This is a genomic window from Streptomyces sp. NPDC047974, from assembly GCF_040653375.1.
Lineage (GTDB): Bacteria > Actinomycetota > Actinomycetes > Streptomycetales > Streptomycetaceae > Streptomyces.
In genome coordinates, this window is the sequence record NZ_JBEZNU010000001.1 from 507,270 (window position 1) to 560,133 (window position 52,864).

Here is a 52,864-nt window from a genome sequence, read left to right on the forward strand (position 1 = left end):
TGCGACGTCATCCGCCAGCCTCGGGCGCGCAGCCGCTCCAGCAGGTCACTCATAGGGGCTACCTGTTTCCTTCTCGGCGAAGGCCCGGGGCGCGAGGCGTCCTGCCCCCGGCCCCGCACCTCCACTTTGGCGTTGTTCTTGACTTGGACTTCGTCCATTGTAGGATCAGTTTTGTTGATGGCCAAGGGACAGGAAGAGCTCATGTCTGAGAACCTCGATGCACACGGCGGAGACGCGAAGGCCGCGGGCGGCGGCTGCCCCGTCCCCCACGGGCAGCGCGCCTCGCACCCCACCCAGGGCGGCGGCAACCGCCAGTGGTGGCCGAACCGGCTGAACCTGCGGATCCTGGCCAAGAACCCGGCCGTGGGCAACCCGCTCGGCGAGGACTTCGACTACGCCGAGGCCTTCCAGGCGCTCGACCTCGCCGCCGTGAAGCAGGACATCGCCGAGGTCCTCACCACCTCGCAGGACTGGTGGCCGGCCGACTTCGGGCACTACGGCCCCTTCATGATCCGCATGGCCTGGCACAGCGCGGGCACCTACCGCATCAGCGACGGCCGCGGCGGCGCCGGCGCCGGCCAGCAGCGCTTCGCCCCGCTCAACAGCTGGCCGGACAACGGCAACCTCGACAAGGCCCGCCGTCTGCTGTGGCCCGTGAAGAAGAAGTACGGCCAGTCCCTCTCCTGGGCCGACCTCATGATCCTCACCGGCAACGTGGCCCTGGAGTCGATGGGCTTCGAGACCTTCGGCTTCGCCGGCGGCCGTGCGGACGTCTGGGAGGCCGACGAGGACGTCTACTGGGGCCCCGAGACCACCTGGCTCGGCGACGAGCGCTACTCCGGCGACCGCGAGCTGGAGGAGCCCCTCGGCGCGGTCCAGATGGGCCTCATCTACGTCAACCCCGAGGGCCCCAACGGCAACCCGGACCCGGTCGCCGCGGCCCGCGACATCCGCGAGACCTTCCGCCGGATGGCGATGAACGACGAGGAGACCGTCGCCCTCATCGCCGGTGGCCACACCTTCGGCAAGGCGCACGGCGCCGGCCCCGCCGACAACGTGGGCGCGGACCCGGAGGGGGCCCCGATCGAGGCGCAGGGCTTCGGCTGGGCGAGCAGCTACCGCTCCGGCAAGGGCGCCGACGCCATCACCTCCGGCCTGGAGGTCACCTGGACGACCACGCCCGCCCAGTGGGGCCACGACTTCTTCAAGCACCTCTTCGAGTACGACTACGAGCTGACGAAGAGCCCCGCGGGCGCCCACCAGTGGGTGGCCAAGGACGCCGAGGCGATCATCCCGGACGCGTACGACCCGGCGAAGAAGCACCTCCCGACCATGCTCACCACGGACCTGTCGCTCCGCTTCGACCCGGCCTACGAGCAGATCTCCCGCCGCTTCTACGAGCACCCGGAGCAGTTCACCGACGCGTTCGCCCGCGCCTGGTACAAGCTGACCCACCGTGACCTGGGCCCGGTCGTCCGCTACCTCGGCTCCGAGGTCCCCTCGGAGGAGCTGGACTGGCAGGACCCGCTGCCGGCCCGCACCCACGAGCTGGTCGACGCGGCGGACGTCGCCTCCCTCAAGGAGAAGATCCTCGCCTCGGACCTGACGGTCGCCCAGCTGGCCGGTGCCGCCTGGGCCGCCGCCGCCTCCTTCCGCGGCAGCGACAAGCGCGGCGGTGCCAACGGCGGCCGCATCCGCCTGGAGCCGCAGCGCGGCTGGCAGGCCAACAACCCGGACGACCTCGCCCAGGTGCTGCGCGTCCTGGAGGGCGTCCAGGAGTCCTTCAACGCCGGCCGGACCGACGGCAAGCAGGTCTCCCTCGCCGACCTCGTGGTCCTCGCGGGCTCCGCGGCCGTCGAGAAGGCCGCCGCCGACGCGGGCCGCACCGTCGAGGTGCCCTTCACCCCGGGCCGCGTGGACGCCGCCCAGGAGCAGACGGACGTCGAGTCCTTCGCCGCCCTGGAGCCGCAGGCGGACGGCTTCCGCAACTACCTCGGCAAGGGCGTCCGCCTCCCCGCCGAGTACCTGCTGGTCGACCGCGCCAACCTGCTCACGGTCAGCGCCCCCGAGCTCACCGTCCTCGTCGGCGGCCTGCGCGCCCTGGGCATCACCCAGCCGGGCACCTCGCTCGGTCTGCTCACCGCCAACCCCGGCACGCTGACGAACGACTTCTTCGTCAACCTGCTGGACCTGGGCACCACCTGGTCCCCGGTCTCCGGCGACGCGAACACCTTCGAGGGCCGCGACGACGCGACCGGCGAGGTCAAGTGGACCGGCACCCGCGCCGACCTGGTCTTCGGCTCGAACTCGGAGCTCCGCGCCCTCGCCGAGGTCTACGCGAGCGACGACGCCCAGGACAAGTTCGTGACGGACTTCGTCGCCGCCTGGACCAAGGTCATGGACCTGGACCGCTTCGACGTCCGCTGACCCACCCCCGCCGGGGCGGCCGTCGCGAGCCGGCCGCCCCGCACCCCCCGCGCCCCCGTGACCCTGCCCCGGTCACGGGGGCGCACCCCTGTCCGGGCTCAGCGGGGGGCCAGCACTCCCAGCAGGTGGGTGACCGCCTCGGCGACCGCGACGCGGGCCGGGGTGAGGTAGCGGCGCGGGTCCACGTCGGCCGGGTGGGCGGCGAGGTGGTCGCGGACGGCGCCGGTGAAGGCCTTGTTGAGGTGGGTGGAGACGTTCACCTTCGTCATGCCGGCGGCCACGGCCCGCGCGAGCAGCGGGTCGGGGACACCCGACGAGCCGTGCAGGACGAGGGGGACGTCGACGGCGGCCCGGAGCCGGGCGACGAGGTCCAGGTCGAGGACGGCGTCCCGGGTGACCATCTGGTGGACGCTGCCGACGGCGACGGCGAGCGCGTCGACGCCGGTCGCGGCGATGAAGGCGCGGGCCTCGCCGGGGTCGGTGCGGACGCCGGGGTCGTGGGCGTCGCCCTTGCCGCCGACCTCGCCGAGCTCCCCCTCGACCCAGACGCCGTGGCGGTGGCAGTGGTCGACGACCTCCCGGGTGGTGGCCACGTTCTCCTCGTACGGCAGCCGCGCGGCGTCGAACATGACGGAGCCGAGGCCGAGCTCCACGGCCTCGCGCACGAGGTCCGGGTTCTCCGCGTGGTCCAGGTGGACGGCGACGGGCGTCTTGGCGGCGCGGGCCAGCGCGAGCGAGGCGAGCGCGACGGGTTCGAGGCCGCCGTGGTAGCGGACGGTGTTCTCGCTGATCTGGAGGACGACGGGCCGGTCGGCCCGCTCGGCACCGGTGACGATGGCCTCGGCGTGCTCCAGCTGGAGGACGTTGAAGGCGCCCACGCCGACGCCGTCGGCGTACGCCCGCCGGACGATCTCGTGGGTCGGGGTCAGTGGCATGGTCCTGCTCCGGGGACGAAGGGGTGGGTACGGGCGGGCGGGGCTGTTCAGACGCCGGTGTCCGCGAGGACGACGGAACGGGTGAGGTTGCGCGGCCGGTCGGGGTCGAGGCCGCGGGCCTCGGCGACCGCGACGGCGAGGCGCTGCGCGAGGACCAGTTCGGCGAGCGGGTCGAGGCCGCCGGCCACGAGGGTGCCGCCGACCGCGCGGATCTCCTCGGCGAGGCCCCCGGGCAGCGGCCCGAAGCTCCAGGCGACGCGCCCGGGACCGGTGATGCTGATGGGCCCGTGGCGGTACTCCATCGCCGGGTACGCCTCCGTCCACGCGCCGGCCGCCTCCCGCATCTTGAGTCCGGCCTCCTGGGCGAGGCCGTAGGTCCAGCCGGTGCCGAGGAAGGTGAACTGCCCGGCCTCGCGGACCGCCTCCTCCAGCGGCCTGACCAGGGCGAGTTCGGCGTCCTCGGCCGCCCGGGCGAGGGGGGCGACGCCCTCGGGCAGCGCGCCCTCGGCCTCCAGGTGGGCGCGGAGGAGGGCGAGCGCGGTGGTGGCGAAACGGGTCTGGACGACCGACTCCTCCTCGGCGAAGTCGAGGACGGCGACGGCGTCGGCCAGCTCCATCACGGGGGTGGCCGGGTCGGCGGTGATCGCCCCGGTGGCGACGGTGCCGGAGATCCGGGCGAGGACGGCGAGCACCTCGCTGGTGGTGCCGGAGCGGGTGAGGGCGACGACCCGGTCGTAGCGGCGGTCGAAGGGGAAGCGGGAGGCGGCGAAGGCGTCGGTCTCGCCGTGGCCGCCGGCCTCGCGCAGGTCGGCGTAGGCCTGCGCCATGAACCAGGAGGTGCCGCAGCCGATCACGGCCACGCGCTCGCCGCGCCGGGGCAGGGCGTCCACGTGCCGCGGCAGCGTGCGGACGGCTTCGCGCCAGACCTCGGGCTGGGTGGCGATCTCGGCAGTGGTACGGGAGGGGGTCATGTGCACTCCTTGCACGGAAGCGACAGAGTCGACGCGTGAAGATGCTCGGAACGCCCCTATTCAAGCAGATTCGCTCATTCACTTGCCAGATCCCGACACCCGGGCGACGTAGGATCGGAGCCGTACCCACGGGAGGATCGGTCCGGCATGTCCAAGCACGAGCGGTGGAACACGCTCCTGGAGCTCCTGGCGTCCGCCGGCAAGGTGGAGGTCGAGGAGGCGGCGGCCACCCTGGACGTCTCCGCCGCCACGATCCGCCGCGACCTCGACGAACTGGCCGAGCAGCGCCTCCTCGTCCGCACGCGCGGCGGTGCGGTCGCGCACGGCGTCTCGTACGAGCTGCCGCTGCGCTACAAGTCGGGCCGGCACGCCGCCGAGAAGGCCCGGATCGCCGCGGCCGCGGCCGAGCTGATCGGCCCCGGCGAGGTCGTCGGCCTGAACGGCGGGACGACGACCACCGAGGTCGCGCGGGCGCTCGCGCTGCGCTTCGCGGGCGAGCGCGCCGAGACCGGAACCCCGGCCGGCGCCTCGGGCCCCGCCCTGACGGTGGTCACCAACGCCCTGAACATCGCCGCCGAGCTGGCGGTGCGCCCGCAGATCAAGATCGTGACGACCGGCGGGGTGGTGCGCCCCCAGACGTACGAACTGGTGGGCCCGCTCGCCGCCGGGGTGCTGGGCGAGGTCGTCCTCGACACGGTGGTGCTCGGCGTGGACGGGATCGACCCGGAACTCGGGGCGATGGCCCACCAGGAGGAGGAGGCGAGCATCAGCCGGCTCTTCGCGGAGCGCGCGAGCCGGGTCGTGGTGGTGACCGACGCGTCGAAGCCGGGGCGGCGCGCCTTCGCCCGCATCTGCGGCCTGGACCGGGTCGACCTGCTGGTGACCGACGGCGGGATCGACGCCGGGACGGCGGACCGGCTCACGGAGGCCGGCGTCCGCGTCCACACGGTCTGACGGGCCCTCGTCACCGCACGGAGCGGGGCGGTCCGACACCCCATTGGTCGGACCTCATACCAATCCCTCACCGGTCCGACCACGATGAACAGGTCCGACCCGGCCGTTCACCAAGCCCTTACCGCACGGGTGTACACCTTTGAGGAGCGCTCCCCCATCATGTCCCCGACGTGCCGCCAGGGCACACCGTGACAGGAGGGGCGGGCATGCTTCCCATCAGCCGCAGGGGGTTCGTCGGGATCGGCGCGGGACTCGGCGCCGGACTCGTCACCGGGGCCGCGCTGCCCACCGCGACGGCCTCGGACGCCACGACGGCCTCGGACGCCGCGCGGACCGCGACCGGCACCCTCGCCGACGTCCGGCACGTCGTGATCCTCATGCAGGAGAACCGCAGCTTCGACCACTACTTCGGCACGCTCCGCGGGGTCCGCGGCTTCGGCGACCGGGCCGCGGGCAACATCCCCGGCGGCTGGAGCACCTTCCAGCAGCCCGACTGGGGAGGCAGGCAGTTCCCGTGGAAGCTCGCCGACACCCCGCCGGCCGGCGGCGTCGACGGCGAGACCCTCGCCCAGTGCAACGGCGACCTGCCGCACAACTGGACCTCGCAGCACGCCGCCTGGAACAAGGGCCGGCTCGACAACTGGGTGACCGGCGTCGGCAACACCCGCACCCTCGGCCACCTGGACCGCACGTCCCTCCCCTTCCACCACGCCCTCGCCGACCACTACACGGTCTGCGACGCCTACTTCTGCTCCGCGCTCAGCGCCACGGGCCCGAACCGCACCTTCCTGTGGAGCGGGCGGATCGACGGCTCCAGCAAGGACGGCGGCGAGGAGTCGGGGCTGACCTGGGAGACGTACGCGGAGGCGCTGCAGCGGGCCGGGGTGAGCTGGAGGGTCTACCAGAACGCCCAGGACAACTACGGCGACAACGGGCTCGCGTACTTCAAGAGGTTCACCGACGCCCGGCCCGGCGACCCGCTGTACGACCGGGGCATGGCCTCGGTCCCGAAGGTCACCGGCTCGACGCCGGACGACATCGCCGCCGCCATCCGCGCGGACGTCGTCGCCGGCACGCTGCCGCAGGTGTCGTGGGTGGTGGCCAACGAGGCGTTCTCCGAGCACCCGTACGCGCCGCCGGGCGACGGCGCCCACTTCGTCGACCTCGTCTACCGCGCCCTGACGGCGAACCCCGAGGTCTTCGACTCCACGGTGATGATCCTCAACTACGACGAGAACGACGGCTTCTTCGACCACGTGCCGCCGCCGGTCGCCCCGCCCGGGACCCCCGGCGAGTACCTCGACGGCGTCCCGATCGGACTCGGCTTCCGGGTCCCGATGCTGGTCATGTCGCCGTGGACGCGGGGCGGCTGGGTCAGCTCCGAGGTCTTCGACCACACCTCCGTGCTGCGCTTCCTGGAGACCTGGACCGCCGCCCTCGGCACTCCGGCGGCCTGCCCGAACATCAGCGCCTGGCGCCGGAAGGTCACCGGCGACCTGACCGGCGTCTTCGACTTCGCCCGCCCGGTGTACGGGGTCCCCGCCGGCCTGCCGTCGACGGCGAAGGTCATCGGCATGGACACCTGCGCCCCGCTGCCCAACCCCGCGCCGCAGAACAACGCCCTGCCCGCCCAGGAGCCCGGGACCCGGCCCGCGCGGGCGCTCCCCTACCAGCCGAACGGCAACCTGGACCGCTTCGAGTTCGGCGCCGCCGGCAAGATCCTCGCCTGGTTCTCCATGACCAACCAGGGCCCGCAGGCACGCCGCGCCGCCCACTTCTCGATCCACCCGCACCAGCACCGCGACACAGCCGCCTGGCAGTACACGGTCGACCCGGGCACCACGGCCACCGACTACTTCAACATCGGGCTCGGCTCCGGCTCGGGGAAGTACGACATCTCGATGATGGGCCCGAACCGCTTCCTGCGCCGCTTCATCGGCGACGCCTCGAAGGCGGGCAAGGCGATCGAGGTGGCGGCGCGGTACGCCACGGAACCGGGCACCGGCAAGACGGCGGTCTGGTTCCGGATGACCAACGCCTCCGGCGGCCCGGTCACCTTCACCGTCCGCTCCCACGCCTACCGGACGGACGGCCCGTGGACGTACACGGTCGCGGCGAACTCCTCGCGGGAGGACTTCTTCAACGCCGTGGCGTACGCGGACGGCTGGTACGACTTCACGATCCTGGCCGACATCGACGGCACCTGGTCGCGCCGCTACACCGGTCACATCGAGACGGGCGCGCCGAGCGTCACGGGCTGACGGCCCGGCGGGCCCTCACCTCCCGGCCAGGGCCGCGCGCCGGATCGTGGCGTCGAGGAGCGCGAGCGCGTCCTCGGCGGTGCGGCCCGGCGCGCGGTTCCAGGGGCCGATCAGCCCGTGCCAGCCCCGGGACCGCAGCTCGGTCATGATCCATGCGCCGGACTCGTTCATGGTGGCCGCGCTGCCGTGGCCGAGCCGGTGGGCGGCGAGCAGGGCGCCGCAGAGACAGCGGGCACCGCGCGCGTCGCGCAGCTTGTACGGGGTGTTCTGCCAGCCCCACTCGGTCAGCACCCGGCGCGCGTACGCCAGGTGGACGGAGGGGCGCACGTCGGCCCGGCCGATCCTGCGCCAGACGTGCAGCCGGTCGGGGAGGGCGGCGCCGATGCGGCCCGGCAGGGGGCGCTCGGCGGGCGGCGACGGGGGCAGCGCGTCGAGCGCGCCCAGGGCGTCGGCGACCAGTCGGTCCACGGGGACGGAGAGAAGGGCCCGCCAGGCCTCGGGAGCGGCGCTCTCGCAGAGGCGGGCCGCCTCGCGGTCGAGGGCGTCGAGGGTCCCGAGAGAGTCGAGGGTGTCGAGGGCGTCGGGATCGAGGGCGTCGGCGTCGATCAGCAGGGCGAGGGATGACATTCCCACATCATTAGCCACATATGCCCGATTTGCGCGTTACGCCTCACCCGTTCCACCCCCAAGTCGCCGCACAATTCCCCTAAAGGTGCCAGTCGCCTTATTCGGACATTGCACACCCCGTGACGCGACTCACTCCCCGCGCTCCGCGGACGGCTCCCCGCCCCTCGCCACCCATGCGGGACAAGGGATTCCGGAACGGTCGCCGAAACGGTAGATCTTGAATTCCACGCGTTCGATCTTCGGTTTCCCTTTTCCGGTGCATTCGCGTCTTGTTCCCCTCCGTATTCCTCGCCTACGGTCACCTCCATTCGGACGGACGCCTAATCCTGCCACCGCCCGAAAGACCTCCCATTTCACCCGACGGCAGGAGCGGGGGACCCACCACACCGCCGGTCCGGTCGTCCGGAGCGGCTCGGGGTGAAGCCGTGTACGCACGGCCGGACAGCTCCAGTCCGAACCCGACAGCTCACCTCGCAGGCGCCGGAGAGGAAACCGTCATGCCCGCTCACGGCAAGCACCGCCGCCCCCGACGCCGCCCCGTCTCCCGAGGTCTCGCCTTCGCCGGCACCGGCGGCGTGGCCCTCGCCCTGCCCTTGGTCGTGCCCGCCACGGCCGGCGCCGAGCCCGTCGCGCAGTCGGCGGCACCGACCGCCGCCGTGGCCGCCCCGGCCGTCCGGGCCGCCGCGCCCGCGAAGGCCCCCGCCGCCCCCGCCGCCACCCGCGCGTACACCGTCGTGAAGGGCGACTCCCTTTCCCTGATCGCCCACCGAAAGGGAATTCAGGGCGGCTGGAAGTCGCTTTACCAGGCGAACAAGGAAGCCGTGGGTGACAATCCGTCACTCATTCACCCGGGCCTCGAACTGACGATTCGTCGGGATTCCGCGAAGCCCGCCGCGCCGGCCGCCGCGAAGACCCCCGCGAAGACCGGTGCCAAGCCGGCCGCGAAGCCCGCCGAGTCCGCCTCCACCGGTTCCGCCGAACGGGCGAGCCGTTCCTCCGCCCGTGCCGCGGTCCCGGCCGTCCAGGCCCAGCCGGCCGCCGCGAAGGCCGCGCCCGCCGCCGTCCGGTACGCCGACAACCTCGACGGCTGGATCCGCGAGTCGCTCGACGTCATGGCCCGGTACGGCATCCCCGGCTCGTACGACGGCATCCTCCGCAACGTGCTGCGCGAGTCCTCCGGCAACCCCCGCGCCGTCAACCTCTGGGACTCCAACGCCGCGAAGGGCACCCCCTCCAAGGGCCTGCTCCAGGTCATCGACCCGACCTTCGCCGCCTACCACGTGCCGGGCACCTCGCTCGACCCGTACGACCCCGTCGCGAACATCACCGCCGCCTGCAACTACGCGGCCGACCGGTACGGCTCCATCGACAACGTCAACGGCGCCTACTGACCCGACCCGTTCACGGCCGCCGCGAAGTGGCCGGTGAACCACTCCGTCGCCAGCGCCGCCACCTCCTCCAGGGCCCCCGGCTCCTCGAAGAGGTGACCGGCGCCCGGCACGACCTCCAGGCGGCTCTCGCAGCGCAGCATTTCCCCGGCCCGCCGGTTGAGGTCGACGACGAGGCCGTCGGCACCGCCGACGATCAGCAGCGTGGGGGCCCGCACCCCGGCGAGCCGCTCCCCCGCCAGGTCGGGCCGGCCGCCCCGGGACACCACGGCGGCCACGTCGTCGCCCGCTTCCGCCGCCGCCCACAGCGCGGCCGCCGCCCCGGTGCTCGCCCCGAAGTAGCCGCGCGGCAGACCCCCGGTGCCCGGCCGCCCGGCCGTCCAGGCGGCGGCCCGGCCGAGCCGTCCGGCGAGCAGCGGGGTGTCGAAGATCCGCGCGCGGTCGGTCGCCTCGGCCTCCGTGAGCAGGTCGAAGAGGAGAGTGGCGAGCCCCGCCCGGTTCAGTGCGGCGGCCACCGCGCGGTTCCGCGGGCTGTGCCGGCCACTGCCGCTGCCGTGGGCGAAGAGGACCAGGCCCGCTGCCCCGTCGGGCATCGCGAGCTCGCCCGGAAGCTCGGGCGCGCCTGGGACGCGTACCGCCGTGTGGCCGACGGACGGACCGCGCGCCGCCCGGCTCCGGTCGAGGCAGGCCACCACCTCCGCGTCCGGCGTCTGGTCGAACTCCCGGTAGAACTGCCCGACCGCGTAGAAGCCCTCCGGCGTCCGGACGGCGACCGTCTCGTCGGCCTCGCCGCCGAGCCGGGCCGTCCAGCCGTACGGCGCCACCGGCACGGCCAGCACGATCCGGGCGGCTCCGGCGGCCCGCACCGCCCGGCAGGCGGCGAGCGCGGTCGCGCCGGTGGCGAGCCCGTCGTCGACGACGACCGCCGTACGCCCCTCCAGCGGCACCGGCCGGCGGCTGCCCCGGTAGGCGCGGGACCGCTCGGCCATGACCAGCCGTTCGCGCTCCTCGGCCTCCTCCAGCTGCCGCCGGGCCACGCCCGCGTCCCGCACCACCTGCTCGTTCACGACCCGGACGCCGCCCTCCCCGATGGCCCCCATGGCCAGCTCGGGCCGGCCCGGCACGCCGAGTTTCCGCACCAGGCAGATGTCCAGCGGCGCGTCGAGCGCCTCGGCCACCTCCGCCGCCACCGGCACCCCGCCGCGTGGCAGCCCGAGGACGACGACGTCGGACCCCTGGAGATGGCCGAGCCGGGCGGCGAGCTGCCGCCCCGCGTCGGCCCGGTCGGCGAAGTACATGGCACGCCGCCTTCCCGATCGGCGACCCCCCTCGGGCGCGGGCCCTCGGACCCGGCCCGTACTTCCAGGGTCCCACCGGCGGGGGCGTCGCCGCCCGGCCCGGCCTCAGCCCACCCCGTGCCGCACGACGACCACCGGGCACGCGGCGTGGTGCAGCAGCGCCTGGCTGACGGAGCCGAGGAGCAGCCCGGCGAAGCCGCCGCGCCCCCGGGCGCCCATGACGAGCAGCTGCGCGGTCGTGCTCTCCTCCAGGAGGACCTCGCGGGGCCGGCCGCGTACCAGCCGGGCCTCGGCCTCGGTCCCGGGGTGCCGGCCCGCGGCCCGGGCGAGCGCCGTTTCGAGGACGCGGGCCGCCTCCGCGTGCACCTCCTCGGCGCCGGCGAAGAGCGGCGTCAGGTCACCGGGGCCCGAGCGCGGGGCCCAGGCGTGGACGGCGACGAGGCCGGTGCCGCGCGCCCGGGCCTCCGCGTAGGCGAAGTCGACGGCCGCGTCGGAGTCCGGCGAGCCGTCGACGGCGAGGAGCACCGGCCCCTCCGGCTCGTCCCGGCCGCGCACCACGAGGACCGGGCAGGCGGCGTGGGCGGCGAGGTGGACGGCGACCGAGCCGACGACGAGGCCGGTGAAGGCGCCGGTGCCGCGGCTGCCGACGACGACCAGCTCCGCGCCGCGCGACCGGGTCGCGAGGACGACGAGCGGTTCGCCGGTGATGAGCTCGCCGGAGACCTCGGTACCCGGGGCGACCGCCCGCGCTCGGGCCACGGCCGTGTCCAGGACGATCTCCGCCTGCCGTCGCAGGCCGCTCTCGGTGGGGCCGTACACCGAGGGCTCCAGGTCGACCCGGAACATCGGCCAGAGGAAGGCATGCACGACGACCAGGCGCGCACCGCGCGTCCCGGCCTCCCGGGCCGCCGTCTCGACCGCCCCGAGCGCCGACGGCGAACCGTCCGTCCCGACGAGGACGAACGGCCCGCCGGCCGTCGTGGTCTCCGGTGCCGTGGCCGGTTCCTCGCTGCGCCCCATCGCTCTTCCGTCCTTCCGGTCGTGCACCGCCGGTCGCGGGTGCCCTCGTGCCGAGTACACCCGTCGGCTGCCCGCACGACGGGGCGCCACGCGGGCCGGACGTCCCGACCGGCCCCGCCGAAGGTCCCGAGGCGGCCGCCCGGGACCTCCGACGGCGACAGGCGGCGACAGGCGGGGGCAGGCGGGGCGGTCAGGCGGCCAGGAAGGCCTCGATCGCCCGGGCGAGGTCCTTGGGGGTCTCCTCGGGCGGGTAGTGCCCGGCGTCCGCGAGGACCTCGAGGCGGGCGTTCGGGTACCAGCGCAACCAGGTCGCCTCCATCGCCTCGGCGCCCAGCGCCGGGTCGTGGGCGCCGACGACGAGCAGCACGGGCGTGGGGTTGTCGCGGACCCGCTCGTGGAAGTCGGTGCCGGACCAGGAGTCGAGGTAGGAGCGGAAGGCGGCGGTCGTGGAGCGGCTCACCGAGCGGTCCACGAGGGCGTCCAGCCACGGGGCGCCATGCCGGCCGCCGGTGGTGTGGTCGATGATCGCCCGGCGCAGCGCCGGGTCGTCGACGGCGCCCGAGAACAGCTGCCGGCTCTCCTCGTCGAGCGGGAAGCCGGCGGCGGAGACGGGCGAGATCCCGACGATCGAGCGGACCCGGTCGGGCGCGTCGAGCAGCATGAGCTGGGCGGCCTTGCCGCCCATGGAGTGGCCGATGACGGAGAACGAGTCCCAGCCGAGGTCGTCGGCGACGGCCAGCGCGTCGGCCGCGACCTCCTCCATGGTGTAGGCGCCGTCGGCGTCCCTGGCCTCGCCGTAGCCGCGGCAGTCGACGAAGGCGTAGCTGCCGGCCGAGGCGTCGAGGTGCTCCCGGAGCGGGTCGAAGCTGCTGCGGTCCCCGAACCAGTTGTGGAGGACGAGGGCCCTCCCCGGGCCGTCGCCGTGGACGTCGTACGGAAGTACCCGGCCGATCATGGTGCCCCCTGCGTGCGAGGTGGTGATGAGGGTGGTGGTCGTCGTCCGCCCGCCGCCGGTGGCGCCGGTGGACGACGACCGAGTGTGACGGGCCGCACGCGCCGGGTCAACAGGCCCGGGTGTCCTCCGGGCGTGTTCCGGGCGCCCCGCGCGCGCGACGGACGACCGGCGGGAGACCCGATCCGGGCCGGGCCGACCCCTCGTCGGGATGCGGCGGCTTTCGGGCCGGGCGCATGCTGGCTGTGTGACCCCGCACGGCCCGGGCCCCGGCCCGCCCCAGGGCCCGGCCCCGGGCCCGCCCCCCGGCACTCCGTCGCAAGCCCTGACGCAGGCGCTGGCGGAGGCGGCGACGGACGCCGTGGAGGCGGTCGGCGGCTACGCCGGCGGGGTGTACCTCCGCTCCGGTACGGAGGGGCTGCTGCGCCTCTCGATCCTGGCCGGACTGCCGGGCGAGCTGTTCCGGCCGTGGTCGCGGATGCACACCAACCGCCCCTTCCCGGTCGCCGAGGTCCACCGGTCGGGGCAGCCGGTGCACCTGGCGGACGTCGAGGACTCGATGCGGCGCTTCCCCCAGCTGGTGGCGAGCCTGCCCTTCCCCTTCGCCTCCCTGTACGCCCCCGTGGTCGCCGGCGGGGAGCGCTTCGGGGTCCTCGTGGTGCTGCGCCCGCCGACGCCGGGGCTGCCGGTCGGGACGCGGGACCGGGAGCGGATGACCCGGGCGGGGCTGCGGCTCGGCGAGGTGCTCGCGGAGCTCTCGGCGCGCGGCACCGGCGTGTGGTGGCCGGGCGACCCGGTCTGCGTGCAGCTGCCGTCGGGGGCGGTGCCGCCGGTGCGGTTCGGTTCCTTCGACTGGGACCTGGCGGCGGGGACGGTGACGATGGACGACGGCCTGCGGGCGATCCTCGGCGTCCCGGACGCCTCCCTGCTGCCGATCGAGGCGCTGACCTCACGGCTCGATCCGGAGGACGGGTACGCGCTGTGGGCGGCGGCCCGCAGGACGGGCACGGCGGACGACGGCGGCGGGGTGCGCCGCCTGCGTCTGAGGGGGCCGGACGGCGGGCTGCACCTCCTGGAGGTGTCGGCGCGCTCGCGGTTCGTCGGGGCGGACGGGCACGGGCACCTGGCGGGCAACCTGGTGGACCTGGGCACGGGCCTGGTCGGCTCGGACGCCACGGACCGGCTGCCCCGGGCGATCCTGGCCATCGACCGGCTGGGGCGGGTCACGTACGTCAACGAGCGCACCGAGCGCCTCCTGGGCCGCCCGCGCGGGGCGCTGGCCGGGCGGCCGCTGTGGGAGGCGCTGCCGTGGTTCGGGCTGCCGTTCCACGAGGAGCAGCTGCGGGCGGCGCTGCTGTCGACGGAGCCGGTGCGGTTCCTGGCCCGCCCGGAGGAGGGGCGGTGGCTGTCGGTGTCGCTGCACCCGGGCCGGGACGGGGTGACGATGGTCCTCGTCCCCGAGGAGGAACCGGAGCCCGGGTCCGCCGTACCGCCGGCGCCTCCCACGCCGTCCGTGCGCGCCGGGGACGGGCTCGGCTCGGAGGCCGCGCGGGCGGCGTCGCTCTACCGGCCGGTGGCGCTGGCGATCGCGCTGACGGAGGCGGTGACGGCTCGGCAGGTGTCGGCGGTGGTCACGGAGGAGCTGCTGCCGGCCTTCGGCGGCCGGCAGCTGGCGATCTACCTGCTGAGCGAGCGGCGGATGTACCTGGCGTGGGAGACGGGTTTCCCGCCGGGCTTCCTCGACCCCTTCGACGGGGTGGCGCTCGACGCCCGCGTGCCGGGCGTGGACGTGCTGACGTCCGGGCGGGCGATGTTCTTCGAGTCGATGCAGATGCTGCACCGGGCCTATCCGGAGCTGCCGCTGGACGCGGAGTCGGGCGCGCGGGCGTTCCTGCCGCTGATCGCCTCGGGCCGGCCGGTGGGCTCGTGCATCCTCGGCTTCGACCGGCCGCGCGACTTCGGGCCGGAGGAGCGGGCGGTGCTCACGGCGCTGGCCGGGCTGATCGCCCAGGCGCTGGAGCGGGCGCAGCGGTACGACACCGAGGCCGCCGTGGCGCGGGGCCTCCAGGACGCGCTGCTGCCGCACCGGCTGCCGGTCCGCGAGGGCATGGAGACGGTGGGCCGCTATCTGCCGGGGACGCAGGGCATGGACGTCGGCGGGGACTGGTACGACGTGGTGGAGACGGCCGGCGGCGAACTGGCGCTGGTCATCGGCGACGTGCAGGGGCACGGGGTCGCGGCGGCGGCGACGATGGGTCAGCTGCGCAGCGCGGTGCGGGCCTTCGCGCTGAGCGGCCTGCCCCCGCAGGAGGTCGTGCGCGGCACCAACCGGCTGCTGATCGACCTGGACCCCGGCCAGTTCGCCAGCGCCTGCTACGTCCTGCTGAACGCGAGGACGGGCGACGTGCAGGCGGTGCGGGCGGGGCATCCGCAGCCGCTGCTGCGGCGGCCGGACGGCGCGGCGGAGCTGCTGGACATCGCCGGCGGGGTGGTCCTCGGGGTGGACGGCCGCGCGGCCTACCCGGTGACCCGGTTGCGCCTTGAGGAGGGTGCGGTCCTGGCGCTCTTCACGGACGGCCTGGTGGAGCGTCCGGGCGCGGACATCGACGAGGGCGTGGAGCGGCTGCGCCGGATCCTGGCGTCGACGGGCTCGCTGCCGCTGGCGGAGGCGGCGGACCGCCTGATGCACGAGGCGGTGCGCTCCTCGGACCGCCCCGACGACATCGCCCTGCTGCTCGCGTCCCGCTGGCGGCGGCACGGCGGCTAGGGCGCGTACCGAGGCGTCTCACCCGGTCGGGTCAGCGGCGCTGGTCGGCGGGGGCGGGCGCGGCGAGGCTGGGGAGGGTCCGGCCGTCCGGGCCGGACGAGAACCGGGTGGGCGCGCGTCGGCCGCCCGAGGCGAGGAGGTCCCGTGCAGCAGGACAAGCAGCCCGACTACCGGCCGGTGGTCTTCCGCGACCGCTCGGCGGGGTACGCGTTCCTGACGCGGTCGACGGCGACGAGCGAGCGGACCATCGAGTGGGACGACGGCAACACCTATCCGGTGATCGACGTCGAGATCTCCTCGGAGAGCCACCCGTTCTTCACGGGGAAGGCGCGGACGGTCGACACGGAGGGCCGGATCGCGAAGTTCGAGCGCCGGTACGGCGAGGGCGACTGAGGCGCCCGGAGGACCCGGGCGGGGCGGGGTGTCGTCGTGGCGACGTCACCCCGCCCGCACCGTGGCGTTCCGGTCCGTGAGGAACCGCGCGGGGGCGGGTCAGCCCTCGACGACGCCGGACTTGGCGATCTTGATGGCGGCCTTGGTGGCGCCGGAGGCGGAGCCCAGGGCCTCGATCTTCTTGACCAGGTCCTGGCCCTCGACGACCTCGCCGAAGACGACGTGCTTGCCGTCGAGCCAGTCGGTGACGATCGTGGTGATGAAGAACTGCGAACCGTTGGTGTTCTTGCCCGCGTTCGCCATCGAGAGCAGGAACGGGCGGTCGTGCTTCAGCTTGAAGTTCTCGTCCTCGAACTTCGCGCCGTAGATGCTCTTGCCGCCGGTGCCGTTGTGGTTGGTGAAGTCACCGCCCTGGAGCATGAAGGCGGGGATGACGCGGTGGAAGCCGGAGCCCTCGTAGCCGAAGCCGTTCTGGCCGGTGGCGAGCTCGCGGAAGTTCCGCGCGGTCTGCGGGACGACCTCGTCGAACAGGGTGAAGACGATCCGGCCGGCCGGCTCGTCGTTGATGGTGATGTCGAAGAAAACGTTGTTGCTCATGGGGACATCCTGTCATTACCCGCGCACCGCGCGCGCCCGGGCCGCCGCCCGGCGGGTCACGACGCACCGGTGCCCCGCGCCGACAGGGACGCGGGGCACCGGAGACGGTGGGCGAGGCTCAGCCGAGGCCCTTCCCCGCGCCGTCGGCGACGGCGCCCTCCACGGTCGTGACGGTCTCGTGGAGCACGGCCCCGGCGCCGTCCTCCTGGAGGAGTCCGGTGGCCCCGCCGAGCGGGCTCTCCGCCGCGCTGGCCTGCGGCGGCGGGCTGACGAGGGCGGTGACGACGCCTGCGGCGAGGGAGGCGATGGCGAGCATGCTGCGCTTCTTCATGCCCTGGTCAACTGCCGGGACGGAAAAGAGTTACGGCCGCCCCGCCGCCGATGGGTCCCGGACCACGGCGCGCGGGGCGACGGGCCCGGTCATCCGTCAACTCGCCCCGGGGGCACGGAGTCCCCGGTGGCGACGAGGCCGGCCTCGTAGGCGAGGATCACGAGGTGGACCCGGTCGCGGGCGTCGAGTTTGGCGAGGAGCCGGGTGACGTAGGTCTTCACCGTGGCGAGGGTGATGTGGAGCTCCTCGGCTATCTCCGCGTTCGGCAGGCCCCGGCCGACGAGGGTGAGGACCTCCCGCTCGCGTTCCGTGGTGCGTCCGGCGACGTGCCGGGCGGCGGGGGTCGGCCCGTCCGGCGCGGCGGCCCGGCCGTCGCGGGGGCGGCGGGTGAACTCCCTGATGAGCCGTCCCGTGACGGCGGGGGCGATGAGGGCGTCGCCGGAGGCGACGACGCGGACGGCGGCGAGGATGTCGTCCATCGCCATGTCCTTGACGAGGAAGCCGGACGCGCCGGCGTGCAGCGCGCCGTAGACGTGGTCGTCGTCGTCGAAGGTCGTCAGGACGACGACGCGGGCGCCGGACCGGCCGGCGGTGATCCTCCGGGTCGCCTCGATCCCGTCGGTGCCGGGCATGCGCAGGTCCATGACGACGACGTCGGCGCCGGTCTCCTCGACGAGCCGCACGGCCTCGGCGCCGTCGGACGCCTCGCCGGCGACGCGCAGGTCCTCGGTCTCCGCCATGACCATGCGCAGGGCGGTGCGCACCAGCGGCTGGTCGTCGGCGAGGACGACCCGGACCGGGCGCGGGGCGGGGGCGGTGGTGTCGCTCATGCGGGGGCGTCTCCTGGTGGGACGGGCAGGTGGGCGGTGACCCGGAAGCCTCCGCCGGGGCGGGGCCCCGCGGTGAACTGGCCGTGGAGCAGTCCGACGCGCTCGCGCATGCCGACGAGGCCGTAGCCGGAGCCGCCGCCGGTCGGCGCGCGCCGCCGGCCGGGGGCGGCGGCGGGGTTCTCGACGGTGAGGGCGAGGACCCCGGGGTCGCGGTGGTCGACGGTGACGGTGCAGTGGTCGGCGCCGGAGTGGCGGACCACGTTGGTGACGGACTCCTGGAGGACCCGGAAGGCGGAGAGGTCGACGTCGGGCGGCAGGCGCCGCGGGGCGCCGACGCGGCGGACGGTGACGCGCACCCCGGCGGCGCCGGTGGTCTCGGCGAGCCGGTCGAGCGCGGCGAGCCCGGGCAGCTCGGGGAGCGCGGGGTCGCCGGCCGTGCCGGGCGCGTCGGCGCCGCGCAGGGCGCCGAGCATGCGGCGCAGGCCCGCGAGGGTCTCCCGGCTGGCGGCCTCGATCTCGTCGAGCGCGTCGCGGGCCAGTTCGGGGCGCTTGTCGATGACGAGGCGGGCGGCTCCCGCCTGGAGGGCGACGATGCCGATGCTGTGGGCGACGGTGTCGTGCATCTCCCGCGCGATCCGGAGCCGTTCGGCGGTGACGGCCTGTGCGGCGGAGCGGCCGCGGGTCTCCTCGGCGTGCAGCCGGGTCTGGCGCGCCGAGCGGCCGAGGAGCCAGACGGCACCGGCGGTGGCGACCACGGCGAGGGCCGTGGTGGTGCCCGCGGTCCAGCCGGCGAGGGCCCGGACGGCGAGGTGGCCGAGGACGACGCCGGCCGCGAGGACGAGGGCCCGTTCGGACTCCTTCGCGGGCCGCCGGTCGGCGATCACGTAGAGGGCCACGTCGACGGCGACGTACTGGGCGAGCGGGATGGCGGTGACGCCCAGCGGCGTGGAGCCGAGGACCGCGGCGGCCAGGAGGTGGCCGAGGGCGGCGGTGGGCCGGCGTTCGAGGAGCGCGCTGCCGCGCAGGGCGAGGGCGGTGGCGAGGCCGAGCGCCGTGAGCCCGTCCCAGCGGAGGAAGACGACGCCGGCGAGGACGTCGGCCTCCTGCTGGCCGGGCAGCCGCAGCCGGAGGAGCACGGTGAAGAGGAGCCCGGCGAGCCAGGCGAGCGCGGCCCACCAGCCGGGGGTGACCCGTGTACGGAGGGGCGCTGGCGCGGTCGCTGACATCCGGTGATCGTAGAGCGCGGCGCCGGGCCGGGGCATCGACCCCTGGTCGTACGACCGGGGATGACGGCGGGTCACGTCGCTGTCCGTCCTGGTCGGATGCCCGGGTGCGGGTCCGTTCGGCACCGTGGTGGACATGATCGAAGCAAGGGAACTCACGAAGCGCTACGGCGCCACCACCGCGGTCGACGGGCTGACCTTCACCGTGCGGCCGGGCCGGGTCACCGGCTTCCTCGGGCCCAACGGCGCGGGGAAGAGCACCACCCTGCGGATGGTCCTCGGGCTGCACGCGCCGACGAGCGGGGAGGTGACGGTCGGGGGCCTGCGGTTCGCGGACCGGCCGCGCGGGCTGCGGCACGTGGGCGCGCTCCTCGACGCCTCGGACGTGCACGGCGGGCGGACGGCCCGGGCGCATCTCGCGGCCCTCGCGCGGAGCAACCGGATCCCGCTCGCGCGGGTCGACGCGGTGCTGGCGGAGGTCGGTCTGGCCGGTGCGGCGCGGCGGCGGACCGGCGGCTTCTCGCTGGGGATGCGGCAGCGGCTCGGCATCGCGGGCGCGTTGCTGGGCGATCCGCCGGTGCTGCTCTTCGACGAGCCGTTGAACGGGCTCGACCCGGAGGGCGTCCGCTGGGTGCGGGGGCTGTTCCGGCGGCTCGCGGCGGAGGGCCGGACGGTCTTCGTCTCCAGCCATCTGATGAGCGAGATGGAGCACACCGCCGACGACCTGGTGGTGGTCGGCCGGGGCCGGCTGATCGCCGAGGAGAGCCTGGCGGAGTTCGCGGCGCGCGGCGCGCGGCCGAGCGTGGCGGTGGGGACTCCGTCCCCCGGGGTGCTGACGCCGCTGCTGCTCGCCGCGGGCGCGGAGGTGGTCGCGGAGGAGGGCCGGCTGACGGTGACGGGGCTGAGCGCGGCCCGGATCGGCGAGCTGGCGGCCGGGCACGGGGTGGTGCTCGACGGGCTGACGGCCCGCAGGGCCTCCCTGGAGGAGGCGTTCATGGAGCTGACGGCGGAGAGCGCCGACTACACGGCGGGGGATGCGCGATGACGACACTGATCGCTTCGGTGGTGGAGCCGCGGGCGAGGTTCCGGGACCTGGTGGCCTCGGAGTGGCTGAAGCTGTGGTCGCTGCGTTCGACGGGCTGGTCGCTGCTGCTCGGCACGCTGGCGGTGGCCGCCTTCAACGTGGGCGCGGCGTGGGACCACTGGCGGTACTGGCACGCGTACGACGAGGCGGCGCGGGCGGCGTTCGTGACGGACGGCATGGCGCTCGGGGACGCGTTCACGGGGAACGCGGCGACGGTGCTGGTGCTGTGGTGCGCGGCGATGGGCGCGGTGGCGGTGGTCGGCGAGTACGGCAGCGGGCAGGTGCGGACGACGTTCGCGGCGGTGCCGGCGCGCGGGGCGCTGGTCTCGGCGCGGGCGCTGGTCCTCGCCGGGGTGTACACCGGGTTCGGGGCGGTGGTCGCGGGCGGCTCGTTCTGGGCCACGCAGGCGGTGCTGTCGCTGCGCGGTGCCGGGGTGTCGCCGGACCATCCGGGGGCGGTGCGGCTCGTGGTGGCGTCGGCGCTGCTCGCTCCGGTGAGCGCGCTGGCCGGGATGGCGCTGGGGGCGCTGCTGCGGCGCGGGGCGGCGGCCGTGGTCGGTGCGGTGGTGCTGCTGCTCGTGCTGCCGATGGTGCTGAGCGAGGAGCGGCGGCCGACGGCGGTGCTCGCGCACACGACGCCGTTCCGGGCGTGGCACCGGCTGGCCGGGGACGGCGCGGTGGGGCCGTACCCGTGGACGACGGGCGGGGCGTGGCTGGTGTACGGCGCCTGGGCCGTGGCCTCGATCCTGGTGACGGTGGTGGTGGTGCGCCGACGGGACCAGTGAGGCGGTCAGCGGGGGTCCGGCCGGGTGAGGCGGCGGCGGACGAGGATCTCGTGGACGAGGCGGCCGACGAGGGCGCCGCCGTAGACGACGAAGCCGACGCCGACGAGCCAGGACTGCAGGACGAGGACGGTGCCGAACTGGCCGTAGGTGACGGCGTTGGAGGCGATCAGCGGGGAGAAGACCAGCTGGGAGAAGATCCGCAGCCCGAGGAGGCCGAGGGCGGTGAGCACGGCGCCGGGGAGCAGGGCCCGCCAGCGGAGGCGGCCGCAGAGGAGGAAGCGCTGGGACCACCAGAAGAAGAGGAAGGTGCCGAGGAGGTCGCCGAGGGCGACGAGGACCGTGACGCCCGCGGGGGCGTGTTCGGGGGCGGGGAAGGCGACGAAGAGGAGGAGGGCGGCGACGAGGACGGCGAGCCAGACGACGTGGCGCCACATGGTGTGCCAGCGGGCGGTCGGGAGGTCCCAGACGCGCTCGTACCCGGTCTGGACGGCGGAGCCGAAGGTGACGCCGAAGGCGGCGAGGGCGGCGAGACCGAAGGCGGTGGTGCGCTGGAGCGCCTGGCCGGGCTGGCCGAAGAGCTGCTCGACCTCCTCCTCGGAGACCTCGGTGACGCCGAGGCCCTGGATGAGCCAGCGGGCGAAGCCCTGGCCGCGGGAGAGGTCGGCGGCGGCGACGACGATGAGGAGGGGGACGAGGGTGAGGAGGCTGAGGGCGGCGAATCCCATGGCGCGGTGCATGAGTTCCACCGCGCGGCCCCGGTTCCAGATCAGCCCCGCGTGCGACTCGGCCAGGCGGACGCGCGACCGCTGGAACCAGGGGGTGTGTTCGGGCGGCGGCGGGTCGCTCGGCGTCTCCGGGGTGGGGGGCATGTCAGGTGCGGTACCCGCCCGAGGGCCGGGTCCCGCAGCGATGCGGCCGAACGGGTGGGTGCGGGTCCGCTCAGGGGAGGCGGCGGGCGGCGGGGCCGGGGGTGGCGGTGACCTCGCGGGCGGTGAGGACCTCGGCGTCCTCGCCGGCGCACTGAACGACGACCCGGACGGGGGAGCCGCAGGCCGTGTGGCGGATGTCCAGGACGGGGCCCTCGGGGTCGCCGGTGTGGGTGTCGCCCCACTGCTTGAGGGCGAGCATGACGGGCCAGAGGTCGACGCCCTTGGGGGTGAGCCGGTACTCGTGGCGGGTGCGGGTGCCCGGTTCCCGGTAGGGCACGCTGCTGAGGACTCCGGCGGCGACGAGCTTGCGGAGCCGGTCGGCGAGGACGGCCTCGGAGAGGCCGATGTGGCGGCGGAAGTCGTCGTACCGGCGGACGCCGTTGAAGGCGTCACGCAGGATGAGCAGGCTCCACTTCTCGCCCACCAGGTCCAGGGTGCGGCGGACCGAGCAGTTCTCGGTGTCGATCTCCAGCCACTTCATCGTCCCACTGTAGCCACCTGGCTCTGTCGTTGACAGTCAGCCGACGTCAGGGCTAGCTTCGATGGACAGAGTCAGCTGCCGGAACGCCGGCGGGGATCGACGGGGACGACGGAGCGGAGTGGTCATGGGGCGGTCACGGACGGTCGAGTGGGAGGACGCCGGGGCCACGGCGCGGGCGGCGGCCTCGATGGCCGGGCTCGACTTCCTGCGCGAGATGATCGCGGGCCGGCTGCCGGGACCGCCGATCGCGGCGCTGCTCGGCTTCTCCCTGGCGGAGGCCGAGCACGGGCGGGCGGTCTTCGTCCTGGAGCCCGGCGAGGAGCACTACAACCCGATCGGCAGCGTGCACGGCGGCGTCTACGCCACGCTCCTCGACTCGGCGGCCGGGTGCGCGGTGCACACCACGCTGCCGCTGGGGACCGCGTACACCTCGCTCGACCTGCAGACCCGCTTCCTGCGGCCGATCACGATGGACACGGGCACGGTGCGGGCCGTCGGCACGGTCCTCTCCCAGGGGCGGCGCACCGCCCTCGCGGAGGCCGGCCTGTACGACGAGGAGGACCGCCTCCTCGCGCACGCCACCAGCACCTGCATGCTCTTCCCGGTTCCCGGCCGGGAGCCGGGCGCAGGCGCTCGCGCCTGACGCCCGGCACGCGTCCGTCCGGTCAGCGCTGCGCGAGGACCGGGCGGGCGCGGGTACAGCGGTCGGGGGCCGCGTCGGGAGCCGCGGTCGCCTGGAGGGCGGCGCTGACCAGGGTGGCCAGCAGGTCGATGTCGGAGCCGGCGTCGAGCCGCACCGTCACCCAGCCGGAGCCGGCCCGGAGCCGTACCGCGGTCGAGTTCTGGAGGGCGGGGCGCAGCCGGGCGACCATCGCCCGGGTGAGGTGGACGTCGGCCTCGTGCTCGCCGTGGAAATGGACGATCTCCTCCGTCGCCGTCCCGAGGCCGAGTTCCGCACCGCAGTGCGTACGGCCACGGGTCAGCGAGGGCCAGCTCATCAGACGTTCACTGGCATGCCTGGCCGTGTTCATACGAGGAGCGTGCCGGGCTCCGGGGCCCGGCACAAGCGTCCTGGCGAAAGAATCCCGTCGAGACCGGAAACGGACGGCGGAAGAGGGCGATGTGACGGTTTGTCACCACGGTGGGTGGGGTCCGGGGAGCGCTCCGTCACCGCCCTCGGGCCGGCTCGCCGGACGGGCGCGGACCCGGGCGGCGAGGACGGCGACGTCGTCCTCGGCGTGGCGCGCGTCGAGCCGGCGGAGGACCTCCTCGACGACCCCTTCGGGCCCGGGGTCCGGCGGCAGGCGCAGTCCGGCCAGCCGGGCCAGCGAGACGTCGATGTCCTCGCCGCGCCGTTCGACCAGGCCGTCGGTGAAGAGGAGCAGGGTGTCGCCCGCGCCGAGCGGCCGGGTGGCGGGTTCGTAGCCGCCGACGCCGGTGCCGAGCGGCGGGCCGACGGGAAGGTCGACGAGTTCGGCGGAGCCGTCCCGGCCGAAGACCGCGGGCGGGAGGTGGCCGGCGCTGGCGAAGGTGGCGGTGCCGCGACCGGGGTCGACGCGGACCAGCAGACAGGTGGCGGGGCGGCGGGCGCCGTCCTCCGCGACCACCGCGTCCAGGTGGCGCAGCACCCGGTGGGGCGGGAGGTCGGTGGAGGCGACCTCCCGGAGGGCGGAGCGGTAGGCGTTCATGTCGACGGCGGCGTCGAGGCCGTGGCCCATGACGTCGCCGACGACGAGGAGGCTGCGGCCGAAGTGGAGCCGTACCGTCTCGAACCAGTCGCCGCCGACCAGGGTGCGCGGGCCCGCGGGCAGGTAGCGGCCGGAGATCTCCAGGTTGGGGTGCGGCCGGCCCGGTTCGGCGACGAGCGCCCGCTGGAGGTGGAGGGCGACGGACTCGGTGGCGGCGAGCCGCCGGGCATGCCGGATGTGCCGGGCGGCGAGCCGCGCCGCCTGCTCCACGACGACCCGGTCGTCCTCGGTGTACGGCGGCGCGGGCCGGGCCAGGGTGACCGTGCCGAGCGCACGCTCCCGGTCCACGGCGAGCGGGGCGGAGAGGGTGTGGGCGGTGCCCTCACCCTGAGCGCCCGCGCCCTGGGCGCCCTCGCCCGCGTCGCCCGGGGCCTCGGACCCGGGGGCGGCCTTCCGGTCGGCGTCGGTGGTCAGGGTGACGACGGCGGTTCCGCCGGGGTGGCGGGTGAGGAAGACGGCGAGTTCGTGGCGGGTGGTGGCCTCGTCCAGCGTGGTCCCGATGGAGCCGATCGCGGCTTGCAGGACCTCCGCGAGGGGCCGCGGCCCCTCGCGGGCCGGGGTGGGCGCCTCTTCTCGTTCCGCCACGACACCTCCACCGCCGTGCGGCCACCGGGCGGGCGGCGGGCGCCCGCACACCCCCATTGCACCAGCGGGCGGCGTTCCGCGCGCGGCGCGGGCCGGCGCGGGAACGGTTGTGCGGTGGTGCGGGATCTGATCAAGTACAGCCAGAGGCTACCGGCCAGTACGAATCTTCGCTCCCCGGGGGGACAGCCATGACGAACGGGTTCTTCGACTCCGTCGACGAGGTCACGGAACGGCTCGCGGCCACCGGCTACCTGGCCTCCCCCGCCATCGCCACCACCGTCTTCCTCGCCGACCGCCTCGGCAAGCCGCTCCTGGTCGAGGGCCCCGCGGGCGTCGGCAAGACGCAGCTGGCCAAGGCCGTCGCCGAGGCGGCCGACGCCCGGCTCGTGCGGCTCCAGTGCTACGAGGGCGTCGACGAGGCCCGCGCGCTGTACGAGTGGAACCACGCCAAGCAGCTGCTGCGGATCACCGCGGGGCGCGGCGAGTCCTGGGACGAGGCCCGCACCGACATCTTCAGCGAGGAGTTCCTCCTCCCCCGGCCGCTGCTGACCGCGATCCGCTCCGAGGAGCCGACCGTGCTGCTCGTCGACGAGACCGACAAGGCCGACGTCGAGATCGAGGGCCTGCTCCTGGAGGTCCTCGGCGACTTCCAGGTCACCGTGCCCGAGCTGGGCACGATCACCGCCGCCCGGCGCCCCTTCACGGTCCTCACCTCCAACGCCGCGCGCGAGCTGACCGAGGCGCTGCGCCGGCGCTGCCTCTTCCTGCACATCGGCTTCCCCGAGGAGGAGCTGGAGCGCCGGATCGTGACGCTCAAGGTGCCCGGCCTCGACGCGGCCCTCGCGGCCTCGGTGGTCCGGGTCGTGGGGGCGCTGCGCGCGATGGACCTGCGCAAGGTGCCGTCCGTGTCGGAGACGGTCGACTGGGCGCGGACGCTGCTCGCGCTGGGCGCGGACCGGCTGGACGAGCGGGTGGTCCGGGAGACCCTCGGCGTGCTGCTCAAGCACCAGGACGACATCGTGCGGGCCGGGGCCCAGCTCGACCTGGACGCGGTGTGAGCGGCGACGGCACCGCGTCGGTGACCGGGCCGGTCGCGCGTCTCACCGGGCTGGTGGCGGCGCTGCGCGACCACGGCTTCGGCATCGGGACCGGTGAGACCGTCGACGCCGGGCTCGCGCTCGAAGCCGTCGGGTTCGCCGACCGGGAGCGGATGCGGGAGGCGCTCGCCGCGACCCTGCTGCACGGGGAACGGCAGCGTCCGGTCTTCGACCGGGTCTTCGACCTGTACTTCCCCGCCGTCGTCACCGTCCCCGGCCGGCACGGCGTCGAGGCGGGCGGGACCGGTGGGGCAGGTGACGCCGCCGCCCTGGCCGCGCTGCGCGCCCGGATCGCCGAGGCGCTCGCCGCCGGTGACACGGCGCTCCTGGACCGGCTGGCGGCGGAGGCGGTCGCCGGCTTCGGCGGGTACGGCTCCGGCCCCGGGACGGACGGCTGGTCCTCGTACCAGACGCTCTCCCGGCTCCGCCCCGAGACGCTCCTGGCCCGGGTGCGGGCCGCGCGCACGGCGGCCGGGCGGGAGCCGGACTTCACCGACCGGCTGCTCGACGACGAGATCCGGCGGGCCGTCGAGGGCTTCCGCGAGCGGGTGCGGACCGAGGCGCGGCGGCGGGTCGCCGAGCTGCGGGGCCGCGACGAGGTGGCCCGGCGGGCGGTGGCCGTGACGGCGGACCGGGTGGACTTCCTGCTGGCCGGACGGGAGCAGCTGGAGGAGCTGCGGCGCACGGTACGGCCGCTGGCTCGGAAGCTGGCGACCCGGCTCGCGGCCCGGCGGCGGCGGGCCGCGCGCGGCGGGATCGATCTGCGCCGGACCCTGCGGGGCTCGCTGTCGACGGGCGGCGTGCCGGTGCGGCCGGTGCTGCGCCGGCGCCGGCCGGGCCGGCCGGAGCTGGTGCTGCTGTGCGACGTGTCCGGTTCGGTGGCGGGTTTCGCGCAGTTCACGATGGTCCTGGTGCAGGCGCTGCACGACCAGTTCAGCCGGGTGCGGGTGTTCGCCTTCGTCAACCGGTGCGACGAGGTGACGGGGCTGCTGTCCCCGGGCGCGGCGGATCCCGCCGGGCTCGGCGAGCGGATCCTCGCGGGGGCCCGGCTGACCGGCTGGCACGGGCAGAGCGACTACGGGACGGCACTCGACGAGTTCGCCGAGCGGTACGCGGACGCCGTCGGCCCCCGCACCGTCGTCTTCGTCCTCGGCGACGCCCGCACCAACAACGCCGACCCCCGCCCCGAGGCGCTGCGACTGATCGCGGAGCGGGCCCGCAGGGTCCATTGGCTCAACCCCGAACAGCCCGCCCTGTGGGGCACCGGCGACTCGGTGGCCCCGCTCTACGCGCAGCTCGTGGACATGCGCTCCTGCCGCAACGCCCGCCAGCTCGGCGAGCTCATCGCCCGCCTCCTCCCCGTCTGAACCGCTCCGGCCCCGTCCGCACAGCGCCCCGCCCCGTCCGCACCGCGCCCCGCCCCGTCGGCGCCGAGCCGGGGAGCGGCGCGCGGCAGGCCCGCCCGTGGCAGGATCGGGCCATGGCCCCGACCGGATCCGACCGTCCCGAGACCGACTTCCCGCGCGGTATCGGCGCGCCCGCGACCCGTGCGCTCGTCGCCGCCGGGTACACCGGGCTCGACCGGCTGGCCGGGGTGCCGGCCGCCGAGCTCGCCGCTCTGCACGGAGTGGGCCCGAAGGCCCTGCGGGTACTCGCCGAGGCCCTGGCCGAGCGCGGCACCGCACTCGGCTGACCCCGCCTGGACCGACCCTCGGCTGTACTGCCCCGGGGCGGGCGTTCTAGCGTGGGGGCCATGGAACTCCTGGGAGACATCACCCCCGACCGCCCGCTGCTCGTCCTCGCCGTCAAGGAGGAGGCGCAGTTCCTGGACACGTCGCTGCCCGTGCTCCTCACCGGCATAGGCAAGGTGAACGCCGCGACCGCCCTCGCCACCGCCCTGGCCCGGGGCCCGCGCCCCACGGGCGTCGTCAACCTCGGCACCGCCGGCGCGCTGCGCGCCGGCTGGACGGGCACGCACGTCGTCGGCACCGTCGTCCAGCACGACCTCGACGGCGAGGCCCTCGCGCGGCTGACGACGGGCGAGACGTTCGGGGCGCCGATCTCCCTCCCCGACGGCGGGGACGTGGTGCTCGCCACCGGGGACGCGTTCATCTCCGACGAGGCCTCCCGCGCCCGGCTGGCCGAGCGGGCCCCGCTGGTCGACATGGAGGGGTACGCCCTGGCCGCCGCCGCGGAGCTCGCCGGGGTGCCGCTGCGGATGGTGAAGCACGTCAGCGACGAGGCGGGCGCCGGCGCCGACCGCACCTGGCGCGAGTCGGTCGCCGCCTGCTCCCGCGAGCTGGCCGACTGGGCGGCGGCCCACATCCCGGCGTACCGCCTCTGACCGGCACCGCCCGGCCGCTCAGCCGAGCGGCAGTTCCAGGAACGACGCGGCCTCGGGCGGCGAACCGATCTCGGTCTGCGTCCAGGTGACGGAGGCGTCGCCGTACAGCGGGTCCTTGCTGTCGACGACGAGCATCAGCCGGTGGCCCGCCGGGACGTCGTACGCGGCGGCCTGCAGGCGCCAGGTGACGGTGGTGTCCCGGTCGGGCGTCAGGTCGTAGGCGTTGAGCGGCTCGTGGGTGACGATCCGGGCCGTGCCGTCCTCGGCGACGTCGAAGAGGTGGGCGACGAGGCAGGCCGTGGTGACGGTGGAGCGGACGCTCAGGCGCAGCCGCGGGACGCCGCGGACGCGCCGGCCGACGGGCCCGCCGTCGGCCGCCACGAGGGGTTCGGTGGTCCAGGCGAGGGCGTGGCGGCGGTCGATCTTGCGGGTGTCGTAGATCTTCGGGTTGCCCCTCCACTCCTCCTGGCCGGTCCTGAGCGGCTCGCCCATCGCGGTGGCCTCGGTGTCGACGCCCGCGAGGAAGGTGCGGCGCCACCCGGTCGCCGGCCCGCCCGTCCCGTCCTCGCCGAGGGGCACGAGCCCGCCGTCCGCGCCGCCCGCGCCCTCGCCGGTGAGGGCGAGGACCTCGCGGCCGACGGTGACGTCCCGCCAGGTGGGGCGGGATTCCCTGACCGCGGGTTCGACGATCCGCCGGGCGCCGGTGGGCCGGCCGGTGACCGGGTCGGCCACGGGCTCGGTGACGTACGTGAACATCACCTGGGCGCAGACCTCGTCCCAGTCCTCCACGCCGTTGCGCTCGCCCTTGAGGTGGTGGTCGAGCCAGGCGTACGCCTCGTCGAGGACGGGGTCGGGGGCGCCCGGCCGGGTACCGAGGAGGCCGGCGCCCTCGGGGGCGGCGTGGTCGCCGATCCAGAGGTTGAGCCGCTTGGGGACCCGGAGGCGGTCGAAGGCGTCGACGGTCTGGTTCACCGCGAAGAGGCTCTCGTGCCAGGTGTTCGAGCAGAAGGTGGGCGTGCCGTGGTCGTCGGTGAGGTCGGTGTACGTCTCCGGGGAGCGGCGCTCGGCCCAGCCGACGACGGCGTCGAGGTTCCGGTCGTTCAGGAAGTCGTCGAGGATCCTCCGGTTCTCCTCGTCGAACTTCTCCTCCACGGGCCCGCCGGTGAAGCCGATCAGCGCCTTCACGGCGGCGACGTGCCGGGTCCGGTTCTCGTAGAGGCTGGTGGCGAGGTTGCCCCAGGTGCTGAGGGCGACGACGGCGGCGACGCGTTCGTCGTGGGCGGCGACGAGCCGGCTGATGCCGGAGCCGTAGGACTCGCCCATGAAGCCGGTGACGGCGGGGGCGAAGCGCTCGACGGCAAAGTCGATCACGGTGGAGCCGTCGGCGACGTCGTACGGGCCCGCGACGTCGACGTGCCCCTCGGAGGTGGTCGGCAGGCCGGGGATGCCGAGGCCGCGCGGGGTGTAGGCGAGGACGTGGTAGCCGCGCAGGGCGAGGGAGAGGTACGCGCCGGGGAAGAGGCCCCAGCCGAAGGGGGTCCAGCCGGAGGGGAGGACGACGAGGGGGTGCGGGCCGGGGGCGAGCTGCCGCAGGCTGAAGGCGGAGAGACGGTGGCCGTCGGTGGTCTCGATGCGGTGGTAGCCGGGCAGGGCCAGGCCGCGGACCCGGGTGACGCGTTCGGCCAGGGCGGCGGGGAGCGTGCCTTCCGGAAGCGCCCCGTCGTCGAGGAGGGCGGTGACGACGGTCTGGCCGAGGCGGACGGCCTCGGGGTGGACCGTGCCGCCGGAGGCCCACAGGCCGTCGTCGGCGAGACGGTCCGTGTCGGCCTGGGTGAGGGCCGCGCCGATGCCGGGGAATCCCGGGAACTCCTCGGACGCGCCGTCGGTGGTGGGGTTGGGCTGGGGCACGTGCACCCGTTCCTCTCGACTGGGACGTGACGGTCCGTCACACACGGACCCACGCAAGCCTCACGTATCGGGAAGGGAGCGGCCAGAGCGCACGAAGGGCGCACGGATCACGCAAGGGGGCGGGAACGACCCAGGTGGCCGCGCAGTCGACGTTTGGGAGCGGATGACGTCGTTCCGCCAGGTCGGCCCGGCTGTCCGGCACCGTCCCGCACCGCTGTCAGCGGGGGTCCTCCGGCGCGGCCGGCCCTCCGGTGCGGACGACGAGGAGCGCGGCGACGTCGTCGTCGAGACCGCCGTCGCCGTAGGCGGCGAGGTCCCGGTGGAGGAGCTCGGGGACCTGGTCGGAGGGGGCGCCGGCCCACTGGCGGGCGCGCTCCTCCAGGGGGTAGAAGACGCCTGCCCGGTCGCGGGTCTCGCTGACGCCGTCGGTGTAGAGCAGCAGCCGGTCCCCGGGGCCGAAGGGGAACTCTTCCACCCGGTGGCGGGAGTCGGCGAGGCCCGCGAGGTTGAGCGGCAGCGAGGGGTCGGCGACGTCCACGGTGACGACCTCCGTGCCGTGCTGGAGGAGCGGGGCGGGGTGGCCGCAGTTGAGGAGGCGGGCGGTGTCGCCGCCGTCGGGGAGTTCGACCAGGACGACGGTGGCGAAGCGTTCGGCTGCGTCGGACTCGGGGTCCCAGGCGGCGTAGCGGGCCAGGCCCTCGTCGAGCCGGTCGGCGAGCGCGGGCAGGTCGGGGGCGTCGTAGGCGGTGGAGCGGAAGGCGCCGAGGAGGACGGAGGCCGTCTCGACGGCGCCGAGGCCCTTGCCCTGGACGTCTCCGAGCATGATGCGGACGGCGCCGGGGATCTGGACGGCCTCGTAGAAGTCGCCGCCGATGCGGGCCTTGGCCGCGGCGGCCACGTACAGCAGGTGGAGTTCGACGGGGCCGAGCCGGGGCGGGGGCGGGCGGAGGACGACCCGCTGGACGACGTCGGCGACGGCCGTCACCTCGGCGAGGTCGCGTTCGCGGCGGGTGCGGACCGCGCTGACCCAGGCGGAGGCGGCGGTGACGCCGAGGATGATGCTCTCGCTGGCGAGGAGTTCCGCGGCGGCGGGTCCGCCCCGGCCGACGACGAGCAGCGCCCGCAGGGCCATGGCCACGAGCCCGATGCCGATGGTGCCGCGGACGCTCCAGGTGGCGGCGGCGAGCGCGGGCACGGTGATGAGGAGCCGGTCGAGACGCTCGGCGTCCGGGGTGATCAGGTCCGCGACGACGACCAGGGCCATGACCAGGACGGGCAGGGCGCGGCCGAGGGTGACCTGGGTCCGTGTCTCGGGGGCGAGCCGGGGCCGGGGCCGGGGACCAGCTGCGTGCATTTCATGATCGTACGCAGATCGGGCGGCGGGACCGGCGTGTGGCGCCGGGCTGGCGTGTCCCGCCGCTCCGCCCGCCGCCCGCCGACGGGAGCGCGAGCGAGGCCGGCAGCGTGAGCGCCGCGAGCAGCGCGAGGGCGGGCAGCGCGGCCCCGTGCGCGGGGACGAAGCCGCCGCCGGGCACGAGGGCGAGGAGCGCGGCGGCGAGGGCGACGCCGACGGCCGGGCCGGTGTTCATGGCGGTCTGCTGGAGCCCTCCGGCGACCCCGGCGTGCGCCTCGGGGGCGTGGCGGACGATCGCCGCGGTCGCGGTGACCATCAGCGTGACGAAGCCCGCGCCCAGGAGCGCGGCGCCCGTCCCGGTCGCCACGGCTCCCGCGCCACCGTCGAGGCGGGCCAGGACCAGCACTCCCGAGGTGAGCAGGGCGCCCCCGGCGAGGGCCGCGCCCCGGGGCCCGAGCCGCCGCTGGAGCGGCGGGCAGAACGCGGCGCCGAGCACCATCAGGACGGCGAGCGGCAGGAAGCGGACCCCGGCGTCGAGCGGGTCGAGCCGCTGCGTCTCCTGGAGGAAGTACGTGGTCACGAAGAGGGTTCCGGAGAGCGCGGCGGAGGCGGCGAGCAGCGCGGCGAGCCCGGCCGCCACGGGCCGGCTCCGCAGCAGCGCGGGCGGCAGCAGCGGGTCGGGGGCCCGCCGCTCGTGGCGTACGAGGGCGAGCGCGGCGGTCGCCGAGGCGGCGAGGGTGACGGCGGCCCGCCCGCCCGCGCCGGGGTGCGGGAGCGTGACGAGCCCGTGCACGAGGAGTCCGAGCGCCCCGGCGAGCAGCAGCGCGCCGAGCGGATCGCCGCCCGCACGCGCGCGTGCGGACTTCGTCCGGCGGGGCTCGCGGACGGTGAGGGCGAGGAGGCCGACGGCGAGGGTCGGGGGCACGCCGAGGAGGAAGACCGCGCGCCAGCCGTACGCGGAGACCAGCGCGCCGCCGAGGAGGGGCCCGGCAGCGGCGGCGAGGCCGATGGCGCCGGTGCGCAGCGCGATGGGGCCGGTGAGCCGGTCCGGCGGGTAGGCGGTGCGGAGCATGCCGAGGGTGGCGGGCTGGAGCAGCGCCCCGCAGACCCCCTGGAGGACCCGGAGCAGGATGACGGCTCCGATGCCGGGGGCGAGCGCGATCCCGGCGGAGGCGGCCGCGAAGCCGAGGGCTCCGAGGGCGAAGACCCGGTGGTGGCCGTGGCGGTCGCCGAGCCGCCCGGCGAGCACGAGGAGGCTCGCGACGGCGACGAGGTAGCCGGTGCCGGTCCACTGGACCTCGGCGACGCCGGCGTGCAGGTCGCGCTGGAGGGCGGGCTGGGCGAGCGTCAGGACGGTGCCGTCGAGGGCGACGACGGCGGCGCCGGTGACGCTGCACACGAGGGTGCGGACGGGCGTGCGGACGGGCGTGGCCGGGGCGGTGCTCACCGGGCCGGATCCGTCGGGCCGAGGTGGGCGTCGAGAGTGGCGCGGACGAGGGTCTCGGGGTCGTCGGAGCCGGTGGCGAGGGCGAGGCTGCCCCAGTGGCGGAGCTGGGCGAGGCCGTGGAGGTTCGCCCAGAGCGCACCGGCGGCGGTGACGGGGTCGACGCCGGTGACGGCTGCGGGGCGGAGTTCGGCGACGAGGGCGGTCAGCCGGGCGAACAGCGGCAGGCTCGTCTCCCGCAGCCCCAGCCGGCCGCTCTCCAGCAGGTCGTGGCGGAACATCAGCTCGTACATGCCGCGGCGCTCGGCGGCGTACGCGAGGTAGCGGCGGGCGAGGAGTTCGGCGCGCGCCCGGGGACCGGCGTCGGTGCGGTCGGCCTCCCGCTCGGCCTCGGCGATCCTGGCGGCGAGCTCGGCGAAGCCCTCGCGGGCGATGGCCGAGAGCAGGTCGAGGTGGGTGGGGAACCAGCGGCGGGGCGCTCCGTGGGAGACGCCCGCGCGGCGGGCGATCTCGCGGAGCGTGAGGGCCTGGGCTCCCTCGGCGTCGACGAGGGCGACACCGGTCCTGACGAGCAGCTCGCGCAGCCCGCCGCGGCCGCCGTCGTCGCCGTCACCGTCGACCGGAGCGTCAGGGTGATCCTGAGGTGAAGGGTGAGACATAGACACTGTCTACCAGGCGGGAGTAGACACCGTCTACTCCCCTTCCGGCCCGTCGGTTACACTGGTGGACAGCGAAGGGGAGTAGCCCTGCGAACCGGTCGTCGACACACTGGAACCCCCGGGTTCCCGGTGACCGGGTCCGCGTACGACGCGGACGGGCGAGACCTTCGGCCAGGCATCACCACGTCCACACCTCCGTGGGCGTGGTCCGTCATGCCGGGCCGAGTGGTCCTCCCGTCGCCCACCGAGGTGCCGTGCGGAGCCATGGGGCCCGGACCGAGCAGAGAGCGCCGGTATGCACCTCGACCCCTTGGCGATCGTCACCGCCTTCGGGCTCATCTTCCTCGCCGAGCTTCCCGACAAGACGATGTTCGCGTCGCTCGCCATGGGCACGCGCATGCGTCCCCTGTACGTCTGGTTCGGCACCTCCGCGGCCTTCGCGGTGCACGTCGCCATCGCCGTCGGCGCCGGCAGCCTCCTCGGGCTGCTCCCCGGCTGGATCGTCAAACTCGTCTCCGCGCTGATGTTCGGCTTCGGCGCGTTCGTCCTGCTGCGGGCCGGGGGCGACGACGACGAGGACGACGCGGGCGGCAAGACCGTCACCGGCTTCTGGCCGGTCTTCTCCACCGCCTTCATGGCCGTCTTCATCAGCGAGTGGGGCGACCTGACCCAGATCACCACCGCCAACCTCGCCGCCACCAACGGCACCGCGTCGACCGCGATCGGCTCCTTCCTGGCGCTGACCTCGGTCTCCGCCCTGGCCCTCGTCGCCGGCCGCTTCATCGCCAAGCGGGTGCCGCTCAAGACGGTCCAGCGCGTCGGCGGCGTCTGCATGGCGGGCCTCGCGATCTGGTCCCTGGCCGAGGTCTTCACCGGCTGACGCGCCCGCCCGCCCCGCCCGCGCCACCCCGGGGCCGTACCCGCACACGCGTGGGTACGGCCCCGGAGTCGTACCCGCCCCGTCGTCCCGACGGACCCACGGAATCCCGCCCCGCCGTCGGCCACCGGTGCGATCATGCACGGATGGCCACCACCTCCGAGCCGGCCGACCGCCTGACGGCGTTCGGGAACCAGCTCGTCCACGTCCACCTCTGGCTCCGCGAGGAGCTCGCCGCGCTCCGCTCCGGCCTCGACGACCACCTCTCCGGCAGGGCCGACCGCCCCCGTGAACTGCGGGCGCACTGCCTCGCCTTCTGCACCGCGCTCACTCGCCACCACACCGCGGAGGACGACGGCGTCTTCCCGGCACTCGCCGAGGCCCACCCCGAGCTGCGCCCCGTCCTCGACGAACTCGCCCACGACCACGTCCAGGTGGAGGAGCTCCTGGTGCGCCTCCAGGCCCTGCTGGACGACCTGCCCGCCGCGCCGGCCGAGCCGCTCGGCCCCGAGGCGGCGCGGAGGCTGAGCGGCGAGCTCGACGGGCTGATCGCGCTCGTCGAATCGCACTTCACCTACGAGGAGAGGAAACTGGTCGCGGCCCTCGACGCGTTCTCGGCCCCGCTGCCCGACGACTTCGCGCTCCGCGACCTCACGGAGGGGTGACCGAGGCGCCTCCGCGCTTCCTCGCCCCCGCGCACGCCCGCACGCCCGTATCCAGGAGAGGACGCCCCATGAGTGACGATCCGGTCCACGGCGAGCTCGACCGGCTGGCCGGGGAGGTCTCCGCCCGGGTGATCGACTGGCGCCGGCACCTGCACCGGCACCCGGAGCTGTCCAACCGGGAGGCGGAGACGGCCCGCCTGGTCGCCGGTCATCTGCGGAGCCTGGGCCTCGACGAGGTCCGCACCGGCATCGCCGGGCACGGGGTGGTGGGCGTGCTGCGCGGGACCGCCGCCGGGGGCGACGGCCGGGTGGCCGCGCTGCGGGCGGACACGGACGCGCTGCCGGTGAAGGACCTGTGCGGGGTCGACTTCGCCTCGACGGTGGTCGACGAGACGTACCCCGGCGGCCCGTTCCCGGTCTCGCACGCCTGCGGCCACGACTGCCACACGGCGATGCTGATGGGCGCGGCGACCGTCCTCGCCGGTGTGCGCGACCGGCTGCCGGGCACGGTCCTCTTCGTCTTCCAGCCCGCCGAGGAGGGGCCGCCGGTCACCGAGACCGGCGGGGCGCTCGCCATGGTCGACGCGGGCGCCTTCACCGACCCGGTGCCGACCATGGCCTTCGGGATGCACGTGACGCCGCACCCCAAGGGACACGTGGGCTACCGCGTGGGCAACCAGTACGGGGCCTCGGTGATGGTCGGGATCACGATCACCGGCGAGCAGGTGCACGGGTCCACGCCGTGGCAGGGCGTCGACCCGATGCCGGCGGCCGGGGCGGTGCTCACCGGGATCGGGCAGCTGTACCGCCAGGTGTCCGCCTTCGACCCGGTCACCGTCACCATCGGACACATCGAGGACGTCGGCCGGTTCAACATCATCGGTCAGACGGTGACGCTCTGGGGCACCATCCGCTGCGCGAAGGAGTCCGACATGGACGACGTGCGGCGGCGGCTCCGGCGGCTCGCCGAGCACTCCGCCGCGGCGTACGGCGCCAGGGCCGAGGTGCGGTACCTCCAGCCGGTTCCGCCCGTGCACAACACCGGGCCGTGGGTGGCGGCCGGACTGCCGACCTTCCGGCGGGTGGCCGGCGAGGAACGCGTCACCGAGACCGGGCAGACCCTCGGGTACGACGACGTCTCCGAGTTCGTCCGGCTCTTCGGCGGGCTGTACCTGATCCTCGGCGTGCAGGACACGGTGCTCGGCCCGGACGGGCTGCCGGTACCGGAGGAGGGCGGACGGGGTCTCGTCCCCAACCACCATCCGCGCTTCTACGCCGACGACGACACCCTCGTCACCGGCGTCCGCCTCCACGCGCACGTGGCGTACGACCACCTCACGGGGGCGCTGCTGCCGGCGGAGTAGACGGCGCGCCGGCTCCGAGTTGCGTCCTCGCGCGCAGCCGCGAGGCTGGGGGGTATGAACCTGGACCTCACCGCCCTCGCCGACGAGCACCTGGCCGCCGCCCGGACCGCCCCGCACGGTCGCAGCGCCCATCTGGTGCTGCACGACGGCGTGCTGCGGCAGACCGTGATCGCGCTGACGGCCGGCACGGCCCTGGACGAGCACAACGCTCCCCCGGCGGCCAGCCTCCAGGTGCTGACCGGCAGGGTGCGACTGACCAGCCCCGACCGGACGCACGAACTGTCCGCGGGCGAGCTGCGGGAGATCCCCAAGGTGCGCCACGGACTGACCGCGGTGGAGGACAGCGTGGTGCTCCTGACAGCCGTCAACGACTGACGGCGGGTCGGCTCTCGACGAAACGGGGCGGAGGAGCGGGCACGGAGCGGGCACGGAGCCGGGCTCGGCCCCCGGGTACCGAGCGGGCACGGAGCCGGGCGGGAACGGGGGCTGACGCCCCGTCGCCCTCCCGCCCGGCCCGTCACGCGCGCCCCTGTTAACGTTCACGAATGCGGCTTCTGTCCCGATTCGATGTGCGCGGTCTCGTGCGGCGCGCGGCAGCGCTGCGGCCCCGGCGGCGCGCCGGCACGGTCACCCTGCCGGAGGACGACACCGCCGACCGGGAACGGCTCCGGGACCTCGCCTCGCTCCTCTGCGAGCTCGGCTCCGATCTGCTGCGGGCCGCCGAGCGCAGCTCGGAGGTCGAGCGGACGCTGCACGACATCGCCGCCCGCTACGGCACGAGGGCCCGCTGCTTCGTCGTCCCCACCGGGCTGTTCGTCCGGGTCGGCGGCGGGCCGGACGGGCGCGGCGGCGAGCTCGACTTCGCCCCGGTCGAGGGGCCCGACCTCCGGCTCGACCAGGTGGAGGCGCTCCAGGCGCTGGTCGGCCGGATGCTCGCGGAGGAGGTGCCGTTCGGCGAGGCGAGGCGCGCACTGCGGGAGAACCGGGAGCGGCCGGACCGCTTCAGCCCGGCCGCCACCGTCTTCGGGTACGTGCTCCTGACCGTCGGGCTCGGCACCATGCGGCACGCGACCGTGCCCGCCGTCGCCGGGTACGCGGTGCTCGGCGCGGGCGTCGGTCTGCTGCGCCTCTTCGGCGACCGGCTGCCCGCGGCCCGTACCGCCCTGCCGGTGGTCACCGCGATCCTCGTCACCGCCGCCGCGCTGCGCTGGGCGGGCCCCCTCCTCCACGAGAACCCCGCCGTCCTCTACATCCCGCCGCTCATCGCCTTCCTGCCCGGCGCGGCGCTCACCCTCGGCGCCATCGAACTCGCCACCGGGGCCGCCCTGTCGGGGCTCTCCCGGCTGGCCGGCGCGCTGACCGTCCTGCTGCTCCTCTCGCTCGGCATCCTCGTCGGCTCCGAGCTGATGCGGCCGCACCCCTCCGGCGGGAAGGCGGCCGAGACGCTCGGGGCATGGGCGCCCTGGGTGGGGGTACTGCTGCTCGGCTTCGGCTTCCTGCTGTACTTCTCCGCCCCGCCCCGGGTCACCGGCTGGCTGCTCGGCGCGCTCCTGGTGGAACGGCTGGTGCAGTCGGCCGCCTCCGAGCTGGCCGGGGCGGCCTTCGGCGCCTTCGCCGCCGGGGCCCTCCTGCCGCCGATGGCGACCTGGATCGAGAAGCGCTCCCGCACCCCCGACCAGGTGGTCTTCCTGCCCTGCTTCTGGCTCCTGGTCCCGGGCGCGGTCGGGCTCACCAGCGTCTCGGAGATCATCGTCGAGAAGGACACCGACGGCGGCCTGAACAGTCTGGTCGGCACGGTGATCACGGTCGCCGCGATCGCCCTCGGGGTACTCGTCGGCGCCGGACTCCAGCGCCGTCCCCGGCTGATGATCGGCGAGCCCGTGCCGAGTACCCCCGAGCCCGTCCCGGCCGGGGACCGGGCCGGCCCGGCGAAGACGCCGGGCGGCGCCGGGGGCTGAGGCCCCCTCAGAGCGCGGGGCGCAGCGGGCCGGCGGCGTGGCCGGGCGTGCGGGCGCCGAGGGCGCTGCCGCGCAGCCACTCGGGCCAGCCGAGGTTCCAGTCGCCGTACCCGTTGTCGAAGGGCGTCATCAGGGCGCCGTACCCGTGGACGACCCGGACGAGGTCGCCCTCGCGGACCGTGCGGTAGAACCAGCGGGCGGCCTCGGGGGACATGCCGGTGCAGCCGTGGCTCACGTCGGCGCTGCCCTGCGCGTCCAGGGACCAGGGGGCGGCGTGCAGGTACTCGCCGCTCCAGGTCACCCGGGTGGCCCAGCGCACCTTGAGGTCGTAGAACTCGCGGCTGCCGCGGGCGATGCCGATCGAGTCGCCGCGCATCCGGACCAGGGGCTCCTTGCCGAGGACGACCTTGGTGCCGACCCGGGTGCGGAAGCCGCGCTTGCCGGTGGTGACGGGGATGACGCGGAGCAGGCGGCCGTCGCGGTAGACCCGCATCTCGTGGGCGGCGACGTCGGTGACGGCCTCCACCCGGGCGCCGGTGGCGAAGGTGAGGGGCCGTGAGGGGCCGCCGTGGAGCCGGTCGGTGACGCGGGCCCCGTCGAGTCCGGAGCGGACGCGGACGGTGGCGCCGGACGGCCAGTAGAGGCGCGGCCGGTAGTGCAGGGTGTCGGCGTCCACCCAGTGCCAGGCCCCCTCGGCCCGGGGTTCGCTGCGCACCTCCAGGGCGTGTTCCACGGTCCGCCGGGCGGACGGATCGCCGGCCGGGACGGGGTGGCTGAGCTCCGCGGTGACCGGCTGGCCCACCCCGTACGTACGGCCCCGGCGGCCGTCCCCGGGGCCGAAGACCACGGTGAGCCGCTCCCCCGCCGGGGCCTTCGCGGTGCGCACGGCGAGCCGCACGGTCCGCCGGCGCGGAGCGTCGCCGCCCGGCTCCTCCACGACGAGCCGGGCGGTGTACGTGCTTCCGGCGGGCAGCGCGACCTCGCTGGTCCAGCGGGTGCCGTCGGCGCCGGCGCGTCCGGCGATCCGGCGTCCTCGCCGGTCGGTGACGGTGACGTCGGTGAGCCGGCCGGGGCTGCGCAGGGCGAGGTCGACGGGGCCAATGGCGGCGCGGGGCAGGGCGACGGTGGCGGACGCGGGGGCGCGGGCGTCGAGGGTCACGGTGGTGGGGTACAGCCGGCACAGTCCGACGGCGGCGGGGCAGACGCCGACCGTGACGACGGCGGGCGCCCGGGCGGCGGCCACGCCCGGGCGCCCGGGCACGGGCGCCTGCCCGGCGGCGGTGGTGACGAGTACGGCCCCGACGGCGAGCGAGAGCGCTCCCCACCCCTGTACGTATCGGCGTGACGGCACGTCGGACACCCTCGCCTTTCGTCGCGGACCGGTGCCGACCGGCTGACGGGTGCCGGCCGGTCGGGAGGCCGGCGCGCGGGCGCCGACCGGAGTATCAGAACCGACGAGAGGACAAAAAGATGATCAAGGGCGCGGGCGTGGCGGGCGAGAGGTCCGCGAGACGACTCGAATGGGTCAGCGGGGCGGTTCCGGAAGCTCCTCGCCGGTCTCCAGGAGGGACTTCAGGCTGGAGACGATCGCCGGCCAGCCCTCACCGACGAGTCCCCGCATGATGCCGTCCGGCTCCAGACCGCCGTGGGTGACCGTCAGCCGGACCGTGTCTCCGGAGGGTTCGACGGTGAAGGCGACGGTGGAGCGGCGCTCGCGGGCGAGGCGCGCGTACACCTCGTCGTCCAGACCGACGGCCCTCGCCCATTCGGGGGTGAAGGTGTGCCAGGTGTACGCGAGCCTGCGGCCCGGCACGGCCTCGACGACGACCTGCTCGGGGTCGGCGGTCCGGCGGTCGCCCTCGTCCCAGACCATCGGCGCGCCGGGGGTCCACTCCGACTCGAAGGCCACGCCCCAGTAGCGCCGGGTCAGTTCCGGCTCGGTGAGCGCCTTCCACAAGTCGTCCGGGGTGGTCCTGATGTAGCTGGTGTAGACGTACGCGTCGGTCTCCATGGCGCTGCTCGCTCCTCCGGTCCCCGGTCGTCTCCCCCGTGGTGTCGTGGTGATCCAGCCTAGGCAGGGGCGGGGCAGGGTGCCAGGCAGGACCGGGCGGCCGTGGATCCTGCGGCCGTTGAATAGGTGCGGAGGAACCTATTCAACGGACTGCTAGCGTGTCCTGATGTCCCTCAAGCACGCCGTCCTCGCAGCTCTCCTGGAGGGCGAGGCATCCGGATACGACCTCGCCAAGATCTTCGACGTGTCCGTCGCCAATTTCTGGGCCGCCACCCCCCAGCAGCTCTACCGCGAGCTCGACCGGCTCTCGGAGGCCGGACTGATCTCCGCGCGCGTGGTCGAGCAGGAAAGGCGCCCGAACAAGCGGATGTTCAGCCTCACCCCGGAGGGCCGGCGGGACCTCGACGCCTTCACCTCGGCCGCGCCCCGGCCGACGGCGGTGCGCGACGAGCTGATGGTGCAGGTGCAGGCGTGCGACGGCGGCGACACCGAGGCCGTACGGGGCTTCGTGGCACGGCACATGGAGGTCTCCCGGGACAAGCTCGCCCGGTACGAGCGGCTGCGGGAGTGGCTGCTCGGCGGCCGCGACGAGGAGACGTACCTGCGCGAGGCGGAGCGCGTCGGACCGTATCTGACGCTGATGCGGGGCCGGCTCCTGGAGGAGGAGAACCTCCGCTGGGGCGAGCGCGTGCTCACGGTCCTGGACGCACGGATCGCCGCGGGCCTCGGCGGGCGCGGGGTGACACCGGCGGGGGCGGGGACGGCCTCGGCGTGACGCCGGCTCCTACCCTGCGGTAGAACTCTCGGGTAGTCCGTCGGGGTGGCCGGCGGGCGCGGACCGGGCGGACGCCGGGAGACCGGGCGCCCGACGAAGGGGCGGACCCCATGAACGTCGGCGATCTCGTCGAGGACTTCACCCTTCCGGATGAGACCGGCGCCCCGCGCTCCCTCTCCGGGCTGCTCGCCGAGGGGCCGGTCGTCCTCTTCTTCTACCCCGCGGCGATGACGCCCGGCTGCACCGCCGAGGCCTGCCACTTCCGCGACCTGGCCGCGGAGTTCCGCGCGGCGGGCGCCCTGCCGGTGGGCATCAGCGGCGACGAGGTCGAGAAGCAGAAGGAGTTCACCGAGCGGCACTCGCTCGGCTATCCGCTGCTCTCCGATCCCGAGGGCGGCGTACGGGAGCGCTTCGGCGTGCGGCGCGGCTTCTCGCTCGCGCCGACGAAGCGGGTCACGTTCGTGATCGGCCAGGACCAGCGGGTCAAGGAGGTCGTCCGCAGCGAGCTGCGGATGAGCGCCCACGCGGACCGCGCGCTGGCCGCGCTCGCGGCGCTGCGCACGGCCTGACGGCTGACGGCTGACGGCTGACGGCTGACGGCTGACGGCTGACGGGCATAGCGGGCGACGGGCATAGCGGGCGACGGCTGACCGGTTCGCGGCCTCGCCGCTTCGGCGGATCACCGCTCGGCCGGCCTTCGGCCGACCGGCCGACTTGCCCACCGGTAGGCCGACCGGGCCCGGGCCCGTCCGCCCGGGCCCGTCCGCCTCGGGGTCAGTTCCCGAGGAGCTTGGCCTTCGCCGCGGCGAACTCCTCGGGGGTGAGCAGTCCTTCCTGGGCGAGTGCGCCGAGCCGGGCCAGCTGTTCCGTCAGGCCCCCGGCGTCGGCCTGCCCGCCGGGCGGGGGCGCCGCCGGGGCCTGCGGAGGCGGGGGCGGCTGGGCGGGGGCCGCCTGCGGGGGCGGCTGCTGGGCCTGCTGCTGGTACTGGAGGTCGGCGATGGCCTGTTCCTGGTCCTGCTCGCGGCGTGCGTTCCGCGCGGCGCTGCGGCCGGCGGCGTACGCGGCTCCGCCGACGAGGGCACCACGCAGCAGCGGGGCTCCGGCGGGGCGGACCACAGGACGGGCGAGGGGGCGGCGGCGCATGAACATCGGGCGTCAGCTCCTTCCCGCGGCGGCGGCGACCGCCTGCTCGTAGGCGGCGCGCGCCTCTTCCACATGGGCGTCGGGGATGGGCACCCGGGCCGCGACGCGACCGCCCGCCTCCCGGATGGCCTCGGCGGCCCGGCCGGCCCAGATGTGCTCGACGAGCAGCATCAGCGCGCAGGAGCCCGGTTCGAGGGACTGGGCGACCTCCGCCGCGTCCTCGGGGCCGAGCAGATTGGCCTCGGGACCGATCTCCGCGGTGGCCTCGTCGTACTCGTCGTACTCGATCAGTTCGGAGGTGGTGACCTCTCCCGCCGGAGACCGCACGACGACGAGCGAGTCGATCAGCCGGACCTGCCCCTCCTTGCGGAGTTCGGCGATCGCGGCGACGGCCGCCACCTTCAGCCGCTCGCCCGGAAAGGCGAGCACCACACATTCCACCGGTCCCATGGCTCTCCGCTCCTCGGCGGCGGGGGCCGCCGTCCGCGTACGGGATCTCCATGCGACCACGACGGGGTCCGGCCCGCACGCCGAGCCCGGACGGGCCGCCACGACATGCGGGTTCGGGCCGGACGGGTGAGACTCGCTCCAACGCGCGGCCTCCCGGCCGGCGGGAACGGAGTGTGCGGGAATGGACGACTATCCCCTCCTGAACGTCTTCTGGACGATGCTGTGGTTCTTCCTCTGGATCATGTGGCTCTTCCTGCTCTTCAAGGTGATCACGGACGTCTTCCGGGACCACGAGCTGAGCGGCTGGGGCAAGGCGGGCTGGCTGATCTTCTGCATCCTGCTCCCCTACCTCGGCGTGCTGGTCTACGTGATCGCCCGCGGCAAGGGCATGGGGCTGCGTGACGCCAAGCAGGCGAAGGACGCGGAGGCCCGTTTCCAGGAGTACATCCGCCAGACGGCCGGCACCCAGGCGGCCGCGGCCGCGCCGAGCGCCGGCGACGAACTGGCCCGGCTCGCCGAGCTGAAGGAGAAGGGCGCGATCTCCGAGGAGGAGTTCCGGCAGGCGAAGGCCAAGGTCCTCGCCTGACCTTCCCCCTCCCCGCCCACGCCCGCCCCCGCGGGCCCCGTGTCCCGGACCCGCACCCTTAATGCGAGTCCGGGATACCGCTTTGATACGGTCGTACCGTGAGGTTGACCAAGTTCACCGACCTGGCCCTGCGCGCCGTGATGCGCCTGGCGGTCGCCGAAGACGAGGAGCCCGTCACCACGCGCGCGGTGGCGGAGGAGATGGCGGTGCCGCACGCCCACATGGCGAAGGTGGTCACCCGGCTCCAGCACCTCGGCGTGGTGGAGGCCCGGCGCGGACGCGGGGGCGGACTCGCCCTCACGGACTTCGGCCGGCGCTCCTCGGTGGGCTGGCTGACCAGGACCCTGGAGGGCGAGGAGGAGGTCGTCGGCTGCGAGGGCGATCCACCGTGCCCGCTGCGGGCGGCCTGCCGGCTGCGGGGCGCGCTGCGGGAGGCGCAGGACGCCTTCTACCGCACGCTCGACCCGCTGACGGTGGCCGATCTCGTCCGGTCGCCGACCGGTCCCGTCCTGCTCTCCCTCACCCCGCGCGCACCTTCCTGACCCCGCGCACTCCGCCCGTGCGGCCCCCGCCGCACGGGATCTCTCACCCCTTTAAATACGTAGATCATCTACCAGATTGAGAGTTCCGATGCTGTCCGAGCAGGCCGTACCCGTCGTCCGCGCCACGCTGCCCGCCGTCGGCGGGGCACTCGACCGGATCACCGAGCGCTTCTACGGGCGTCTCTTCGACGCCCACCCCGAGCTGCTGCGCGACCTGTTCAACCGCGGCAACCAGGCCAACGGCGACCAGCGCAAGGCCCTCGCCGGCTCCATAGCCGCCTTCGCCGTCGCGCTCCTGGAGCACCCGGACACCCGCCCCGACACCCTGCTCTCGCGCATCGCGCACAAGCACGCCTCGCTCGGCGTCACGGCCGACCAGTACAAGGTCGTGCACGAGCACCTCTTCGCCGCCATCGTCGAAGTGCTCGGCGAGGCCGTCACCCCCGAGGTCGCCCAGGCCTGGGACGAGGTGTACTGGCTGATGGCGAACGCGCTCATCGCCCTGGAGAGCCGCCTCTACCAGGAGGCGGGCGTCGAGGACGGCCAGGTCTGGCGCCCGGTGCGGATCTCCGAGCGGCGCGAGGAGACCGCGGACACCGTCTCCCTGACCCTCACCGACCCGGACGGAGCGCCGCTGCCCCCCTTCCGGCCCGGCCAGTACGTGAGCGTGCGCGTCGCCCTCCCGGACGGCGCCCACCAGATCCGCCAGTACAGCCTCTCCAGCGCCCCGGGCCGCCCCGCGTGGCGGATCACCGTGAAGCGGGTCGACGGCGACCCGGCGGGCGAGGTCTCGAACCGGCTCCACGCCCACGCGGCCGCGGGCGACGTCCTGGAGGTCTCCGCGCCCTTCGGCGACCTGGTGCTGCCCGAGGGCGACGGGCCGCTGCTGCTCGCCTCCGCCGGCATCGGCAGCACCCCGATGCTCGCCATGCTCGACCACCTCGCCACCACCGGGGCCGAGCGCCCGGTCGTCGTCGTCCACGCGGACCGCTCCCCCGAGGCGCACGCCCACGCCGAGGAGCTGCGCGAGCTCGTCGGCCGGCTGCCGCAGGGCAGCCTGCACCTCTGGTACGAGGCGCCGGGCGCGTCCGGCGCGCGCGAGGGCCGCGCCGACGTGACCGGCCTGGAACTCCCGGCCGGCACGCACGCCTACCTCTGCGGCCCGCTCCCCTTCCTGCGCACGGTCCGCGGCGACCTCGTCGCCTCCGGTGTGGCCGCGGCCGACGTCCACTACGAGGTCTTCGGCCCGGACCTCTGGCTCGGCACCGCGGCCTGACCTTCGATCCCCAAGCGCCGTAGCGTTCCTGCAGCGGATCCTGCATAGTGTGGGCGCGGATCGGCCTCGTAATCAGCGGGGCCGACAGGGAATGGACGGAAGCGATGGGATCGTACGGAGCGGGTGGCACCCACCTGGACGCGCGGCGGCCGGTGCGGGGGATCGCCCTCGACATCGGCAGCTCTCGGACGCGGGCCTGGGCGCCGGGGGCGGGCGTCTTCGCGGACGTGCCGAGCACGGCGGTCCGGCGCGGCCGGGTGTCGGACGACTCCGCCCAGCTGCTGCTCCTCAAGCGGCTGGCCGCCTCCGCCCCGGGCGGCGAGAGCCACGACACCGTCGTGATGCTCACCCACCCGGTGCTCGCCGCCCCGGCCGAACGCGAGGCGGCCCGCCGGGTGGTCGCCGGTCTCGGGCCTGTCCGGGTGATCGCCGTGGACAGCGCCCGGGCCGCCGCGGCCTACGCGGCGCCGCCCGGCGGCGGCCCGCTGCTCGTGGTCGACCTCGGTGCCCGGCTGACCGAGGTCACGCTCGTCGTGGACGGACAGGTGCAGGACGCGCGGCTCGCCGAGCTCGGCGTCGACGACCTGCCGCCGCACGGCGGGGTGCCGGACGCTGTGGTGGGCACCGCCGCCGACATGGTCAGCGACATGTGGCGCGAGGACGCCACCGGCGCCGTGCGCGGAGCGCTGCGCCGGGGAGTCCTGGTGACCGGCGGCGGCGCGCTGCGGCTCGACGTGACCGCGCGGCTCGCCCAGGTGCTGCGGGGCCGGGTCCGGCTGGCCAACGACCCGGCGACCAGCGTCGTCCGGGGCGCCGGACTGATGCTCGCCTCGGCGCTGCGCCACCCGGGGGCCCGGCGCACCCCGTGACCGGGGCGCGCCGGGCGTGGTGTCAGCAGCCGGTCGCCCAGATGTGGGAGTCGCCGCGGTCGTTGGCCGCGCCGTTGTACCCCACCTCCTGGCCGGGGGCGAGGCAGATGGTCATGCCCCCGCCCTGCCAGGCGCTCTCGTAGACCCGCACGTGGTCCTTGATCCCCGGTCCGGAGATGCCGTGGTTGGCCCACGAGGAGTCGGTGTCGGAGATCCAGCCCTCCCACCAGCCGTCGTCGCCGCTCCAGTTGGCCCGCTGCCCGCCGAAGTCCGAGTCCTGCCAGACGCAGAAGTGTCCGGAGGGGCATTCGGCGGCGGTGGCGGGGCCGGCGGCGGCAAGGCCGGTGGTGAGGGCGGTGGTGAGGGCGAAGAGGGCGGCGGCCGTGGCGGCCGGGAAGCGCTTCACGAGGTGGCTCTGCCTTTCGGTGGTGGGGTGGGCGCGGGCAGCAGGACCGCCCGCCGCAGCGCGCTGTCGCGCAACTGCCGGTAGGTGGCGAGCTCGTCTCGGTGCAGGGCGCGCACCTCGGTCAGCTCGGCGCGCTCCAGTCGGGCGCGGGTCTCGTCGAGTCCGGTCTCCCGGGCGCAGCGGGCGGCCGTCGCCGGGTCGGGGCGCTCGGGGCGGGGGCGGCCCGGCGGGGCGACGCACCGCGTCCAGCGGGCGAGGGCGGATCGGTGGGCGGGGTCGTCGCGGTAGCGGGCCTGGGCCTCGGCGCGGAGGTTGTCGACGACGACCTGGACCCGGAACCAGCGGCGCTGGTCGCCGTAGAGCCGGTCCTTGGCGGCGGCGAGGCAGCCGTCGCTGTGGGCGGTGACGGTGGCGCCGGTGGCGAGCGTCACGGAGAGTTCACGGGTCCCGGTCCCGAACAGGGCGGCCTGGAGGGCCCTGTCCCCGGCGGGGGCGCGGGGCTCGGCGGTGGCCCGGATGCCGCGGTCGGCGAGGCAGTCGTCGACGAGCCGGCGCTCGGCCGCCCTGAGGAGCGCGTCCTGCGCGGCGCGCCCGGCGGGCGGTTCCGGCACGTCGGGATGGACGGAGGTGCAACCGGTGAGCAGCGCGAGCGCGGCGGCGGCCGGCAGGGCCCGGCGGGCGAGCGGTGTGATGGCGAGCTGCATGGGTCCCCCCTCGGCGCGGTGGCGCGGTGCCTGGTCGGCGGGCCGGAGGATGATCGCCGACCGGCCCGAGCGATCACTGCCCGTGACGACGGCGGCCATGCCTGAGCTCACTCGAACGGGTCGAACGCGCCGTCGCGCGCGCCCCTCACGCGCCCTGCGCCGGTCGTGCGCGTGACCACCCCGGACATGGCGAAGCCCCGGCTGGACGGGGGGTTCCAGCCGGGGCCACTCACCGTGACGGGCGAAGAGCGGTCACCTCTGAGGGGGGGACCTTGGGGACCGGACCCCTTCGCCGTCACATAAGGGTGAACGGTGAACGATTGCCCTGTGTTCCGGACGCTCCGGGGTGAACGGTGTGAGTCGGGTCACCCACCGTGCTGCCGATCTGCGCGGTCAGTCCTTCTCGGGCCGGTAGACGGCTCCGGCGCGCGCGGTGCCGGGGGCGAGGAGTTCGGGGACGGTGACGAAGGTGTAGCCGCGGTTCTGGAGCTCGTCGATGATCCCGGGGACGGCGGGGACGGTGCCGTCGTATATGTCGTGGAGCAGGATGATGCCGTCGCGGTGCGCCTGGTCGAGGACGCGCTTCTCTATCAGGGCGGAGTCGGTCGTGGAGTAGTCCTTGGCGGTGATGCTCCACAGGATCTGCGCGAGGCCGAGCTCCTTGCTGACGTCGCTGACCATGGAGTCGGTACGGCCCTGGGGCGGGCGCATCAGGACCGGCTTGCGGCCGGTGATCCTCTCGACGGCGTCCTGGGTGCGCGACAGCTCCTCGCGGACCTCGTTCTCGTCGAGGTCGGTGAGGATGCGGTGGGACCAGGTGTGGTTGGCGACCTCGTGGCCCTCGTCCGCGATCCGCTTGACGACCTTCGGATAACGGTCGACGTGCTTGCGGCCGAGGAGGAAGAAGGTGGCGGGGACCCGCTTCTCCTTGAGGACGTCGAGCAGGTGCGGGGTGTCCTTGCCCGGTCCGGCGTCGAAGGTGAGCGCGATGCACTTCACCTTGGCGCAGTCGACCCGGCGGGAGTCCGCGCCCGCCTTGTCGTCGCCGCCGGACTCGGCGCGCGCCGCCTGCGGCGTCAGCGGGTCCACCCCGCAGCCGCCGAGGGTGAGCATGAGCGTGGCGGCGGCGAGCACGGCGGCGGTCCTCCCACCGCGACGGCCCAGGCTGGATCGGAACATGGTGGTACCCGCTTTCCCCGGTTTCGTGTGTGACGCGGCCCCTCCCGCGCCTGGTCAGGGCGCCGGAACCGAAAGGCCGCCGTGAACTCTACACACGGTGTATACCGAGGTCGGAGGGGGGTCTCCCCCTCCCCTCCCTCTTCACTCCCCCTCCCCTCCGCGGGCACGACTCCGCCCCGGACGGAGCCCGTCCGCTCCGTCCGGGGTGCCTGGGCCGTACGGGCCCCCGGTGGCTCAGCGGGAGGCGAGGAGCAGCCGCGCCTCGGTCTCCTGGTCGCCCGAGACCGCCTGGAGGGACTCGATGTCGAAGTCGGCGGCGAGCACCTTCTCGACCTCGGCGACGGCGTGGTATCCGCCGGTCAGCACGGCGGCCACCTTCCCGTCGAGGGCGGGAGGAGGCGTGCTCTCACGCCGGCCGCCGGAGGTGTCGAAGGTGGCCATCCAGACGGTGGCGGCCGGTCCCGTCTCCGCCGGGGCTGCGGGCTCGACGTCCTCCAGCCGGTAGTAGCGGTCCAGGACGTCGAAGACCGCCCGGGCGTCCGCCTGGCGGCAGTCGCTCAGCTGGACGTTGACGTCCGTGTCGATGTGCAGTTCGTACACGTCGCTCATCTCCTCGCGGCCCATGTGCCACCCTTCCAGCATCCCCCTCCCCCGCCCGTACGTCGACGGCTCCGGCCCCTCCGCCGTCACCCCTCGGCGCGGAGGGTGTCGACGGTGTCGGCCTCGGCCGCGGTCTTGTCGGGACGGTGGCGCAGCACGCGGGCGAAGCGGAGGGTGATGCCGCCGGGATAGCGGGTGGAACGCTGCAGGCCGTCGTAGGCGATCTCCACCACCAGTTCCGGCCGCACCCGCACCGTGTGGCCGTCGTCCTCGACGGCCAGTTCCCCGAGCCGGGCGGTCTGCCAGCCGAGCATGGCGTCCGTGAGGCCCTTGAACGTCTTTCCCACCATCACGAAGCCGCTGCCGTCCGCCGCGCGGGCGCCGAGGTGGAGGTTGGAGAGGTAGCCGGTGCGGCGCCCGTGGCCCCGTTCGACGGCGAGGACCACGAGGTCGACGGTGTGCACGGGCTTCACCTTGAGCCAGGTCCGGCCGCGCCGCCCGGCCACGTAGGGCGCGTCGAGGGCCTTGACCAGGACGCCCTCGTGACCTCGGGCCAGGGTGTCGGCGAAGAACCGCTCCGCCGCCTCCCGCCCCGCCGGGTCCTCGGGACCGGCGACCTCCAGCCGGCGCACCCGGCGCTCCTCGGGCAGGAGCCGGACGAGGACCGCGTGCCGCGCGCGGCCGGGCCGGTCGACGAGGGCCTCCCCGTCGGCGGCGAGGACGTCGAAGAAGACGGGGGTGAGGGGGAGCGCGGCCCGGGCGCCGTCGACGTCCGCGCGCGAGCCGACCCGCCCGGCGATGGACTGGAACGCCGCCGGGCGGCCGCTGCCGGGATCGAGGGCGATCAGCTCGCCGTCCAGGATGAACGACTCCGACGGCACCTCCCGGGCGACGGCCACGACCTCGGGCAGGCGGCCGGTGATGTCGTCCAGCGAACGGGTGTGGACCCGCACCTCCTCTCCCTCCCGGTGCACCTGGATCCGGATGCCGTCCAGCTTCTCCTCCACCGCACACGGCCCGAGCGCCGCCACCGCCTCGGCGACGGAACCGGCCGTGTGCGCCAGCATCGGCTGCACGGGCCGCCCGACCCGCAGGGTGAACCGGCCGAGCGCGGCGCGCCCCTCCGCGAGGACCGCCTGGGCCACCGGCGGCAGCGACCCCTCCAGCATCACGGCGCGCCGCAGTACGGTGGCGGGCACGTCCGCGGCCTTGGCGACGCCCTCCAGAGCCACGGCGTCCAGTGCCCCCTGCCGCACCTCCCCCGACAGCAGCCGTACCAGCAGCTCCTGCTCCTCCACGGTCGCCGCCGCACACAACTCCCGTACCCTACGTGCCCGTTCCGCCTGTGACCCGGGCCCCGCGACGCCCGCGAGCCCGTCCATCGCCGCGTCCACCCCGGCCAGCGTCAGGGCGGGCACGGCGACCGGCGGAACGGCGGGCGGGACGACCTCCTTGAGCGTGCTCCAGCCGACCCCGATCCGGCCCTGCGGCAGCCGGCCCGAGAGGTAGGCGATGACGAGCGGACTCTCCTCGGGCGTGGCCTCCGCGAACAGTTCGGCGAGCAGCGCGATCTTCCGCGACCGCGCCGAGGTCGCGGCGACCTCCCGGGAGACCTCGGCGACACGGGCCAGCAACATGCCCCCATCGTCACCGCCCACCCCGACCACCGCACCCGCACCCACACCGCGCGCCCACGCCCGCACCGGCACAGACCCCTCCACCGCCGCCCCGGCTCCCTCGTCAGCTCCAGTCGCGGCCCTCGCCCCACCCCCCGCTCGCGGTCGCCCCGCCCGGAAGGGCCCGCCGGATGCGGCCCAGCAGCCCCGGTCGCCGCCGGGCACCCGCCGCCCGCCCCGGCGGTGGCGCGCCCCGGCCGGCGCGCGGGCGACCGGGCAGGCCCCAACCCTGCCTGGCCGCGGGCCCGACCTCGCGCTCCGGTTCCGCTCTCTCCGGCGCTTCCGCCGCCGGAGGGTCCTCGGGCGCGGGCGCCTCCACGGGCCGCGGTTCCGCCGCCGGTGGTCGGCGCTCGCCCGGGTACGGCGCCCGGCGTGCGGCGCGGGCCTCGTCCAGGGCCAGGGCCAGGCTCATCCGGTGCCAGAGGATCTCGTCGGGGTCGTCGGCGCGGACGAGACGGACGGCGGTCTCGTGGGTCGCGCCCGCGACCGGGACGCCCGGTGGCGGAGACGGCCGCAGCCGGTCGAGGCAGGCGCGCTCGTAGGGGTCGTCGACGATCTCCGCGACCTGGACCGGGTCGAGCAGGGAGGCGATCGCCGCCGCGCGGGCCCAGGGGTCGTCGGTGCCGCGCAGGAGGAGGGACAGGTGCCGGGAGCGCCAGTTCCTGGCCCGCAGGTCCTCGCCGGCGGCGTCCCGCTCGCGCACCTCGGCCGGGAGCCGGCCGGTGAGCAGTCCGGGATTCTCCTCGCCGAAGGCCGTGACCTCGGCCGCCAGGTACAGCCAGACCACGGCCCGGTAGCGGTTGAGGTAGAAGCGGACCGGGCTCAGATGGCCGGTGCGGGCCAGCCGGTTGAAGCGGTCGTAGGCGATCGAGAGGAGCGCGGCGGCCTCTCCCGCGCCCACGGCCCGCACGCGCTCCCGCAGGCCGTCGGGGAAGTCCGGCGCCGCCTTGAGCCGGTCGAGCTCGGAGCGCGCGACCGGGCGCCGCTCGGGCGACCGGTCCCGGTGCGCTCCCGGCGGGGCCGGGACCGCGGCCGGGTTCGGGACGGTCCTGATGAGCCCCATCCGAACGGCGAGCCGGAACTCGTCGCGCTTCAGTTCCAGCTGTTCCGCCGCTCGGACCGGTGCCACCGTCCGTGTCGTGTCGTCCACCGTCATGGCGTCCGCCGCCTCCCCCACTCGCTCGCGCCGGCCTGCCGACCGGTCCGGGTCCAGGTGAACCCGACACCCACGAATGTAACGGAGAGTGACGACATCTGCGCACCTGTGGACGGACGCCTGTGGAAAACTCAGGCGGTCGGTCCGCCCGGCTGACGCGCCGCGACGCCCAGGTGCTCGCCGACCCGGTTGACCAGCAGCGTCATCTCGTACGCGACCTGGCCGACGTCGGCCTCCGCGTCACTGAGCACGGACAGACAGCTGCCCTCGCCCGCCGCCGTGACGAACAGCAGCGCCTCGTCGAACTCGACCATCGTCTGCCGGGCCCGGCCGGCCCGGAAGTGCCGGCCCGAGCCGCGCGCGAGGCTGTGCAGCCCGGAGGAGACCGCGGCCAGGTGTTCCGCGTCCTCCCGCGCGAGTTCGCTGCTCGCGCCCGTCACCAGGCCGTCGTTCGACAGCACCAGCGCGTGCCGTATGGGCCCGACCCGCCGGGTCAGATCGTCCAGGAGCCAGTCGAGCCCCTTGTCCAGCGCCATGCGGTGTCCTCCCCCTCTTCGGTGCGGTCCGCCGACCGGGCCCCGTGCCCGCGTGCGCCGTACGGACCGCGTGTCGCGGCAAGCCTTACGCACTGTCGTGGACAGGGCAAGCACCCCGATCGGCCCGGGTGTGCCGCCGTACGCCCGCGACGTGCCGATCCGGTCCGCCGGGCCGGCCCGTCCGGCGCCCGCGGGCGCCCGTTCAGCCGACCGTGTCGAGGAGTCGGGCGGTGTGCATCCGCCCCGCGTACTCGACGACGCGGATGAGGACCTCCTTGCCGGAGTCCCGGTCGCGCGCGTCGCAGAGCAGCACCGGCGTGCCCACGTCCAGGTCGAGGGCGCGGGACACGTCCTGCGCCCCGTAGGAACGGGCGCCCTCGAAGCAGTTGACGGCCACCACGAACGGGATCTTCCGGTGTTCGAAGTAGTCGACCGCCGGGAAGCAGTCCTCCAGTCGACGGGTGTCGGCGAGGACGACCGCGCCCAGGGCGCCCTGCGAGAGCTCGTCCCAGAGGAACCAGAAGCGGTCCTGTCCCGGGGTGCCGAAGAGGTACAGCGAGAGGCCCGCGCGGATCGTGATCCGGCCGAAGTCCATGGCCACGGTCGTGGTGGTCTTCCGGTCCACTCCCCCGGTGTCGTCGACGAGTTCACCGGCGCGGCTGAGGCGTTCCTCGGTGCGCAGGGGCCGGATCTCGCTGA

General features: G+C 75.1%; 55 protein-coding genes and 1 riboswitch (2 of these 56 only partly in view). Of the genes, 24 read left to right on the top strand and 31 right to left on the bottom strand.

Annotated features, from left to right (window positions below; translation table 11 throughout):
* A protein-coding gene (locus AB0E19_RS02235; RefSeq protein ID WP_360608833.1) for a Fur family transcriptional regulator crosses the window boundary here: on the bottom strand, positions 1-53 show its start. Its footprint begins 361 nt before the window's first position; the window shows 53 of its 414 coding nt (coding positions 1-53); the start codon lies at positions 51-53; its stop codon lies beyond the left edge, outside the window.
* Positions 54-201: 148 nt separating this feature from the next.
* Here AB0E19_RS02235 and katG point away from each other — a divergent pair, with 148 nt between their 5' ends.
* Entirely contained in the window at positions 202-2,427 is a 2,226-nt protein-coding gene (katG, locus tag AB0E19_RS02240; RefSeq protein WP_362171758.1) for a catalase/peroxidase HPI, read from the top strand.
* A gap of 98 nt (positions 2,428-2,525) precedes the next feature.
* Here katG and AB0E19_RS02245 read toward each other — a convergent pair whose 3' ends face one another.
* Together AB0E19_RS02245 and AB0E19_RS02250 are read right to left on the bottom strand one after the other, a co-directional pair.
* Positions 2,526-3,362, bottom strand: coding sequence for a class II fructose-bisphosphate aldolase (locus AB0E19_RS02245; RefSeq protein WP_362171761.1), 837 nt, complete (start codon positions 3,360-3,362; stop codon positions 2,526-2,528).
* A gap of 47 nt (positions 3,363-3,409) precedes the next feature.
* On the bottom strand, positions 3,410-4,333 hold the full coding sequence (locus tag AB0E19_RS02250) for a sugar isomerase (RefSeq protein WP_362171764.1): 924 nt from the start codon (positions 4,331-4,333) through the stop codon (positions 3,410-3,412).
* Positions 4,334-4,480: 147 nt separating this feature from the next.
* Between AB0E19_RS02250 and AB0E19_RS02255 the strand changes: the two genes are divergently transcribed.
* Together AB0E19_RS02255 and AB0E19_RS02260 are read left to right on the top strand one after the other, a co-directional pair.
* Positions 4,481-5,287, top strand: coding sequence for a DeoR/GlpR family DNA-binding transcription regulator (locus AB0E19_RS02255; protein WP_362171767.1), 807 nt, complete (start codon positions 4,481-4,483; stop codon positions 5,285-5,287).
* A 206-nt stretch (positions 5,288-5,493) separates the two neighbouring features.
* Positions 5,494-7,548: a phosphocholine-specific phospholipase C gene (locus AB0E19_RS02260; RefSeq protein WP_362171770.1), complete on the top strand. Its 2,055-nt coding sequence runs from the start codon at positions 5,494-5,496 to the stop codon at positions 7,546-7,548.
* A 15-nt stretch (positions 7,549-7,563) separates the two neighbouring features.
* Here the strand turns inward: AB0E19_RS02260 and AB0E19_RS02265 are convergent, their stop codons facing one another.
* The gene (locus tag AB0E19_RS02265) at positions 7,564-8,175 is read right to left on the bottom strand and encodes a hypothetical protein (RefSeq protein ID WP_362171773.1); all 612 of its coding nucleotides are present in this window, start codon (positions 8,173-8,175) and stop codon (positions 7,564-7,566) included.
* Between the two features lie 307 nt (positions 8,176-8,482).
* A riboswitch (cyclic di-AMP (ydaO/yuaA leader) is annotated at positions 8,483-8,668 on the top strand.
* 4 nt (positions 8,669-8,672) lie between these two features.
* Here AB0E19_RS02265 and AB0E19_RS02270 point away from each other — a divergent pair.
* A complete protein-coding gene (locus AB0E19_RS02270) occupies positions 8,673-9,566 on the top strand; it encodes a LysM peptidoglycan-binding domain-containing protein (RefSeq protein ID WP_362171776.1) in 894 nt (297 codons plus the stop codon).
* On the opposite strand, the gene AB0E19_RS02275 is transcribed toward AB0E19_RS02270, so the two are convergent.
* The 3 genes from AB0E19_RS02275 to AB0E19_RS02285 form a co-directional block, all read right to left on the bottom strand.
* Complete coding sequence (locus tag AB0E19_RS02275) at positions 9,560-10,861, bottom strand: phosphoribosyltransferase family protein (protein ID WP_362171780.1); 1,302 nt, start codon at positions 10,859-10,861, stop codon at positions 9,560-9,562. The genes AB0E19_RS02270 and AB0E19_RS02275 overlap by 7 nt on opposite strands.
* Positions 10,862-10,966: 105 nt before the next feature.
* On the bottom strand, positions 10,967-11,881 hold the full coding sequence (locus AB0E19_RS02280; protein WP_362171783.1) for a universal stress protein: 915 nt from the start codon (positions 11,879-11,881) through the stop codon (positions 10,967-10,969).
* A 190-nt stretch (positions 11,882-12,071) separates the two neighbouring features.
* Positions 12,072-12,836 carry an alpha/beta hydrolase gene (locus AB0E19_RS02285; RefSeq protein WP_362171786.1) on the bottom strand — a complete coding sequence of 255 codons (765 nt, stop codon included), beginning with the start codon at positions 12,834-12,836 and terminating at the stop codon, positions 12,072-12,074.
* 208 nt (positions 12,837-13,044) lie between these two features.
* Here AB0E19_RS02285 and AB0E19_RS02290 point away from each other — a divergent pair, with 208 nt between their 5' ends.
* The gene (locus AB0E19_RS02290; RefSeq protein WP_362171789.1) at positions 13,045-15,600 is read left to right on the top strand and encodes a SpoIIE family protein phosphatase; all 2,556 of its coding nucleotides are present in this window, start codon (positions 13,045-13,047) and stop codon (positions 15,598-15,600) included.
* A gap of 144 nt (positions 15,601-15,744) precedes the next feature.
* Positions 15,745-15,993, top strand: a complete 249-nt coding sequence (locus AB0E19_RS02295; protein WP_362171792.1) for a type B 50S ribosomal protein L31 — start codon at positions 15,745-15,747, stop codon at positions 15,991-15,993.
* Positions 15,994-16,092: 99 nt separating this feature from the next.
* Here the strand turns inward: AB0E19_RS02295 and AB0E19_RS02300 are convergent, their stop codons facing one another.
* The 4 genes from AB0E19_RS02300 to AB0E19_RS02315 form a co-directional block, all read right to left on the bottom strand.
* On the bottom strand, positions 16,093-16,590 hold the full coding sequence (locus tag AB0E19_RS02300) for a peptidylprolyl isomerase (protein WP_362171795.1): 498 nt from the start codon (positions 16,588-16,590) through the stop codon (positions 16,093-16,095).
* Between the two features lie 118 nt (positions 16,591-16,708).
* Entirely contained in the window at positions 16,709-16,921 is a 213-nt protein-coding gene (locus AB0E19_RS02305) for a hypothetical protein (RefSeq protein WP_362171798.1), read from the bottom strand.
* Positions 16,922-17,010: 89 nt separating this feature from the next.
* Entirely contained in the window at positions 17,011-17,751 is a 741-nt protein-coding gene (locus AB0E19_RS02310; protein WP_362171801.1) for a response regulator transcription factor, read from the bottom strand.
* Positions 17,748-18,977, bottom strand: a complete 1,230-nt coding sequence (locus AB0E19_RS02315) for a histidine kinase (RefSeq protein WP_362171804.1) — start codon at positions 18,975-18,977, stop codon at positions 17,748-17,750. The genes AB0E19_RS02310 and AB0E19_RS02315 overlap by 4 nt, the downstream gene beginning before the upstream one ends.
* Before the next feature lie 133 nt (positions 18,978-19,110).
* On the opposite strand from AB0E19_RS02315, the gene AB0E19_RS02320 reads away from it, so the two are divergent.
* On the top strand, positions 19,111-20,019 hold the full coding sequence (locus tag AB0E19_RS02320; protein WP_362171807.1) for an ATP-binding cassette domain-containing protein: 909 nt from the start codon (positions 19,111-19,113) through the stop codon (positions 20,017-20,019).
* Entirely contained in the window at positions 20,016-20,843 is an 828-nt protein-coding gene (locus AB0E19_RS02325) for an ABC transporter permease (protein ID WP_362171810.1), read from the top strand. The genes AB0E19_RS02320 and AB0E19_RS02325 overlap by 4 nt, the downstream gene beginning before the upstream one ends.
* Positions 20,844-20,848: 5 nt before the next feature.
* On the opposite strand, the gene AB0E19_RS02330 is transcribed toward AB0E19_RS02325, so the two are convergent.
* Together AB0E19_RS02330 and AB0E19_RS02335 are read right to left on the bottom strand one after the other, a co-directional pair.
* Positions 20,849-21,712 carry a YhjD/YihY/BrkB family envelope integrity protein gene (locus tag AB0E19_RS02330; protein WP_362171813.1) on the bottom strand — a complete coding sequence of 288 codons (864 nt, stop codon included), beginning with the start codon at positions 21,710-21,712 and terminating at the stop codon, positions 20,849-20,851.
* 70 nt (positions 21,713-21,782) lie between these two features.
* On the bottom strand, positions 21,783-22,253 hold the full coding sequence (locus tag AB0E19_RS02335; protein ID WP_362171816.1) for a helix-turn-helix domain-containing protein: 471 nt from the start codon (positions 22,251-22,253) through the stop codon (positions 21,783-21,785).
* A 124-nt stretch (positions 22,254-22,377) separates the two neighbouring features.
* Between AB0E19_RS02335 and AB0E19_RS02340 the strand changes: the two genes are divergently transcribed.
* Positions 22,378-22,896, top strand: a complete 519-nt coding sequence (locus AB0E19_RS02340; protein ID WP_362171819.1) for a PaaI family thioesterase — start codon at positions 22,378-22,380, stop codon at positions 22,894-22,896.
* A 22-nt stretch (positions 22,897-22,918) separates the two neighbouring features.
* Here AB0E19_RS02340 and AB0E19_RS02345 read toward each other — a convergent pair whose 3' ends face one another.
* Entirely contained in the window at positions 22,919-23,251 is a 333-nt protein-coding gene (locus AB0E19_RS02345) for a luciferase family protein (RefSeq protein ID WP_189951518.1), read from the bottom strand.
* Positions 23,252-23,386: 135 nt separating this feature from the next.
* Complete coding sequence (locus tag AB0E19_RS02350; protein WP_362171823.1) at positions 23,387-24,586, bottom strand: GAF domain-containing SpoIIE family protein phosphatase; 1,200 nt, start codon at positions 24,584-24,586, stop codon at positions 23,387-23,389.
* Between the two features lie 188 nt (positions 24,587-24,774).
* Here AB0E19_RS02350 and AB0E19_RS02355 point away from each other — a divergent pair, with 188 nt between their 5' ends.
* The 4 genes from AB0E19_RS02355 (at position 24,775) to AB0E19_RS02370 (ending at position 28,027) form a co-directional block, all read left to right on the top strand.
* Positions 24,775-25,644 carry a MoxR family ATPase gene (locus AB0E19_RS02355; protein WP_362171826.1) on the top strand — a complete coding sequence of 290 codons (870 nt, stop codon included), beginning with the start codon at positions 24,775-24,777 and terminating at the stop codon, positions 25,642-25,644.
* Positions 25,641-27,050: a VWA domain-containing protein gene (locus tag AB0E19_RS02360; RefSeq protein WP_362171829.1), complete on the top strand. Its 1,410-nt coding sequence runs from the start codon at positions 25,641-25,643 to the stop codon at positions 27,048-27,050. The genes AB0E19_RS02355 and AB0E19_RS02360 overlap by 4 nt, the downstream gene beginning before the upstream one ends.
* Before the next feature lie 113 nt (positions 27,051-27,163).
* Complete coding sequence (locus AB0E19_RS02365; RefSeq protein WP_360608781.1) at positions 27,164-27,376, top strand: DNA-binding protein; 213 nt, start codon at positions 27,164-27,166, stop codon at positions 27,374-27,376.
* A 60-nt stretch (positions 27,377-27,436) separates the two neighbouring features.
* A complete protein-coding gene (locus tag AB0E19_RS02370; RefSeq protein WP_362171834.1) occupies positions 27,437-28,027 on the top strand; it encodes a nucleosidase in 591 nt (196 codons plus the stop codon).
* 18 nt (positions 28,028-28,045) lie between these two features.
* Here AB0E19_RS02370 and AB0E19_RS02375 read toward each other — a convergent pair whose 3' ends face one another.
* The 4 genes from AB0E19_RS02375 to AB0E19_RS02390 all read right to left on the bottom strand — a co-directional run bounded on the left by AB0E19_RS02375 (position 28,046) and on the right by AB0E19_RS02390 (position 33,392).
* A complete protein-coding gene (locus tag AB0E19_RS02375) occupies positions 28,046-29,935 on the bottom strand; it encodes a CocE/NonD family hydrolase C-terminal non-catalytic domain-containing protein (protein ID WP_362171837.1) in 1,890 nt (629 codons plus the stop codon).
* Between the two features lie 217 nt (positions 29,936-30,152).
* Positions 30,153-31,289 carry a PP2C family protein-serine/threonine phosphatase gene (locus AB0E19_RS02380; RefSeq protein WP_362171840.1) on the bottom strand — a complete coding sequence of 379 codons (1,137 nt, stop codon included), beginning with the start codon at positions 31,287-31,289 and terminating at the stop codon, positions 30,153-30,155.
* A gap of 1 nt (position 31,290) precedes the next feature.
* Positions 31,291-32,736 carry an MFS transporter gene (locus AB0E19_RS02385; RefSeq protein WP_362171843.1) on the bottom strand — a complete coding sequence of 482 codons (1,446 nt, stop codon included), beginning with the start codon at positions 32,734-32,736 and terminating at the stop codon, positions 31,291-31,293.
* Positions 32,733-33,392: a WHG domain-containing protein gene (locus AB0E19_RS02390; protein ID WP_362171846.1), complete on the bottom strand. Its 660-nt coding sequence runs from the start codon at positions 33,390-33,392 to the stop codon at positions 32,733-32,735. The genes AB0E19_RS02385 and AB0E19_RS02390 overlap by 4 nt, the downstream gene beginning before the upstream one ends.
* A gap of 295 nt (positions 33,393-33,687) precedes the next feature.
* Between AB0E19_RS02390 and AB0E19_RS02395 the strand changes: the two genes are divergently transcribed.
* From AB0E19_RS02395 to AB0E19_RS02415, 5 genes are all read left to right on the top strand, one after another.
* A complete protein-coding gene (locus AB0E19_RS02395; RefSeq protein ID WP_362171849.1) occupies positions 33,688-34,272 on the top strand; it encodes a TMEM165/GDT1 family protein in 585 nt (194 codons plus the stop codon).
* A gap of 143 nt (positions 34,273-34,415) precedes the next feature.
* Positions 34,416-34,934 (top strand): hemerythrin domain-containing protein, encoded by a 519-nt coding sequence (locus AB0E19_RS02400; protein ID WP_362171852.1) that lies wholly within the window; start codon positions 34,416-34,418, stop codon positions 34,932-34,934.
* 68 nt (positions 34,935-35,002) lie between these two features.
* A complete protein-coding gene (locus tag AB0E19_RS02405; protein ID WP_362171855.1) occupies positions 35,003-36,298 on the top strand; it encodes an amidohydrolase in 1,296 nt (431 codons plus the stop codon).
* Between the two features lie 54 nt (positions 36,299-36,352).
* Positions 36,353-36,673 (top strand): cupin, encoded by a 321-nt coding sequence (locus tag AB0E19_RS02410; protein WP_360608763.1) that lies wholly within the window; start codon positions 36,353-36,355, stop codon positions 36,671-36,673.
* 170 nt (positions 36,674-36,843) lie between these two features.
* Positions 36,844-38,256 (top strand): threonine/serine exporter family protein, encoded by a 1,413-nt coding sequence (locus AB0E19_RS02415; RefSeq protein WP_362171859.1) that lies wholly within the window; start codon positions 36,844-36,846, stop codon positions 38,254-38,256.
* Positions 38,257-38,263: 7 nt separating this feature from the next.
* On the opposite strand, the gene AB0E19_RS02420 is transcribed toward AB0E19_RS02415, so the two are convergent.
* Together AB0E19_RS02420 and AB0E19_RS02425 are read right to left on the bottom strand one after the other, a co-directional pair.
* Entirely contained in the window at positions 38,264-39,607 is a 1,344-nt protein-coding gene (locus AB0E19_RS02420; RefSeq protein WP_362171862.1) for an Ig-like domain-containing protein, read from the bottom strand.
* 174 nt (positions 39,608-39,781) lie between these two features.
* Positions 39,782-40,267, bottom strand: a complete 486-nt coding sequence (locus AB0E19_RS02425) for an SRPBCC family protein (protein WP_362171865.1) — start codon at positions 40,265-40,267, stop codon at positions 39,782-39,784.
* 166 nt (positions 40,268-40,433) lie between these two features.
* Here AB0E19_RS02425 and AB0E19_RS02430 point away from each other — a divergent pair, with 166 nt between their 5' ends.
* Together AB0E19_RS02430 and AB0E19_RS02435 are read left to right on the top strand one after the other, a co-directional pair.
* Positions 40,434-41,042 (top strand): PadR family transcriptional regulator, encoded by a 609-nt coding sequence (locus AB0E19_RS02430; protein WP_362171868.1) that lies wholly within the window; start codon positions 40,434-40,436, stop codon positions 41,040-41,042.
* A 110-nt stretch (positions 41,043-41,152) separates the two neighbouring features.
* Positions 41,153-41,611 (top strand): peroxiredoxin, encoded by a 459-nt coding sequence (locus AB0E19_RS02435; RefSeq protein ID WP_360608752.1) that lies wholly within the window; start codon positions 41,153-41,155, stop codon positions 41,609-41,611.
* Between the two features lie 205 nt (positions 41,612-41,816).
* On the opposite strand, the gene AB0E19_RS02440 is transcribed toward AB0E19_RS02435, so the two are convergent.
* Together AB0E19_RS02440 and AB0E19_RS02445 are read right to left on the bottom strand one after the other, a co-directional pair.
* Positions 41,817-42,191, bottom strand: coding sequence for an SHOCT domain-containing protein (locus AB0E19_RS02440; RefSeq protein WP_362171872.1), 375 nt, complete (start codon positions 42,189-42,191; stop codon positions 41,817-41,819).
* Between the two features lie 6 nt (positions 42,192-42,197).
* Complete coding sequence (locus tag AB0E19_RS02445) at positions 42,198-42,635, bottom strand: DUF6325 family protein (protein ID WP_362171875.1); 438 nt, start codon at positions 42,633-42,635, stop codon at positions 42,198-42,200.
* Positions 42,636-42,816: 181 nt separating this feature from the next.
* Between AB0E19_RS02445 and AB0E19_RS02450 the strand changes: the two genes are divergently transcribed.
* The 4 genes from AB0E19_RS02450 (at position 42,817) to AB0E19_RS02465 (ending at position 45,908) form a co-directional block, all read left to right on the top strand.
* Positions 42,817-43,221, top strand: a complete 405-nt coding sequence (locus AB0E19_RS02450) for an SHOCT domain-containing protein (RefSeq protein WP_362171878.1) — start codon at positions 42,817-42,819, stop codon at positions 43,219-43,221.
* A gap of 98 nt (positions 43,222-43,319) precedes the next feature.
* Positions 43,320-43,763 carry an Rrf2 family transcriptional regulator gene (locus AB0E19_RS02455; RefSeq protein ID WP_362171881.1) on the top strand — a complete coding sequence of 148 codons (444 nt, stop codon included), beginning with the start codon at positions 43,320-43,322 and terminating at the stop codon, positions 43,761-43,763.
* An 88-nt stretch (positions 43,764-43,851) separates the two neighbouring features.
* On the top strand, positions 43,852-45,039 hold the full coding sequence (locus AB0E19_RS02460; RefSeq protein WP_362171884.1) for a globin domain-containing protein: 1,188 nt from the start codon (positions 43,852-43,854) through the stop codon (positions 45,037-45,039).
* A gap of 104 nt (positions 45,040-45,143) precedes the next feature.
* Positions 45,144-45,908: a rod shape-determining protein MreC gene (locus tag AB0E19_RS02465; RefSeq protein ID WP_362171887.1), complete on the top strand. Its 765-nt coding sequence runs from the start codon at positions 45,144-45,146 to the stop codon at positions 45,906-45,908.
* Between the two features lie 22 nt (positions 45,909-45,930).
* Here the strand turns inward: AB0E19_RS02465 and AB0E19_RS02470 are convergent, their stop codons facing one another.
* The 8 genes from AB0E19_RS02470 to AB0E19_RS02505 all read right to left on the bottom strand — a co-directional run.
* Positions 45,931-46,314, bottom strand: coding sequence for a peptidase inhibitor family I36 protein (locus AB0E19_RS02470; protein ID WP_362171890.1), 384 nt, complete (start codon positions 46,312-46,314; stop codon positions 45,931-45,933).
* On the bottom strand, positions 46,311-47,018 hold the full coding sequence (locus tag AB0E19_RS02475) for a hypothetical protein (protein ID WP_362171893.1): 708 nt from the start codon (positions 47,016-47,018) through the stop codon (positions 46,311-46,313). Before AB0E19_RS02475 ends, AB0E19_RS02470 begins: the two co-directional genes overlap by 4 nt.
* Before the next feature lie 393 nt (positions 47,019-47,411).
* Positions 47,412-48,197: a polysaccharide deacetylase family protein gene (locus AB0E19_RS02480; RefSeq protein ID WP_362171896.1), complete on the bottom strand. Its 786-nt coding sequence runs from the start codon at positions 48,195-48,197 to the stop codon at positions 47,412-47,414.
* Between the two features lie 234 nt (positions 48,198-48,431).
* Positions 48,432-48,839, bottom strand: a complete 408-nt coding sequence (locus AB0E19_RS02485; protein ID WP_362171898.1) for a hypothetical protein — start codon at positions 48,837-48,839, stop codon at positions 48,432-48,434.
* A gap of 44 nt (positions 48,840-48,883) precedes the next feature.
* Positions 48,884-50,434 (bottom strand): ATP-dependent DNA ligase, encoded by a 1,551-nt coding sequence (locus tag AB0E19_RS02490; protein ID WP_362171901.1) that lies wholly within the window; start codon positions 50,432-50,434, stop codon positions 48,884-48,886.
* A 103-nt stretch (positions 50,435-50,537) separates the two neighbouring features.
* Entirely contained in the window at positions 50,538-51,629 is a 1,092-nt protein-coding gene (locus AB0E19_RS02495) for a DUF6397 family protein (protein WP_362171904.1), read from the bottom strand.
* Positions 51,630-51,760: 131 nt separating this feature from the next.
* Complete coding sequence (locus AB0E19_RS02500; RefSeq protein ID WP_360608726.1) at positions 51,761-52,165, bottom strand: roadblock/LC7 domain-containing protein; 405 nt, start codon at positions 52,163-52,165, stop codon at positions 51,761-51,763.
* A 202-nt stretch (positions 52,166-52,367) separates the two neighbouring features.
* A protein-coding gene (locus tag AB0E19_RS02505; protein WP_362171908.1) for an ATP/GTP-binding protein crosses the window boundary here: on the bottom strand, positions 52,368-52,864 show its 3' portion. The gene runs 115 nt beyond the window's last position; 497 of the gene's 612 nt are visible here — the last part of the coding sequence; its start codon lies off the right edge, out of view; its stop codon occupies positions 52,368-52,370.

Excerpts from the sequence above, each read along its gene's own strand:
- katG (WP_362171758.1), top strand. The coding sequence starts at position 202 with ATGTCTGAGAACCTCGATGCACACGGCGGAGACGCGAAGGCCGCGGGC.
- AB0E19_RS02245 (WP_362171761.1), bottom strand. The coding sequence starts at position 3,362 with ATGCCACTGACCCCGACCCACGAGATCGTCCGGCGGGCGTACGCCGAC.
- AB0E19_RS02250 (WP_362171764.1), bottom strand. The coding sequence starts at position 4,333 with ATGACCCCCTCCCGTACCACTGCCGAGATCGCCACCCAGCCCGAGGTC.
- AB0E19_RS02255 (WP_362171767.1), top strand. The coding sequence starts at position 4,481 with ATGTCCAAGCACGAGCGGTGGAACACGCTCCTGGAGCTCCTGGCGTCC.
- AB0E19_RS02260 (WP_362171770.1), top strand. The coding sequence starts at position 5,494 with ATGCTTCCCATCAGCCGCAGGGGGTTCGTCGGGATCGGCGCGGGACTC.
- AB0E19_RS02265 (WP_362171773.1), bottom strand. The coding sequence starts at position 8,175 with ATGTCATCCCTCGCCCTGCTGATCGACGCCGACGCCCTCGATCCCGAC.
- AB0E19_RS02270 (WP_362171776.1), top strand. The coding sequence starts at position 8,673 with ATGCCCGCTCACGGCAAGCACCGCCGCCCCCGACGCCGCCCCGTCTCC.
- AB0E19_RS02275 (WP_362171780.1), bottom strand. The coding sequence starts at position 10,861 with ATGTACTTCGCCGACCGGGCCGACGCGGGGCGGCAGCTCGCCGCCCGG.
- AB0E19_RS02280 (WP_362171783.1), bottom strand. The coding sequence starts at position 11,881 with ATGGGGCGCAGCGAGGAACCGGCCACGGCACCGGAGACCACGACGGCC.
- AB0E19_RS02285 (WP_362171786.1), bottom strand. The coding sequence starts at position 12,836 with ATGATCGGCCGGGTACTTCCGTACGACGTCCACGGCGACGGCCCGGGG.
- AB0E19_RS02290 (WP_362171789.1), top strand. The coding sequence starts at position 13,045 with ATGCGGCGGCTTTCGGGCCGGGCGCATGCTGGCTGTGTGACCCCGCAC.
- AB0E19_RS02300 (WP_362171795.1), bottom strand. The coding sequence starts at position 16,590 with ATGAGCAACAACGTTTTCTTCGACATCACCATCAACGACGAGCCGGCC.
- AB0E19_RS02305 (WP_362171798.1), bottom strand. The coding sequence starts at position 16,921 with ATGAAGAAGCGCAGCATGCTCGCCATCGCCTCCCTCGCCGCAGGCGTC.
- AB0E19_RS02310 (WP_362171801.1), bottom strand. The coding sequence starts at position 17,751 with ATGAGCGACACCACCGCCCCCGCCCCGCGCCCGGTCCGGGTCGTCCTC.
- AB0E19_RS02315 (WP_362171804.1), bottom strand. The coding sequence starts at position 18,977 with ATGTCAGCGACCGCGCCAGCGCCCCTCCGTACACGGGTCACCCCCGGC.
- AB0E19_RS02320 (WP_362171807.1), top strand. The coding sequence starts at position 19,111 with ATGATCGAAGCAAGGGAACTCACGAAGCGCTACGGCGCCACCACCGCG.
- AB0E19_RS02325 (WP_362171810.1), top strand. The coding sequence starts at position 20,016 with ATGACGACACTGATCGCTTCGGTGGTGGAGCCGCGGGCGAGGTTCCGG.
- AB0E19_RS02330 (WP_362171813.1), bottom strand. The coding sequence starts at position 21,712 with ATGCCCCCCACCCCGGAGACGCCGAGCGACCCGCCGCCGCCCGAACAC.
- AB0E19_RS02335 (WP_362171816.1), bottom strand. The coding sequence starts at position 22,253 with ATGAAGTGGCTGGAGATCGACACCGAGAACTGCTCGGTCCGCCGCACC.
- AB0E19_RS02340 (WP_362171819.1), top strand. The coding sequence starts at position 22,378 with ATGGGGCGGTCACGGACGGTCGAGTGGGAGGACGCCGGGGCCACGGCG.
- AB0E19_RS02345 (WP_189951518.1), bottom strand. The coding sequence starts at position 23,251 with ATGAGCTGGCCCTCGCTGACCCGTGGCCGTACGCACTGCGGTGCGGAA.
- AB0E19_RS02355 (WP_362171826.1), top strand. The coding sequence starts at position 24,775 with ATGACGAACGGGTTCTTCGACTCCGTCGACGAGGTCACGGAACGGCTC.
- AB0E19_RS02365 (WP_360608781.1), top strand. The coding sequence starts at position 27,164 with ATGGCCCCGACCGGATCCGACCGTCCCGAGACCGACTTCCCGCGCGGT.
- AB0E19_RS02370 (WP_362171834.1), top strand. The coding sequence starts at position 27,437 with ATGGAACTCCTGGGAGACATCACCCCCGACCGCCCGCTGCTCGTCCTC.
- AB0E19_RS02380 (WP_362171840.1), bottom strand. The coding sequence starts at position 31,289 with ATGCACGCAGCTGGTCCCCGGCCCCGGCCCCGGCTCGCCCCCGAGACA.
- AB0E19_RS02390 (WP_362171846.1), bottom strand. The coding sequence starts at position 33,392 with ATGTCTCACCCTTCACCTCAGGATCACCCTGACGCTCCGGTCGACGGT.
- AB0E19_RS02395 (WP_362171849.1), top strand. The coding sequence starts at position 33,688 with ATGCACCTCGACCCCTTGGCGATCGTCACCGCCTTCGGGCTCATCTTC.
- AB0E19_RS02400 (WP_362171852.1), top strand. The coding sequence starts at position 34,416 with ATGGCCACCACCTCCGAGCCGGCCGACCGCCTGACGGCGTTCGGGAAC.
- AB0E19_RS02405 (WP_362171855.1), top strand. The coding sequence starts at position 35,003 with ATGAGTGACGATCCGGTCCACGGCGAGCTCGACCGGCTGGCCGGGGAG.
- AB0E19_RS02410 (WP_360608763.1), top strand. The coding sequence starts at position 36,353 with ATGAACCTGGACCTCACCGCCCTCGCCGACGAGCACCTGGCCGCCGCC.
- AB0E19_RS02415 (WP_362171859.1), top strand. The coding sequence starts at position 36,844 with ATGCGGCTTCTGTCCCGATTCGATGTGCGCGGTCTCGTGCGGCGCGCG.
- AB0E19_RS02425 (WP_362171865.1), bottom strand. The coding sequence starts at position 40,267 with ATGGAGACCGACGCGTACGTCTACACCAGCTACATCAGGACCACCCCG.
- AB0E19_RS02430 (WP_362171868.1), top strand. The coding sequence starts at position 40,434 with ATGTCCCTCAAGCACGCCGTCCTCGCAGCTCTCCTGGAGGGCGAGGCA.
- AB0E19_RS02435 (WP_360608752.1), top strand. The coding sequence starts at position 41,153 with ATGAACGTCGGCGATCTCGTCGAGGACTTCACCCTTCCGGATGAGACC.
- AB0E19_RS02440 (WP_362171872.1), bottom strand. The coding sequence starts at position 42,191 with ATGTTCATGCGCCGCCGCCCCCTCGCCCGTCCTGTGGTCCGCCCCGCC.
- AB0E19_RS02445 (WP_362171875.1), bottom strand. The coding sequence starts at position 42,635 with ATGGGACCGGTGGAATGTGTGGTGCTCGCCTTTCCGGGCGAGCGGCTG.
- AB0E19_RS02450 (WP_362171878.1), top strand. The coding sequence starts at position 42,817 with ATGGACGACTATCCCCTCCTGAACGTCTTCTGGACGATGCTGTGGTTC.
- AB0E19_RS02460 (WP_362171884.1), top strand. The coding sequence starts at position 43,852 with ATGCTGTCCGAGCAGGCCGTACCCGTCGTCCGCGCCACGCTGCCCGCC.
- AB0E19_RS02465 (WP_362171887.1), top strand. The coding sequence starts at position 45,144 with ATGGGATCGTACGGAGCGGGTGGCACCCACCTGGACGCGCGGCGGCCG.
- AB0E19_RS02475 (WP_362171893.1), bottom strand. The coding sequence starts at position 47,018 with ATGCAGCTCGCCATCACACCGCTCGCCCGCCGGGCCCTGCCGGCCGCC.
- AB0E19_RS02480 (WP_362171896.1), bottom strand. The coding sequence starts at position 48,197 with ATGTTCCGATCCAGCCTGGGCCGTCGCGGTGGGAGGACCGCCGCCGTG.
- AB0E19_RS02485 (WP_362171898.1), bottom strand. The coding sequence starts at position 48,839 with ATGCTGGAAGGGTGGCACATGGGCCGCGAGGAGATGAGCGACGTGTAC.
- AB0E19_RS02490 (WP_362171901.1), bottom strand. The coding sequence starts at position 50,434 with ATGTTGCTGGCCCGTGTCGCCGAGGTCTCCCGGGAGGTCGCCGCGACC.
- AB0E19_RS02495 (WP_362171904.1), bottom strand. The coding sequence starts at position 51,629 with ATGACGGTGGACGACACGACACGGACGGTGGCACCGGTCCGAGCGGCG.
- AB0E19_RS02500 (WP_360608726.1), bottom strand. The coding sequence starts at position 52,165 with ATGGCGCTGGACAAGGGGCTCGACTGGCTCCTGGACGATCTGACCCGG.